The sequence below is a fragment of the Nocardia huaxiensis genome, from assembly GCF_013744875.1.
In the GTDB taxonomy this organism is placed as follows: Bacteria; Actinomycetota; Actinomycetes; order Mycobacteriales; family Mycobacteriaceae; genus Nocardia; species Nocardia huaxiensis.
Map to the genome: position 1 here is coordinate 2526818 of NZ_CP059399.1, position 57671 is coordinate 2584488.

Sequence of the window (57671 nt, forward strand, 5' to 3'; positions counted from 1 at the left end):
GTTCGGCCAGTGCACGGTGTCATCGCCGACCTGCATGGCGGGCTGGGCGCGTTGCAGGTGCACATTGTGGGCGAAGACCAGGGTCGGGCCACGCCGCTGCTCCCGGGCGCGCACCGCGAGGAGGTTCTCGGCCATCATCTCGGAGCGGACGCTGAGCAGCGACGCGATGCGGTCGGGGCCGGGACTCGCCATGGCGGCGTGATAGCGGAGCAGGCCCAGCGCGGTGCGGGCGTGCGCCAGGGCCAGATCGTGGGCGGCCGGGTCGGCGGAGCGCAGCGTCGGTGCGGCGCGCCGCAGAATGCCGGCCAGATCGTCGGCGAGAACGCGGAGGGCGCGGGCCCGCGCGGAGGAACCGATGGAGGCCGTCGGGTCGTACATGGCTGCTTCGTTCGTCCAGTCCGCATCCGCGCCCACCAGGGCGTCCACCTCGCGAATCGAGCTGGGGCGCAAAGCGGCCGGTAGATAGTCGAGGACCGCGGACAGGGCGCGCCGGGGACCGGGAGCGGCGGCATATTCGACGGGTGCTTCGAAGCCGTGGAAGTGGACTCGGTCCGCTGGGGCGCGCTCGGCATTGTGGGCCCGAAGCCACTCGACGAGTTCACGATTGCCGGGAATGCCGCCGAAGCCGTGGCTGAAGCCGGTGGTGAGCACGGAGTCGAGGTCGGCTGTCGAACCGGACACGTAGTCGTTCACCACGGACGCCGCGAAGTAGTCGGATTCGAGGGCAATCGAGCGGAAGCCACGCTCCACCAGGGGGGCGAGGATTTCATTGCGCAGCAAGGGGAATGCCGCGATGCCGTGGGCCGGTTCGCCGAGGGCCAGCACGGCGGGCGGTTCGGGGCGGGCGGCCAGCAGCTCGTCGACGGAACCGGCCAGATCGGCCGGGGTGTCGAGGGGGCGGGCGAGGTCTCGCAGGACGGTGGCGGTGGACATGGATATCCCTTCGAAGAGGCGGGGCCGACCTCGACGGTATCGTTGAAGAATCGAGTGAGACTTGGCTGAGTTTCACCAGCGATACCCGGTGAAAACCCTCAAACGGAGGTGTGCCCTGCGCCCTGTCGATCTGGCTCGGGAGCACGGATTGTCGGCGCAGGCGATCCGGAATTACGACGAGGCGGGCGTCCTGCCGCAGACCGAGCGCGGAGTGAACGGCTACCGGCGCTACACGCCGCTGCACGCGCAGGCCCTGCGGGCTTTCCTCGCGCTGCGCGAGGGGCACGGGCATCAGCCGGCGGTGGCCATCATGGGCGCCGTCAACCGGGGCGAGCCCGAGTCCGCCTATCGGCTCATCGATTCCACCCATGCCGAGCTGGCCGCCGAACGCGCCACCCGCGCCGAGGTGGCGTCGGCGCTCGAAAGCCTGGCGGGCGCGCCGCCGCCACCGAGCGGCGGCAGCCCGCTGACGGTGGGTGAGCTCGCGCGCCGCCTCGGCCTGCACCCGGCGACGCTGCGCACCTGGGAGACCGCGGGCCTGCTGCGACCCGAACGCGAAAAGGCAACGGGCTACCGCCTATACGGCCCGGAGTGTGTGCGCGACGCCGAGATCGCGCGGCAGTTGCGCCGAGGCGGATACCGGCTCGAACAGGTCGCCCGGTTTCTCGAATCGCTGCGCGAGGCGGGCGGAGCGGACGCGCTGCGGGTCTTTCTCGACTCGTGGCAGACCAGGGTGACCCGGCGGGGGCGGGCGCTGCTCGGCGGCGCGGCTCAGCTCGACATCTATCTCGGCATGCTGGACGGACCGGCGACGGGTGAGCCGTCGGTCACGGTGACGGGCGATTTGTCGTAATCCCCTTCAGGGCACCCGATTTCGGGTGTTCGCCGCACTTGATCTAGGATTGCGGGCGGATGGACCGCGCCGCGTCCGGGGGGACGCGAAACTCGGCCGGGGCGACACGCTCAGCGGCCGAAATAATTTGCGTGCCGCCTACATTGCTGTGCGCCGGTGTTCCGCTATCGTTCATCCAACTATTCCAAGCTGCTACTGGCGCGCCAGGGCTGGTTCGTCTCATCCGGAGCAGGAATCCGGGGCGGCACCTTCCTGAAGCGGGCCTCCACACCGTCTCCGAAAGATCGAGGCAACGTGCCCGTACCCGTGACTCTCGCCGGCCGCCTGGTGCGGCTGGAACCCCTTGCGCCCCAGCATGCTTCAGGGCTCGCGGCGGCTGCGGCGGGGAATCGTGACGACTATGCGTATACGCCCGTCCCGCACGGCGCGGACGAGGCGTTGCAGTATGTGTCGGAGGCGCTGGCGGGCACCGCCGCCGGGGCCTCGCTGGCGTTCGCGATCGTCGCTGTCGCGAGCGATCGTGTGATGGGATCGACACGATTCACGCGGTTCGACTACTGGCAGGGACCGCTGGTGTGGCCGCAGGTGCACGGCACCCCCGTGGGCGATCCGCTGCTCGCGGTGCCGGACGCGGCCGAGATCGGCAACACCTGGTTGTCGCCGGAGGCGCGCGGCGCGGGCATCAATCTGGAGTCCAAACTGCTGCTGCTCGAGCATGCCTTCGAGGTGTGGGGGGTCAAGCGCATCGCCATGCGGGCGGATGTGCGGAACCTGCGCTCCCGCATGGCCATCGAGCGGCTCGGCGCCACCAGCGACGGGGTGCGGCGGGCGCATTCGCGCGGGCTGGACGGGGAGGTGCGCAGTACGGCCTTCTACTCGATCCTCGAGGACGAGTGGCCGAGCGTGCGGGCCACCATTCAGGGGCAGCTGAACGCCCGGCCGCTGCGGACCCGGACGCGCCTCATGCCCGCGTGAGGTGACAACTGATTTCGTGAGGGCCGGGTAACTCGTCGGGTACGATCGAAATGGATTCGGTCCCCGACCGCAGGCACGCGTGCTTGACGGTGAGCGGCACTCGGCCGGGCGCACAAGGCTCGGGGAGGCGGGACCGCACTGGTCGGGCGTCGAGGAGATTCGTCCGAGTCGGGTGACTCGGCGGTCGGCATGAAATCGGATATGAAGCCAGGTTCCGAGCGCGGGCCCAGCGGACGGGTCCCGCACCTCTCGAAGGACAGCGCATGCCCGACCCCATGCACACCAAAGTCTGCCTCTCCGACGGACTGTCCGGATCTCCCGTACTCAGCCTCTTCCTGGTCCCGGAACCCCGTGTCCCCGGCGGCAGCATGCTGCATCTGCTGGAGCAGACGCCATTGACCGGCGGGAAGTCGCCCAGACCCAACCCCGTGCTGATCGACTGGTTGCAGGCGCGGGCCGCGCGCCCGGCCATCCGATTCACGGCCTTCCGGCCGGGACTGCACGACCCGCACCGGGTGCACGCCGTCCTGCACGATCACTTCATCGCCGACCCGCTGCCCATCGGCCTCGATATCGACGATCCGGAGGAGCTCGCGCGGCTGGCGCTGCTACCCGAACACGCGCTGGGCCCGCGCCGCATCGACGACTTCCAGGATCGCGCGGTGCGGCGCGCCATGCTCGCCGTGTACCGGCATTTCGGCGTCGACCGCCGGATTCCGCTCATGTATCACGGCTACGCCGAACCCGAGGACGGCTGGTTCGAGGTGCCCGCGGCGCAGGCCTGATTCAGCGGGCCGGGATCAGGGTCAGCAGCCGCCACGGCCGCTGCGGGGATTCGAAGGTGAACAGTCGCACGTAGTAGGCGCTGTGCTCGTCGGGGCTCTCCGGCTCACGGAAGGTGAGTACCCGCTCGCTGTAATCCGCCGGCTCGGCCTCGGTGTGCCACAGGCGTTCCCAGTCCGGCACGCGCTGGCACAGGCCGACGATCTCGGCATAGCGCTCCGGCGTGGTGGCGTTCTCCGCCGTGCGGAAGGCCGAGATCAGGCGCAACGCCTCGGACTCCCAATCGTCGAGCCGCAGCCGGGCCACGGGGTCCATCATCATGGCGGTCAGCAGGTTCGCGCCCGGCCCCGCGCCGGGGAAGGCCTGCTGGAAGGGGAGATTCGCGTCGAACACATCGAACGCGTCGTCGTGCAGGCAGGCCGGGTGCGGAAAGCTGTGCAGCAGTGCCAGATCGGGTGACGGCGGGTCGGCGGGGTCGAGCATCATGGCAGTGTGCGGGACGGCTCTTCATGCCGACTTGGTGGCGGGTTAAGCAGAATCACAAGACTGGGTACGTCGCAGTTTTTCTGCATATATTGAACATGCTGTTTGGTTTGGTTCTGAAATGGGTACGGGGGACGTTCGGCAATATGGCGGTCACGCTCATCGGTGTGCTGGGGCCCTTGCACATCACCATCGACGGGCAGCGGGTGCCGCCCGGTGCGCCCATGCAGAGCGCGGTGCTCGGCAGACTGGTCGCCGCCGGCGGCCGCGTCGTCACCACCGACCGGCTCATCGACGACCTGTGGAACGGTGACCCGCCGACCAAAGCCGTTGCGGCACTGCAGGTCTACATCCACAATCTGCGCCGCGTCTTCGAACCCGACCGGCCGCGCCGGGCCCGCTCCCGCGTCATCGTCTCCGAATCGCACGGCTACGCGCTGAATCTCGAACCCACGCAGGTGGATTCGTGGGAGTTCGAACAGCTGCTGCACGGGCACGAAGCCATCATGCGCGACCCCGCCGGGCGGCCCGACCCGCTGAAACAGGTCCGGGTGCTCGACGCCGCACTGGCCTGCTGGCACGGCAACGCCTTCGAATCGTTCACCGGAATGCCCTGGGCCGCACAGGAATCCGCCCGCCTGGCGGCGCTCCGGCTGACCGCTGCCGAACTGCGCGCCCAGGCCGCGCTGGAGATGAACCGGCCCGCCGAGGTGGTGCTCGCGCTGCGGCCCATCTTCGAGGAGCATCCGGGCCGCGAGGAATGCGTGCGGCTGCTGGCCCTGGCTCAGTACCGGCTCGGACAGTCCCTGGAAGCCCTGGCCACCGTGCGGCGCAGCCGGGAGTTCCTCACGGTCGAGTTCGGCGTGGACCCCGGGCCGGGATTGCGCGAGCTGGAGACCGCGATCCTCACGCACTCGGTGGAGACCGATGCGCCGCAGCCGACGGTCGTGGTGCGCCCGCCAGAAGTCGCGCCCACCCCGGAAGCGCTGCCGGACAACGGATATGCCGACCAGCGCCGCACCATCCTGACCGCCGCCGAAGCCGCCGCCGACGGCCACGTACGCCTGGTCTGGCTCTCCGGTGAGGCCGGAGCCGGCAAGTCCACGCTGGCCGCCGCCATCGCCACCCACCTGTCCGACCGGTCCTGGACCGTGGTGTTCGGGCGCTGCCCGGAGGTCGAGGGCGCGCCGCCCGCCTGGGCCTGGGCCGAGGTGCTCACCGCCCTCGATGCCGCCGAACCCGAAACCTTCACCGCCGTCGACGCTTTCACACTGGCGCGGCGCGTGGTGCGGTCCTGCCGGGAACGCTCCGCCGCCGCACCCATCGCCATCGTGCTCGAGGATGTGCACGGGGCGGACACCGCCACCCTGCAGGTCCTGCGGCAGGTGGTGAACTGGCTGCGTGACCGCCCGATCCTCATCATCGTCACCCTGCGCGACACCGAGGCCGGACCGGGCGTGCGCGACACCGCCGCCGCGCTGGCCCAATTCGACACCGACCGAGTCGAACTCACCGGCCTAGACCTGGCCGGAACCCGCTCGGCCGCGGCCGCCGCCGGTCTGACCGTCCTGGACGACCCCACCGTCGAGCTGCTGCGCCGCCGCACCGGCGGCAATCCGCTGTTCGTCCGCGAGCTCGCCAAACTCGTTGCCACCCAGGGCACTACGAACGCCCTCCCGGACAGTGTGCGCGACCTGCTCGGCCGGCGCATCGCCCAGCTACCCGCCGACGTGACCGAACTGCTGCGGCAGATCGCCGTCTGGGGCGAGGACACCGACCTCAACACGCTCCGCGCCGCCACCGGCCGCCCCGCCGACAGCATCATCGATCTGGTCGAAACCGCCGAATCAGCCCGCCTGCTGCGCACCGAGCGCAGTGGCCGCCTCGCCTTCGACCACGCCCTGATCCGCGAAACCGTCTACTACGGCATCCCCACGCTGCGCCGCGCCCGAATGCACTGGGCCGCATTCGAACTGCTCTGCACCGCGACGGTCAACGCCGCTCCGGACACCCGCGATTCCGCGGGAACGGCGGACGGCCGCACCACGGGTCCGCTCGAACCGGAGCTGGTTCCGGGACGCGATATCGATGCGCTCGCGCATCATGCGGCGCTCGGGGCGGATGCCGAAACCGCCAGGCTGGCCCTGGAATTCGTGCGGGCGGCGGCGCGGCGGTGTGTGGAGCGGCGGATGCGAGCCGATGCGGTGCGGCGGTGGCGGTCGGTGCTGGCCTTGCACGAGCTGGCGGGGGATACCGCTACCGGCGCGCCGCGCGCGGATCGCGTCGCGGTGCTGGAGGCGCGGTGCCAGCTGGTGACCGCGCTGGCGTACGACGGACAGCACCTGGCGGCGCGGGCGGAGCGGGAGCGAGCGCTGGAGCTGGCCCGATCCCTCGGTGGCGCAGACCTGCTCGCGCGCGCCGCCACCTGCTGGCCGACGCCGCTGATCTGGTCGGTGCACGATCTGCAACCCGGCGATCCGCGCATCCGGGAACCGCTGCGGACTGCCCTGGCGGATCCGGATCTGGCTGTGGATGCGCGGATTCGGCTGCACGTCACCATGCTGATCGACCTGGCCTACGAGGACCCGGCCGGCGCTCGGGCCGCCGCGGCGGCCGCCGCCGAACTGGCGGCGGACATCGACGATCCGGAACTGCTGTGCACGGTCGTCAACGCGCAGTCGTTCGCGGCCTTCGCCACCGGAGGGTTCCTGCGCTCCAAGGAGTTTCAGCGACACGCGGAGCGGCTGCTGCGCATTGCCACGACCGCCGGGCTCACCGAGTTCCGGGCGCTGGCCCACTATCTGCTGTTCCGCAGCGAGCTGGCCGAGGCGCGACTGGTCTCGGCCGCCGAACATGCCAGGCGCGCAGGCGAATACGCGGGCGACGGGCAGCTGCGCCATCTGCTCGACGACATCGCGACCTTCGAGATGGTGCTGGAGTTGTTGCGCGGCAATATCTCCGAAGCCGAACAGCTGCTCGCCGCGCAACCGGTGATCCTGGGCGAGGGGCTGGCCGGCGAGGACCGAATCGTCGAAACCATGCGCGACCCGAACGCGCTGCACTTCGGCATCAGCGTCTCCATCGCCTGGCAGCGCGGCGACATGTCGGTATGCCTCGACGAACTCGCGGCGCGCGGCGCGGTGCACCCCGAGCTGTTCAATCACGCCTACGCGCTCGCGCTGGTGCATGCTGGCCGCCGGGCGGAAGCACGCCGGGTCTTCGCCGAATCGCCGATCCTCGGGCCGCCGTTCGAGGCTTCGTTCCTCATGTGCTGGGCGAAAGTGGCGCTCGGCCTCGGCGATTCGGCGCGCGTCCGCGAGCTCTACGCCCGGCTCGCCGTCTACAGCGGTGACGTCGGCGGGCTGGAAACCGGCGCGTCCGTCTCCGGTCCCGTCGACGCCGTCCTGGCCGAACTGGCCGACGCCATGGGCGAGCCGGGGCGAGCCGCCGACCATCGCGCCGCCGCGCGCACCCTGGAAGCCCGCCTGGCCGCCGACCTGGAGTGGCTGGCGAACGAACGGGCCGGCCCCCGCCCCGAGACGCGACCCAGCGCGGGGGCGTGACCTGCACGCCATGCCGGGGTCCGGCCCGCCGGTGTGCTGTGACCTGGCCGGGAACTCGCCGCGGGGGCTCGCACGTCAATACTGTGAGCCCGGACGATCGGGTGAACACCGGGAGGGGAACCCATGACCGAGCAACTCGCACAGCGCCCGCCCACGCCGCGCCGCGGAAAACGCTGGATCGCGGTGGCCGCGGTCGTGCTCGCCGTCCTCGGCGTGGCCGGCGGCGCGGGCGTGTGGTGGTGGCAGGAACACGGGCGGCTGTGGCCACTGGCGGGGGAGCGGCTGCGGGAATTCCCGGAGATCGACCGCACCGGACTCGACGCCACCCAGGTGCGGATCATCGATGTGCTGGAACAGGAATACGCGCAGCAGCACCCCGGCACCAAATATTCCGAGGGCATCGACGAGCCGTGGTGCGCGGACTTCGTGAGCTGGGTGATGCGCGAGGCCGGGCAGCCGCTGGCGAATCCGAATTCCGGATCCTGGCGAATTCCCGGCGTCTACACCCTGGAGGAGTTCTACCGTGAACAGAACCGGTTCGCCGGCATGGACTCCGGATATGTGCCACGGGTGGGTGACGTGATCATGTACGCCGACTCCAGTCCGTTCAACCAGCACACGAATATCATTGTGGCCGTGGACGGCCGGAGTGTCACCACGGTGGGCGGCAATGAATTCGGCAAGATCACCATTCACGAATACGTGCCCGCCGACACGCATGGCCTGGTCGGTTACGGGAAGTTGTGAACGACACGGTTCCACATTCTGGAAAGACACGGCCCGCGAGGTGGGCTCCGGAGGCACTTCCGCCTACGATGGTTGACGGCGGTGCCCGGCAGCATCGCCGATCGATCCCTGTCCTGCTGCCCCCTCATCGGCAGGACAGGGGTCCCCGCCCGACGAAAGTAGCTGGATGACGCCGTCCGACGAACCCATCTGGATCGATTACGCCGAATTCGGCGAACGTTTCGTGGCGGCGGCGGTGACGGAATCCCGTATCGAGTCGGCGGTATCCGGGATGGCCGGGCGCGGTATGACCATCGGCCCGTTCGGCATCGGCCCCGCCGGACTCGCGCGATTCCTGGCCAAAGGCAGTATCGGAAAGCCCACCGTCATCCGGCGCGGACCGCATGTGCACTTCGATGTCATGCTGCCGGTGAAACTACGCGTGGACGTCCATCTGGGTGGTCAGCGGCTGCGATTGGAAGCCGTCGTCGAAATCGATCTGACACTGCACGCGCGCACCGCCGATCCGCTGCTCGTCGTCATCGACATTCCACCGGTCACCACCCGCGACGTCAGTTTCGTCATGCGCGCCCAGGCCATCGGATCGGCATGGGAACTGCTGCTCGATCCCATCGCGAAATTGGTGCAGCGCGAAGTCGCCAACCGCATCAACGCCATCCTCGCCGATCCGGATTCGCGGCGCGGGCGCATCTTCGATGTGGAAGCCATTCTCAATGGCTCCAAGACGCCGTATCAGGGCGGGCCGGACCACGAATGGATCGGCTACGACGAATTCGGGCATCGGTTCTTCGAACGCATCGTGACCGTCGACCGGGTGCGCGATGTCGTGGAGGGCATGGCGGGCAAACCCATCGAGGTCGGGCCCATGCGCACCGGGCCGGGCAACAAGGCGCAGGTGGCGGTGCAGGGGACCGTGCGAGTGCCGCGGGTGAGCCCCGCCGGTGGCGTCGGAACCTCTTCGGCGGCACAGGTTTCCGACGCGGAGACGCCGTCGCGGATAGCGGAGATCCGGCCGGTCGGCCAGGATCGCGGGCCGGGCTCCGCGGCGCGGTCGGCCGGTTCGGATTCGGCGGAGCCGGCCGCGCCGCGAGCGGCGGCGGTGCCCGCCGACACGGGGCTGGTGGCCTTCGATCTGGTCATTCCGGTGTCGCTGGACATCACCGTCGATGTGCTGAAGGCCAATCACTACGAGGCCGAGGTGCTGGTGCCGGTCGCATTGACCGCGCGGGCGGCCGATCCGCTCAAGATCGTCATCGATGCCGTGCCGCCCGCGGCCGAGGACATCGAGCTGGAGATGAAGGCGCACGGCTGGCGGGCCACCGCACTCGGCAAGGTGGCCGGTATGCGCAAGCAGATCGCGTCGCAGGTGGCCGGGGTCGTGCGCAAGGAGCTGGCCGATCCGGCCGGTCGCACCATCGATGTGGCCGCGCGCCTGGACGGCACCCGCGTCTGATCTTCACAGTTCATCGCGTGCGCACGCGTGGGACGTGTGAGACACGTGAGTTCCATGAGTCTGGCGATCCCCATGTGAATGTGGTGAAATGAGTTCACGTTCAGGGCCCCCGGCGCACAGATGATGATCTTGCTCGTCATCATCGGGGAAGGTGCGCCGGGCACGCCGCTAGCTGGACACTTCAGGACCCGTGTGAGATCCACCGGTCGCCGTGGCAGGACCGCGAAACATACCGACCGGAAAGTTGTGTCAGAGAGTGTGCGAAGGAGTGCCGCAATGCCTTTCGACGTCAGCCGACGGACCTTCCTCACCGGCGCGGCGGCAGCGGCCGCCGGACTGACCGCCGGATTCGGCCTCCCTTCCGCCGCCCACGCCCGCCAGGAGCTCGGCACTCTGCTCGACTACGCCGGTGGCGTCCCGTCTGCCGAAGCCATTCTCGCCGAGGGGCATATGGGCGTCATCCGCTACGTGTCCGATCGTCGTCCCGGCGCGGAGTGGATGGCCGGAAAGCCCTTGCTGGCAAGGGAAGTCGACGACCTGCGCGCGAACGGGCTCAGCGTCGTCTCCTGCTACCAGTTCGGCAAGGCCGAAACCGCCGACTGGCGTGGGGGTCTCGAAGCCGGTCTGCGCCACGCGGCCCGCGGCCTGGTCCTGCACAAGGCCGCCGGCGGTCCCGACACCGCCCCCATCTACGCCTCGATCGACGACAAACCCTCCGAGCAGGACTTCGAGACCATGATCGAGCCGTACCTGCGCGGCTGGGAGACCGTCCTCGGCCGCGACCGCGTCGGCGTCTACGCCAATACCCCCACCATCGACTGGATCCGCGACGCCGGCCTGTGTTCCTACTTCTGGCAACACAATTGGGGCACCCCGAAGGGCTATGTCCACCCCTCCGCCGACCTGCACCAGTTCGAGATCGACAAGCGCAGCGTCGACGGCATCGGCGTCGACGTGAACTCGGTGCTGTCCGCCGACTACGGCCAGTGGTGGTGAAAGACCGCTAGGTCTGGCAGTGGCAGGTGGGGTCGAGCGCCAGGTCGGGCTCGTCCGGGACCACGCGCAGGGTCGGGCGCGGTTCGCGCTCTTCGCCAGGTTCGCGGAAGGCATCGCGATCGCCCGCCCACGAGAACATCGACCAGCGGGACAGGCCCGAGAAGGCCGACCCCAGGCTGCCGAACGACGCCGTCGAGATGATCGACCCGAACGACCCCGCCGACCCGATCGACAACACCGACCCGACACTGCCGATGGACAGAATCGAATAGGCCGAACCGATCGACAGAATCGAACCCTCCGAGCGAATCGACAGAATCGACCGGCGGGACTTCACACCTTGCCTGGGAGATTTCACAGCGGCCATAGATGCCGGTCTACCACAGCCCCCACCCATTCGAAACGATTTGCGACCCACGCAAATCGGTTTCACCCCTATCCACCCCTGAGGCTCTCGCCTCGAGACAACGGGCACCCTCCGCGAACACCCACGCCAGAGGCCAGCCGAGTTCCTCACCCGATTCAGAGGCCAGCCGAGTTCCCCACTCGATTCAGAGGCCAGCCGGGTTCCCCACTCGATTCAGAGGAACAGCCGGGTGCCTCTCTCCGTTGGGCAGTGTCGGCGGGCTCGAGGTCTCCTCTCGATTCGGATCGCTCGGCAGTGTCGGCGGTTTCGAGAGTTCCCCTCTCCCTTCACAAATCGGGCCCGGCTTCCGTCAGGAAGCCGGGCCCGAGAGCTCGAGAGGTCGATCACGCCACGTTGAACATGCCCACCGTCGGCAGGAACGAGCAGGTGCGGGGCTGGGATTCCGCGTCGGCCTGGGTGGTGAGCGAGCCGGAGACGATGGCGACCACGCGGCCGGAGCCGGTGTTCACGATGGCCGAGAGGGTGGCCGGGCCGTCCGGGTTGATCTTGGCCTCGTCGGTGAGGTTCACGATGCCGGTGGCGCGGGTGTCCAGGTTCAGCCACTGCACGGTCATCGGCGGGGTCTGCACCTCGGTGGGCTTCTTGGTGCCCAGGGCGGTGAAGACGAAGCCGGTCTGGCCGGCGCCCGGTCCGGGCGGGGGCAGCTGGGCCGGGCCGGGGACCGCGAGCGCGGTGCCGACCGAGTCGGCCGTGGCGCTGATGCAGCCCTTGCCGATGGTGGGCCACAGGAACTGGGAGATGACCGGGCCGTCCTGCGGAATGTCGGGACCGCCGCCACCACTGCCGTCGAGGAAGGTGATGACTCGGCTCAGCGTGTCCTTGAGGGACTGCGGCAGCGCCGAATTCGCGAGCAGCGCGCGGGCCTGATCGAGGATGGCCTGCTGCGGGCCGGGGGAGGCGATATCGGCCGGGCCGGCGGCGGCGCCCACGATGGCGGTGACCAGTGAGGACAGTGCCTCGACCGGAACACCCTCGGGGACCATCGGAATGGTGCTGGACGCATCGGTCTGAACCGGTGCCGGGGCGGCGTGTGCGGCGGTCGGCACGGCAACGGTGGCGCAGGCCGCAAGGGCCAGCGCGGACATTGCGAACCGCGATCCTCGGGTGCGAAGCACTGGTGTAGCCGTCCTTACCTCGGGTACATCTGCGGCGATGGGGACATCGCTCCGCGTCACTCTAGGGATGGGCTGCCCGGTTGTACAGCTGATGTGTGATCTTGGGTAACCGGACCGATTCACGCTATCGAACAGCTGACCAATTTCAGTGTTACGGATGTGGTCATTGATACAAATGTTACAGCGTGGGGTGAGGCTCACGCGGGCACTTCGCCGTGTCCGATTAATGTTGTCGCAACCGGCTCGCTCCGCCCGATCTGAAAGTCCGCGCCCGTGAATCGACCTTTCCGCTTGGCCGTGCTCGCACTGGGCCTGTCGGTGCTGGCCCGCATGTTGTGGATGCTGTGCACGGCGAACGGCGGAAATCTGGTCGACCTGCACGTGTACGTGGACGGTTCGGCGGCGCTGCTGAGCGGGCACCTCTACGACTTCACCTACGCGGAGAAGACCCCGGACTTCCCGCTGCCGTTCACCTATCCGCCCTTCGCGGCGGTCGTGTTCTATCCGCTGCACTTCCTGCCGTTCACTGCCGTGGCCATCGGCTGGCTACTGGCGATCGCGGTGGCGCTGTACGGGATCGTGCACATTGCCCTGGAGCTGATGCTCGGGAAAGACGCTCTGCGCGAACCGAAATGGCGCACCGCGGCGGTGGCGTGGACCGCGGCCGGCATCTGGATGGAACCGGTGCGCACCACCATCGACTACGGCCAGGTGAATGTCTTCCTGGTGCTGGGCGCGATGCTGGCGGTGCGCAGCGCGCGCTGGTGGATCTCCGGCACGCTGATCGGCGTGATCGCGGGCATCAAGCTCACCCCGGCGATCACCGGCCTCTACTTCCTGACGCAGAAGCGCTGGCTGACGGCGTTCTGGTCGGGTGTGGTGTTCCTGGGCACGGTCGGGCTGAGCTATCTGATCGCGCCGGTCGAGTACGAGCGGTACTTCAAGCATCTGCTCGGGGACGCGAGTCGGATCGGTCCGGTCGGTTCGGTGTGGAATCAGTCCCTGCGCGGCGCGCTGAGCCGGATTCTCGGCCACGACGTGCAAACCGGCGCGATCTGGATCGCGGGCGTAATCGTCTTCTTCGTGCTCGCCGTGCTGGCCTGGCGCGCGCTGCTACCCGGCGACAGGCTGGGCACGCTGCTCATCGTGCAGCTGTTCGGCCTGATGGTCTCGCCCATCTCCTGGTCGCATCATTTCGTCTGGCTGCTGCCGACCGTCCTGTGGCTGCTCTACGGCCCGCTGCGCGAGGTCGCGGGCGCGCGCGTGCTCGCCGGGTACTGGCTGGTCGACACGATCATCGGCATTCCGTGGGTGCTGTCGTTCGCGCAGCCGACCATCTGGGAGATCTCCCGGCCGGGCATCTACTCCTGGCTGGGCGCGGTGGATGTGCTCGGCGTGCTGGTGCTGTTCGGCTGGATCATCTGGTCCGGTCGCGTCAGGCTTGCTGGGTCTGCCGATCGATTTCGTGCGCGAGTGCTACGTCCAGCGCGGTCAGACCGCCCGCGGAGTGCGTCGACAGCGTGAAAGTGACTCGCCGCCAACGGATGTCGATATCCGGGTGATGATTGGCGGCCTCGGCGGCCACGGCCACGCGGCGCACCAGTTCGATGCCGGACAGGAAGGACGGGGCTTCGACGGTGCGGGCGATGCTGTCGCCGGTGCGCGTCCAGTCGGGCAGTTCGGTGAGGGCCTTGGTGATGTCGTCTTCGGACAGGAGTGCGGTCATGCCTCCAGTGTTCACGCCGCGCGGGCGGCTTTGAGGCCCTTCTTGAGATCCTTGCCACAGCAACCCGCGGCCTCGAGCTTCTTCATGCGCATGATGACCACGGGGCATTTGAGGCAGCGCGTCTTCTTGCGACAGCACTTCTTCTTCGGCTTCAAGCTCGATACATGCTTGGCCTTCACCTTGCCCATGTTGGTTAGCTTAACCTAACTCGCACGCGCTAAACGTGTGACTTGGGACGACCGGTAACCTATAGGTCGCCGCATGCCCGGTGGAGTTCGCTGTGCCCCCATGCATGACCCCGGGTCGGCCCCAATCTTTTCGCAGCAGGAGGAATCAAACGTGTCGTCTGTCGAGTTCCGTAACGTCGCCATCGTGGCGCACGTCGACCACGGCAAGACAACACTGGTCGACGCGATGCTGCGGCAGTCCGGTGTATTCGGCGAGCGCGCCGAAGTCGTGGATCGGGTCATGGACTCCGGTGATCTGGAACGCGAGAAGGGCATCACCATTCTCGCCAAGAACACCGCGGTGCATCGGCAGAATGCCGATGGTTCCGTGACCGTCATCAATGTGATCGACACCCCCGGCCACGCCGACTTCGGTGGCGAGGTCGAGCGCGGCCTGTCCATGGTCGACGGCGTCGTGCTGCTCGTGGACGCCTCGGAAGGCCCGCTGCCGCAGACCCGCTTCGTGCTGCGCAAGGCCCTGGCGGCCTCGCTGCCGGTGATCCTGGTGGTCAACAAGACCGACCGTCCGGACGCGCGCATCGAGGAGGTCGTCGAGGAGTCGCACGACCTGCTGCTGGACCTCGCCTCCGACCTGGACGACGAAGCCTCCGAGGCCGCCGAGCTGGCCCTCGACCTGCCGGTGCTCTACGCCTCGGGTCGTGCCGGCGTGGCCTCCACCAAGCGCCCCGAGAACGGTGCCGTGCCGGACGCGGAGAACCTCGACGAGCTGTTCGAGGTCCTCATGAAGTACGTGCCCGCGCCCAAGGGCGACGCCACCAAGCCGCTGCAGGCGCACGTCACCAACCTCGACGCCTCGCCGTTCCTCGGCCGTATCGGCCTGGTGCGCATCCACAACGGCACGCTGCGCAAGGGCCAGAACGTGGCGTGGATGACGGCCGAGGGCACCAAGACCGTCAAGATCACCGAGCTGCTCAAGACCATCGGCGTCGAGCGCCAGCCGGGTGAGGAGGCCGTGGCCGGTGACATCGTCGCCATCGCGGGCATCCCGGAGATCATGATCGGCGACACCATCGCCGACCCGGACAACCCGGTTGCGCTGCCGCGCATCACCGTCGACGAGCCCGCCATCTCGGTGACCATCGGCACCAACACCTCGCCGCTGGTCGGCCGGGTGTCGGGCCACAAGCTGACCGCGCGCATGGTCAAGGATCGGCTCGACAAGGAACTGGTCGGCAACGTGTCGCTGCGCGTGCTCGACATCGGCCGCCCGGACGCCTGGGAGGTGCAGGGCCGTGGTGAGCTCGCGCTGGCCATCCTGGTCGAGCAGATGCGCCGTGAGGGCTTCGAGCTGACCGTCGGCAAGCCGCAGGTGGTCACCAAGACCGTCGACGGCAAGGTGCACGAGCCCTTCGAAGAGCTCACCATCGACTGCCCGGACGAGTACCTCGGTGCCGTGACCCAGCTGCTGGCCGCTCGCAAGGGCAAGATGGTCCAGATGAGCAACCACTCCGCCGGGTGGGTGCGCATGGAGTTCATCGTGCCGTCGCGCGGCCTCATCGGCTTCCGCACCGACTTCCTCACCGAGACCCGCGGCACCGGCATCGCCAACGCCGTGTTCGACGGTTACGCGCCGTGGGCCGGCGAGATCCGCGCCCGCCACACCGGCTCGCTGGTCTCCGACCGCAACGGCTCGGTCACCCCGTTCGCCATGATCCAGCTGGCCGACCGCGGTCAGTTCTTCGTGGAGCCGGGCGCCGACACCTACGAGGGTCACGTGGTGGGCATCAACCCGCGCGCAGAGGACCTCGACATCAACGTCACCCGCGAGAAGAAGCTGACCAATATGCGGTCCGCCACCGGTGACGTGCTCGAGACGCTGGCCAAGCCGCTGCAGCTGGATCTCGAAGGGGCCATGGAGTTCTGCGCCGCCGACGAGTGCGTGGAGGTCACCCCGGAGATCGTGCGCGTGCGCAAGGTCGTGCTGGGCGCCACCGAGCGGCAGCGTGAGGCTTCGCGCCGCAAGGCTCGCGATCGCGCCGCGCAGTAAACCAAGAGCCCCGTCATCCCGGCATGCTTTTGGCCGGGATCCACACCGACCGATGTGGATCCCGGCCAAGAAGCGCGCCGGGATGACGGGGTTCTGCGCTCGCACGACGTATTCGCGCGAACCGCGCGCATATCGGTGAACGGGCGGTCAGCAGTCCATCAAGTAAAGTGCCGAACGTGAGAACGGGGTCCCGCGTGCGCGCATCGTGGCGTGCGGTTCTGATCATGGTGGCGACCCTCGTGACGGTCGCGACCGGGTGCACCGCGAATCCACCACCGCCGATCGAGAGCACCGACAGCCCGAAGACGACGGCCGCCAAACCGGGCAAGAATTCGGTCGTGGTGGCCATCGACGACATCGGCATCGGGTTCAATCCGCATCTGCGGTCCCAGCTTTCGCCGGCCACCGCGGCCGTGGCGTCCATGGTGCTGCCGAGCCCGTTCCGGCCCTCGCCGAGTCCGACGCTGCCGGGGGCGACCGACTGGATCCTGGATCCGGCCATGATGGTGTCGGCGGATGTGACGGCGCAGGAGCCGTTCACCATTACCTATCAGATTCGCAATGAGGCTTCGTGGTCCGATGGCGCGCCGGTCGCCGCCGAGGACTTCCGGTACCTGTGGCAGCAGATGATCACGCAGCCCGGCACCGTGGATCCGGCCGGCTATCGGATGATCTCGGATATCACCTCGTCGGCGGGCGGCAAGACCGTCACCGTCACCATGAACGGCGAATACCCGGCCTGGCGACAGCTTTTCGCGGATCTGCTGCCCTCGCACCTGGTGAAGGACGCGGGCTTCGAACAGGGTCTGGTCGACACCATCCGGATTTCCGGCGGGCAGTTCAAGATCAAGCAGACCGATCGCGGCCGCGAGGAGATCCTGCTCGAACGCAATGACCGGTACTGGGGCAAACCCGCTGTGCCGGACCAGATCCTGATGCGCCGCGGCGGCACCTACGCGCAGGTCGCGGAGTCGCTGCGGGTCGGCGACGCGCAGATGGCGCTGGTGCACGGCGGCGTCGCATTGCAGGCGCAGCTGGCGGCCATCCCGTCCGTGCGCACGGCCATCATGGCGCAGTCGCGGGAGATGCAGCTGGTGCTCAACGGCCGCACCGGGGATCTCGCCGACGTGCGGGTGCGCAAGGCGGTCATGGCGCTGCTGGATCCGGTGCTGCTGGCCACGGTCGGCGCACAGACCGGCAGCTGGGTGGAACCCGTACGCGCCCAGGTACTTTCGCCGTCCGACCCCGGTTACGCGCCCACCGCGCCGCCCCGGCCCAGTCTGGAGGAGGCGTACGCACTGCTGGCCGAGGCCGGATTCGGCCGCGCGCCCGAACAACCCGGCAGCGGATCGCCGACTTCCCCTGCGCCGCAACCGCGCACGATCGCCAAGAACGGCAAATCGCTGACCATCCGGATCGGCGCGGCGGACGGCGACGATACCGCGCTGGCCGTCGCCAACACCACCGCCGACCAATTGCGCAGCGCCGGAATCGATGTCATGGTGCGCAGCATCGCGGCGGCGGAACTGTACGGCAAGGACCTGACCGACGTGGGTGTGGACGCCATTGTCGGCTGGGAGCGCACCGGCGGCGATCCGGCCACCGTGCTCGCCTCCCGCTACAGTTGCGCGCCGGTGGAAGTCCCTGGCACGGACGGGGATTCGAGCGCGGTCGAGGCGGCCAAGAAAGCGCCGTCCAACCTGTCCGGCGTGTGCGATCCGACCTTGCAGCCCGCCATCGACGCCGCCCTGCGCGGCATCGACACCGGCAAGGTGATCGCCGAGGCCGAACCCAAACTGTGGGAGATGTGGACCGTGCTGCCCATCGTGCAGGACACCCAGGTCGCCGCGGCCGGGCCGCGCGTGGACGGGGCCTCGCTGAGCGGCGCCATCCAGATCGGCATCTTCGCCGATGCCGCGAACTGGCGGCGACTACCGTGACCGGACCCGAGACCGGCGGGCTGCTGCTGGTGCACGCGCATCCCGACGACGAATCCATCACCACCGGTGGCACCATCGCGCACTACCGTAAGCGCGGCATTCCGGTGACCGTGGTGACCTGCACCCTCGGTGAGGAGGGCGAGGTCATCGGCGACGAGTGGGCGCATCTGGTCAACGCCGAGGCCGACCAGCTCGGCGGCTACCGCATTCTCGAATTGACCAGGGCCCTGGCCGAATTGGATGCGAGCCCGCCGCGCTTCCTGGGTGGCGCGGGCCGCTGGCGGGACTCCGGCATGGCCGGAACACCCTCGGCCCGGAATCCACGCGCCTTCGTGAATTCCGGTGACGCTGCCGTGGAAGCCCTCGTGCAGGTGATCCTCGACCTGCGCCCCCGTGTGGTGGTCGGCTACGACCCGCGCGGCGGCTACGGCCACCCGGACCACATTCGCGCCCACGAAATCACCATGGCCGCATTGGATTCCGCCGCCGATTGGGGCTGGGACGTCCCCAAGGCGTACTGGACCGTCACCGACGGCGCGGTGCTGGGCATGCACACCGAGGCCCTGAAACGCCGCACCGTCGACCAGCTGCCGGGAGCTCTCCCGCCCGGCTGGCGACTGCCCCACGACGGCGAACTCGCCTGCGTCCCCACCGAATCCGTGACCACCACGGTCGACGTCGCCGATGCCCTCGGAGCCAAGCGCGCCGCCCTGCGCGCCCACGCCACCCAGGTGTCCGTCGCCCCCTCGGGCCGAGAGTTCGCGCTCTCCAACAACATCGCGCAACCGGTTCTGCCGGAAGAGCACTTCATCCTGGTGCGCGGGCAGCGCGGTCCCGTGGGGACCGACGGCCGCGAGCACGACCTGTTCGCCGGACTCACCGCCTGAGCGGCCGTGTGGCTGAGTGATTGAGGCGGCTGAGCGCGTGAGCGCCGGGCGTCCGACACAGCCTCCGCCGTTGCCTCTGCGTCATTCCGCGCCGGGATGACGAAGTGGGTTGTACCTGAAGCGGGTGGTGGCAGATGAGCGCGCCAGGCGGGACGCTTGGCCGTAACCTGCTGCCGCTCAGTGGTATTCGGCCTCGGTGCGGAGTTTGGCGGCGCGTGCGGCGGGATCGTAGTCGGGCGGGACGCCCTCGATGAGGAGCAGGTCGCCGTCGATGTGGTCGGTGCGCAGGTGGATGATCTCGCGGTAGGCGGGGGAGTGGTACCACTCGCGGGCCGCTGTCATGTCGGGGAATTCGATGAGGACCATGCTGCCGGGCCAGTTGCCCTCCACGACTTCGGCGGGCGGGCCGTGGATGACGAAGCGGCCGTGGAAGGGGTCGAGGGTGGCTTGGACGCGTTCGATGTATTCCAGGATGTCCGGGTGCGGGCGGCGGCTGCGCAGGTGGGCGAATCCGTAGGCGGGCATGATCGGCTCCTCGTTCACGGCGATTGCTGGGCCGACGGTAGCTCCGGAGGATTCCCCGGTCGATTACCTCGCGGGTAACGCCGGGATGAGAGACTGGCGGCCATGGGTAACTCGCCGGGCTACAACTGGGATCTGCAGAACGCCATCGCGGCGTTCGTGGAGAGCCAGCGGCCGAACTTCCAGGCGCAGCACGAACTGTATCTGCACGCGCTGTACTCCTTCGTGGATATGCAGAGCCATCTGCTGACCCTCCTCGGCTTCCCGCCGGTGCCGTGACGGCGGCGGTGAACGCCCCCGCGGGGGACTCCGAGGCCGCGGCCGGCCGGGGCCGGGCGTGGCTGCCGGTGATCGCCGTGCTGCTGGTGCTGGACGGGCTGATCACGGTGGTGCTCGAGGTGCTGTACCTGCCGCTGTACGCCGGGCGCGGCACGCTCGCGGAGGCGTCCGGCCCGCTGATGGCCGAGCCGCTGGCCGCCGCCACCACCACGGGCGCGGTGCCGGTGCCGATCGCCGCGCTGGTCGCGGCCGTGGTGAACGTGCTGCTCGTGATGGGCATGGGGACGATCTCGCAGCGTCCGGCGGTCATGCTGCTGCCGCTGCTCGCCTGGACCCTCGGCTTCCTGCTGCTGGCTAGCACCGGGCCGGGCGGGGACGTCATGCTGATCGGCGACTGGCCCACCATGCTGCTGTTCCTGTGCGGTCTGGTGCCCGCCGGGCTGTACCTCTACTGGCGGGTGACCGCCCGCGCCGTGGCCCGCGCTGTCTGACCCTGCTTTCCACCGAAGTCACACTTTCTGCGGCTGTCTCGTCATCTCTGTGAACGCCGCCCACGGCCGCCGGCCGGGCAGGTGACGACGATTCCAGTCGACGAGTGAGGAAAGACAATGACTTTCGAAGATCTGCGCAGTGCTGTCCGAGGTCGGGTGCTGGTGCCGGGTGAGGACGGATTCGAGCACGCGGCGCAGCCGTGGAATCTGGCGATCACGCAGCCGGTGGCCGCCGTGGTCGAGGCCGCGGACGCCGAGGATGTGGCGGCCGTGGTGCGGTACGCCAAGAGTGCGGGGCGGCCGGTGGTCACCCAGCCGACCGGGCACGGCGCGACCGGGGACATCGACTCCGCGATCCTGCTGCGCACCGGGCGACTGAACAGTGTGGAGATCGATCCGGCGGCGCGGCGGGCACGCGTCGGTGCGGGCGCGCAGTGGGGTCAGGTGCAGGCGGCCGCGGCCGAGCACGGGCTGACCGGGCTCGCGGGCAGCAATCCCGTTGTGGGCGTTACCGGTTACACCCTGGGCGGCGGCCTCGGCTGGTTCGGCCGCAAGCACGGGTGGGCCTCGGATGCGGTGCGCGCCTTCGACATTGTGGACGCCGACGGCAATCCGGCGCACGTCACCTTCGACAGCGACGCCGAACTGTTCTGGGCGCTGTGCGGTGGCGGCGGCGACTTCGGGGTGGTGACGGCGCTGGAATTCGAGCTGTTCCCCGCGCCCGGCCTGTACGGCGGCCGGGTCATGTGGCCCGGTGCGCGCCAGGCCGAAGTGTGGGACGCCTTCCGCGACTTGACCTCCCACGCCCCCGACGAGCTGTCGGTGTGGTTCCACCGCTTCCAGTTCCCGGACGCCCCGGAGATGGTGGCCCTCGATGTCGCCCACCTCGGTGATCCGGAGCGGGGCCGCGAACTGGTGTCGGACATCGACCGGATCGGCGGCGCGGTCGCCGACAAGCGCGGGGTCCTGTCGGTGGCGAACCTCGGCGACATCTGCGCCGAACCCACCAACCCCAGCCCGGCGATCTCGCGCGCCGAACTGCTCACCGATCTCGACGAGGAAACCGTGAAAGTGCTTCTCGGCGAACCGGTCGCGCCGCTGGTGAACATTCAGGTCCGGCATCTCGGTGGTGCGCTGACCCGTCCGGGTTCGGGTGCGCGCGGTCCGGTGCGGGAGCCGTACCTGCTGTACCTGCTCGGTCTGGGCCTGCCGCAGTTGCGAGATGCGGTGGGCGCCAAGCAGCGTGCGTTCGTGGACGCGCTCGGCCCGCATGTGAGCGGCGCCAAGCCGTACACCTTCCTGTCGCCGGCCGATTCCGTCGCAACGGCTTTCGACGAGGCCACGCTGGCGCGGCTGCGCGCGATCAAGCAGGCCCGCGACCCGCAGCGAGTGATTCGCGCGAATTTCCCGGTCTGAGGGGTTCCACTGCGTGGGACGGCGGATTGCGGAATCGAATTGAATCCATTCTGATTTCGAGATCTATCCGTTATCCTCCCGGATGAGGAAAGTGTGACGCGTATCGCCCGTTCGTCCGGCGATGTCGTGGGAGCAGGGCGCCACGGCGTTCGGGAGCGGGAAGTTTCACTGTGGGTAGTTGGCAGAGCCTGCGCAATTCTCTTGGTACGGCCTTCGATTCGCGCGGAGCCAGCGTTCGCGGCCGGGTGGGTGTGCGGGTTCGCCTGCTGTCGATGGTGCTCATCTCCAGTGTGACGCTGCTGGTCATCGGCGGTGGCGCGGCCGTCTACCTGGTGCAGAACGCGCGCGAATCCCAGCAGTGGGCCGAATTGGCCAGCAGCACCACGGGTCCGGCGATTCTCATGGTCTCCGCCTTCGAGGAGGAGCGGCGACTGTCGTTGCTGCACTTGGCCGGTGACACCGCGACCGTGCCGGAGCTGGTGGCCGCCCGCGCGAAATCGGATGCGGCGCTGGCGGCCGTCAGGGCCAAGGGTGACGCGGCCCGCGAGCTCAATCCCGATGGGAAAGCCTCGGATATCGAGGGCTACAACAAGCTCTTCTCCATGGTGCCGACGCTGCGGGCGGGCGTGGACGCCCTGCAGATGCCCGCCGATCAGGTGTTCACATTCTTCACGCAGGTGATCGGCACCATCATCTCGGCCTCCATGCTGGCGGCGCGGGTGGCGCCGGACGCCGAGATCGCCATCGAATTGGGTTATGCGGTAGAGCAATTGCGGGCGGCGGAGGCGCTGTCGCAGGCCGACACCATCGGCGCGGTGGCGCTGACCATGGGTGAGATGTCGGCGGCACAGTTCCTGGAATTCGGGCGGCTGGTCGGTGAATTCCGCAGTGAGGTGGCCTATTCCGCCACCGTGCTGAAGGGAATCCGGCTCGAACAGCTACAGGCCCTCACCAATGGTGAGGCGTGGCAGCAGGTTACCGCCATGCAGGACGCCGTCCTGCTGCGTGGGCCGTTCACCGCCGAGACCACCGACAGCCCGGCCAAGACCACCGGGGCCAGTGCGAAGACCGCCGAGCGCACGACCGCGAAGACTCCGGCGCTGCCGCTGGGCGTCGCGGCCTGGCAGCAGGCGAGCGGGCACGTCAAGGCGTCGCTGCAGCAGATCTGGGAGGACCAGAGCCGCGACGCGCACGTGATCGCGCGCGAGCAGGGCGCGGCGGCGACCCGGAACGCGAGCCTCGGCGGCGCGGTCGTGCTGCTGATCGCGGTGCTGGCCTTCGTGGCGGCGCTGATCATGGCCAACCGGTTCATCGGCCGCATGCGCCGATTGCGCCGCGACACCCTGGAATTGGCCGATCACCGGATGCCGGAGCTGATTGCGCGGCTCGGTGTGGGCGACGAGAAGGATGTGAGCGCCGAGACCGCCGCCCTGGATTTCGGCACCGACGAACTCGGGCAGGTGGCCGAGGCGTTCAACCGGGCGCACATCGCCGCGGTATCGGCCGCGGTCGCGGAGGCCAAGACGCGAGCGGGCGTGAACGCGGTCTTCCTCAATATCGCCCATCGCAGCCAGGTGGTGGTGCATCGGCAGCTGGGGCTGCTCGACCGGGCCGAGCGTGAGGAGAAGGACGCCGGGCAGCTCGAATTGCTGTTCCAGCTCGACCATCTCGCGACCCGGGCGCGGCGCAATGCCGAGAACCTGATCATTCTCGGCGGTGAGCAGCCGGGCCGGCGCTGGCGTAATCCGGTGCTGCTGTTCGAGCTGGTGCGCGGCGCGGTCGCGGAAAGCCTGGACTACACCAGGATTCACCTCGGCCGTCTGCCCGAGGTGCGGATCGCCAGCCACGCCGTCGCGGACGTGATCCACCTGCTGTCCGAGCTCATCGACAATGCGACCGCCTGTTCGCCGCCGGAATCCCAGGTGAGCGTGTCGGGCGTGATCGTGGGACGCGGTGTGGTCGTGGAGATCAACGATCAGGGCCTGGGCATGTCGGAGGACGAATTCGCCGAACGCAATGCCATGCTGGCGAATCCGCCGGACTTCAGCGTGGCGACGCTGCCCGGCGGCTCCCGGCTCGGGCTGTTCGTGGTCGCGAAACTGGCGGGGCGGCACGGCATCTCGGTGAAGCTGGCGGAGTCGGAGTACGGCGGCGTGCGGGCCGTGGTACTCATCCCCTCCGTGCTCATGGCCTCCGCCGACGCACCCGCCGAACCGCCGGCCGAACTGCCCGACGATGTGCGCGACGGGCTGCGCCCGCTGGTGCCCGATCACCCCTATGCCCTGCGCTCGGATCGATTCCAAGCGCTGCGTGCGGCCGCCGCCCCGAATTCCGCTGCGCCGCAGACTGTCGGCCCGGCACACACCTTCGGTCCCGCGCTGCACACGGGCCCGATGCAGCGTGTGAGCCGGGCGACAAGCCCGGCCGAGACCGCCGTACCGGCCCCGACCGGGGCCGCGGCACCGGGCACCCTGCCCGGCGGCCGCCCGGAACTGCCGCGCCGGAATCGGAACGCGGCCACGACCCCCGATCCCGCCGCATCCACCGCACCGCGCACGCGGTCGGCCGACGAGGCCCGGAATCTCATGAGCGCCATTGCGAAAGGCACCCGCCAGGGTAGGCAGACGCCGCCGGCATCCGAGAGAGGAACACCATGACCACCTCCCAGCGCATCGACCTCGGCTGGCTGCTCGCGGAACTGGTCGACGGCCTCACCGACGCGCAGTCGGCGGTCCTGCTGTCCACCGACGGACTGCTGCTCGGGTATTCACCCGGGCAGGACCGGGCCGACGCCGAACGCTTCGGGGCCATGGCCTCGGCGTTGCACAGCCTGGCGCGCAGCGCCGGACAGCATTTCCGGGCGGGCGGGGTGTGCCAGACCGTGGTGGAGCTCGACGAGGCGGTGCTGTTCATCACCGCGGCGGGGGAGAACGCCTGCCTGGCACTCATGGCGAAGGGGACCGCCGATATGGGATTGGTGGCCTACGAGATGAATCTGACGGTGCAGCGGGTGGGCACGCATCTGTCGGTGGACGCGCGCAGCCCGCATCGGGCGTGAGCGGGTACCGCGTGGCGGCGCCAGCGGAGCGTCACCACGCAGCGCACCGCTCGGCCCGCAAGGACACAGCCGATGAGTGATTCGCGCGAGCACTGGTACGAAGACGAGGCCGGACCGCTGGTCCGGCTCTACGCGGTGGCTCGCGGCCGGGCTGATCGGGCGGAACTGGACATGACCTCGCTGGTGGTCGACACCCAGCGCGGACTCGCCCTGACCCGCAATGAACCCGAATACGCGGCGATCGTCCGATTATGCGCCGGACCCATTTCGGTAGCGGAGGTGTCGGCGCATCTGCACCTGCCACTGACCATGACCAAGGTGCTCATCGGCGATCTGCTCGACGACGGCCGGCTGGTGGTCCGGTCCGCGCCGGCGGCCGAGCGCAGCACCTCCGATCTGGGGGTGCTGCGCGCGGTGCTGGACGGCATTCGGGCGCTCTGATCGCCGTCGGCTCAAACCAGTTGTGCCGCCAGGCGTTTGGCGTTCATGTAGGCGATGGCCTCGATGGTCACCATCGGGTTCACGCCCGGGGCGGTGGGGAAACTGGAACCGTCGGCGACCACGATATTCGCCACATCCCAGGTGACACCGTCCGGATTGGTGGCCGACAGCTCCGGCGAACCACCCATGCGCGCCGAACCCATGATGTGCAGCGCACCCATCGAGCACTGACCGGGACCGTAGCCCGCCCGCTTCGCGGCAGCCTCGAATTCGGCGTGCGAACCCCGCACACCCGGTTCATAGGAGACCCCGGCCTGATGCCCGGAGAAGATGCGACGCGCCCCCGCGGCTTCGAGAATCTGTGCCGCCCCGGCGATTCCGGTGTGCAGGTGCCCGGCGTCGTAATCCGACAGCTGGTACTTCACGATCGGCTCACCGCTGCGGTCGATCTCCACGGTGCCCGAATCCCGGTCGCGGGTGATGATGCCGATCGCATTGGAGCGCGCGAAATCCCGCATGGTGCGCTGGAATTCGGCCGCACCGCGCCACGCCATGAACCCGGTGCCCAGTCCCGGATGGGTGGGGCCGGTCTCATAGATGACGCCGTAGCCCTTGCCGTCCAGATTCGCGTGATGGCGGCTGATGCGGGCCTGCATCGCCCCCTCCCACGGCCGGATCTCCTCGTCGAAGACGCCGAAAACCGCTGCGGCGGGATGCAATCGCAGATAGCGGCCGATGTTCTTGTTGCGCAGGCCGGAGCGGCGCAGCAGGGCGGGGGTCTGGATCGCGCCCGCGGCCACCACCACGGCGCGCGCTCGCACGGTGATCTCCGTGCCGTCCGAGGTGCGGGCCGACACCGATTCGGCGCGACCGTTCTTCACCTCGATGCGGCGCACATCGGCATCGACCACCAGGCGGGCGCCGTGTGCGGCGGCATCGGCCAGCCAGGTCTTGTTCACCGACTGCTTCGCGCCCAGGCGGCATCCGTAACCGCAACGCCCGCACTCGATTCCGGCATCACACGCGTCGGACACATTGCGCGGCAGGGCATCCACATCCCAACCGAGAGCTCGCGCGCCGCGATCCAGCACGCTGTCGCGGGCGGACAGCGGCGAACGAGACTCGTTGACGTTGATCCGCTTGGACACCGTCTGCAGGGCGTCGCCGAATTCATCGGTGGCGAACTGCGGTACGCCCAGCTCGGACCATTCCTGGCGGACGCCGTCGGGTGTCGGCAGCGAGGTGCTCCAGTTGACGACCGTGCCGCCGCCCAGGCAGGTACCCGCCACCAGCGTGATCTGCCCCTCCGCCGAGGCCGCCGGTCCGGGCGCGTACAGGCTGGTCAGCGCCTCCAGTTCGCCCGCGCCGAAATCCCGGTCGTCGTAGTAGTTTCCGCGTTCCAGCACGATCACCTCGAGCCCGGCCTCGGCCAGCACGGCGGCCGCCGCACCGCCGCCCGCGCCCGACCCGATCACCACGACATCACAAGTGAGCGAAGTGGATTCGGTGAATTTCAGCGGAGACAGCGCGGGCTGCTGCGCGCCGGGCAGCGGGCCCACCGGCGCGGGATACCCGATCTCCTGCCACACCGGATTGAGGCCCGTCGGCCCCGGCGTGACATTGGAGGCAAGCAGCGCAGCGCCTTTCAGTGCCTGGAAGATCGCCCGCACCGGCGCCAGCCCGGAATCCCCGAGCCGCAGCAGCGCCGCCTCCCGCTGTTCCTGCGACAGCGACGAGAACCGGCGCAAACCGCTGCCGGTGAGCAGCCCCGTCAATCGCGAATCCCACAGTCCCAGCAGCATTCCCAGCTGTTTGACCTCCGCCTCCCGGGGATTGCGCCCCAGAATCCGGAAGATCGTGTCGACGGCGCCGAGTTCGGTGGCCCCGGGCACGAACGTATCGCAGATCATGCCCAGCGCCGCGCGCTGCCCGGCCGTTGGCTCCATACCGAATCCACCCTTCGTATCGTTCGGTGATGTCTACCACAATGCCAGAATGGCCGCTCACGTTCCATGGCATTCAACTGCTGAAACCCTGTGAACGGATGGCGAATTCGTAATTACATAGAACCGAGTCGGTGCGCCCCGCCAGTCTATGTGACCGGTGTCACGACAGCCTCGATGTCACACCTGGCGAGGTCATGTCGTCGGACTTGTGTAACCGACAGAGCCGACCGAAATGAGCCGATCATGGAACCCCGCTTCAACCTCTTCGCCAACGAGACCGCCGGCAAGTTCGTCAAGCGCTTCGCCACCGCCGGCCGCATCATCGACGACTCCACCCTCCCCAAGCCCACCCAGGAACTGGTGAAAATCCGCGCCTCCCAGATCAACAGCTGCGGCCACTGCCTCGACGGCCACACCAAGGACGCCGCCCTCGCCGGCGAATCCCCCGTCCGCCTCGCCATGGTCGCCGCCTGGCGCGAATCCACCGTCTTCACCGCAGCCGAACGCGCCGCCCTGGCCCTGACCGAAGAAGGCACCCGCCTCGCCGACGCCGCCCCCGGCATCTCCGAAACCACCTGGTCCGCAGTCCGCACCCACTACGACGAAGACCAGATCGGCGCCCTCATCTCCCTCATCGCCACCATCAACGCCTGGAACCGCCTCAACGTCATCGCCGGCAACACCGGCGGGAACTACGTTCCGGGGCAGTGGTGAAGGTAGCTCAGCGATTTGAAGGAACGGCGATTACGAAGCCGTTCTTCGCAATCTCCTGTCGCTGACCGTCTTTGACGAAGAACACCGAGGTATTTCCCGATGCGTCTGTGGTCGCGAGTTCGACAGTGGCACCGGCAGTGGTCTTGGCGGTATCGGTGATCGTCTTCTCCGGGAGCTGAGACCACCGCTGGTCGTATTGCCACCGTGCGGTGCTCGAGCCGCTGTCGGTCTCGGTGGACCGCTGGATTGTGACGGACGGCCCGGTCTCGTTGTCCCACCGGATGAAGCGTGCGTAGGAACAGCCCTCGACGGCCGGGGTGGTGTTCTGGATCGGAGCTCCGGAGCTCAGATCGATGAGGGAAACGATTGCCCGGTCGCATTTATCCGGGATGACAGCGGTATTGGACACCAGCGCCGCGAAGCGGCCGTCCGGACTGATTGTCGCCGCTGAAATGTAGCGGTTCGTATTCTCGATCGGCCCGAATTCCTTCAGCGTGCCGTCGGCCGAGACCATGAACGGCTCGTTGATGGCCAGACTGTCCGATGTACGGGTGTCTGTACGGCTCAACAGAAGGTTGCCGCTGTGCGCCGCCAGGAGGTGGTTTCTACGGATCCAATATTCGCCCGGGGCGGGAGTCCGGTCCCCGGCGGCGGGAATCGTGCGCCACACAGTTGGTTTCGGATTCGGCACCGAGATATCGACCCGCATCACAGCGTCGGGTTCGGTGGTTTTCCCGCTGCTTTGCAACCACGCGATCTCGCTGCCGCCGATCGGCACGGCGCTGCGGCACCCGCAACTGATGCGGGAGCCCTGCCCGCTCGAGTCCGCGGATAAGGTCACCACGGTGCCGTCCGAACTCGATCCTTCGTTCCAGAAGACGAACTTGGCGTCCGAGGTGAAGGTGAGTGCGGCGCGGAGGTCGAACGAACCACCCTCCCGCGCTAGTACGTTCATTCCGTCGGCGACTACGACCTCCTTCTGCGAGGTGTAGGCGAACACATTCGACTTGCCCGAGGAAGAGCTGTCGGTCCCGGCGGTGGTTGTGGTGCCACCGCACCCAGCCATCAGCGCCGTGGCCGCGAGCGTGGTCGCGACCATCGCGGCACGGCGTAGCTTGCGAACGCTGATGATTCTTCCCTTCTCTCGATCTCCGGGGCCCGGAGCATGCAGTCAGATGAGTGTGCCTTCGGCCACGATTCGCATGGTTGCCGCGGCATTGTTGTCGATATCGTCGGCGAGCAGGATGATCGCCTTCGCCTGCTGCTCGATCTCGTCGACATTGACGTTCGAAGGAGCAGGCTCGGCCACTTGTCCGCTGTCGTCGATCGTCGCCCCGTGGCCGGAGAGAAACTCGAGCAGATCCTTGTGGTCCTTCTTGATCTGTGCAAGCTGGGTCGGGTAGTCACCCCACCGCCGCGTCACTTCGTCGAGAATGGCGATATCGCTGGTGAGTGAGTTGATGAGAGTGGTGAACCGCTGGCGTCCGGAATCGCCTGCTGCGCCTGTCCAGCCGGTCAGCTCACTCTTGGTCTTCACCGTTTTCAGGACCTCAGTGAGGCTTCGCCGCCGTGCACGCAGCAACTCGACGTATGAGCCGAGGTGTGTGTCGTTCCATTTACCGACAGTCGCCAGATCCATGATCCCCCCGATCCCTCGACCCGCGCCACGCCCGGATCGTGTGTATCGTGAATCGTATTGCATGACAAGAGAAATGGTGAACCATGGGGGACGAGGATCTCAGGACTCTTTCGGTCAGGCCTGCGGACCTGCGCGATTGGGCGATCGCTGTCGACGAGATGTACGAGGACGTCAATCTCAAGATCGGTGAGTCCGACCGTGCCATTCGCGAAGACGTGAAGACTGCGTGGGTCGAGGACGCGTCGGCGGCTCTGGGGGCATTCGACACATATCTGGTAGGCCGTCGCGAAGACATCAAACGCCAAATGGCGGAGCTCGCAGAGTATCTCAGGACCTCCGCGAACGAGTTGGAAGCCAGCTCCAATCAGACCGGCGAACGGCTCATGGGATCCAGCTTGAATCTGCCTGAGAATTAGGCGAATTCCCCAAGGGTGCGCCGTTTCCACCGTCGATGGCCGGTGGGTGCCGGCGTTCGGCGGGATAGCTTCAGCGACTGCCGAGTTGGCCCGGTGTGACGGATTCGATGAGCTGCCACGCCTGGTCGATCGGTATGTCGATGATGTGGTAGCGCTTCTTGCCTGCTGCGGAGGCGGCGATGATCGTCGCCACGCCGCCGCGGCGCTGGAAGAAGGACTGGCGGACGGTCCAGCCGATGATGCCGGGGGATTCCAGGTGGTCGCGGTCGCGGTCGAGGGAGCCGTTGCGGGTGATCAGCCAGGTGGGGTTGTCGCCGGTGGCGGGGAGGACGGCGTGGCCCAGGCCCCGGTAGCGGTCCCAGGCCAGCGCGAGGGCGACCGGGACGGCGGCTATCGCGAGGATCCAGATCCAGAGCGGAACATGCACTCCGGCAAGGGAAAAGACGAGCAGTGCGGCGGCGATTCCCGCCACCGGGCCGAGTGTTCGGGTGAACCGGCGACGCAGCGCGGTGGGACCGTGTGAAGTCAGTTGGGCGGCAATCAGTTCGGAGGCCGTATCCACCAGCTGTGCGAGGGTGCGGTCGACGGCGGCGCGCGGCGCCTGCGGCAGCAGTTTCTGCCGGGGGTCGGTGCCGGTCATGATCGCTTCGAGTTCGGCCGCCCCGGCCAGCCGCAGCAGCAGCGGTTCGTTGACGGTCGCGCCGCGCAACCGGGCCAGGTCGAGCGTGGTCTGGCGGGTGGTGAACAGACCGTGCCGGATGTGCAGGGTCTTGCCGTCGTCGAGCACCTGAAGCCCGAAATACGTGGTGAGATAGCGTGCGCAGGCGGCCAGGCTGACGATCACGATGAGCGCGATGATCAGCACCACGACGGTCGCGGCGATGAATATCGCGCCCCGATGGCTGACGCCCTGCACCGCGCTGGAGTCGAAGATCAGATCGGCCACGCCGTACTGGAAGGCCAGACCGACAATCGGGGCGATGATGGCGAACCCCGTCAGCGACAGCGGGGCGTAGCGCACCCATTCCGGCCGCCAGTGCGCGATCTCCACGGGTTCGTGTGTGCGTGCGACGGTTTCGAGCGTGCCGGAACTCAATGGCGGGGCCGCCGCCGCATCCGCGGAGGGAGCGCCGGGCAGTGTCTCGGACTTGCTGGTGGGCGCGGGCTGCGCCGGAACCTGCTGTCCCGCACCATTGTCGGCGGTGTGCGCGAGCAGGGCGAGCCGCAGCTCCGGCACCAGCCGGGCATCCAGGGAATCGAGTTTGAACTGATCCCCGCGTTCGGCCTGCTGCCCGGTGCCGATGGACAGCACCGCCAACCCCAGCGCCCGATGCAGCAGATCGGCTTCCACATCCACCGACCGCACCCGGGTGCGCGGCACCGAAAGCTTCTTGCGCTGAATCAATCCCGTGCGCAGTTCCACATTGTCCGGTGTGATCCGATACGTGGTGGTGAACCAGCGGGTGAGCGCCAGCAGCACGATCACGCCCACCACCGCGAGACTCCACATGTGATTGTCGCTGCGCGCCCCGGCGATGAACGAGAACAGCAGCACCGGAATGAACCGGATGAGCTCGGTGACCGGATGCACCAGCAGCATTCGCCGATCCAGCCGCTGCCATCCGTCGGCGATGTCGTCGCGGCGGCCCGGAACAGTCTCGGGCACAGCCGGATCCGGCGCCTGCGGCTGGCTCATGTGGCGTCCCCGCGATGCCGGGCCGCGATCTCGGTCAGGTGCGTCACGGTATTCCGCGCATCCTCGAGATCGAGGGCGCTGATGTGCACCGCCCCCGCCGAGGAGGCCGTGGTCACGGTGACCGTCGCAAGTCCGAGCAGCCGCTCCAGCGGCCCGCGGTAGGTGTCCACCGTCTGCACCCGGGTGATCGGCGCGACCCGGCTCTCCTGGGTGAGCCACCCGGTGCGCGTGTACACGGCCTCATCGGTGATCTCCCACCGATGCACCGCGTACCGCCACAGCGGAATCACCACAATGCTGAAAGCCGCTGCCGCCAGCGCGATCCCGAGCACGATGCCCTGCAGCGTGCGCCGCTGCGAGTCGAGCACCATCCACACCGCCACGCCGGCGACCGGGAAGGCCCAGGACAGCGCCGAGCTCAGCGCCCACAGCAGTTTGGCGCGTGGGCTGGGCCGCCGGGCGGGGTCGGCCATGATGCCGCCGGGGGCGGTGGGCTGGGACATGCTGCCATGCTTGCACGATTCCGGCCGGGAGGGCCGGAGATCATCTGCCTCAGCGCGCGGTAATGCGGAACAGCCCGGTCATGGTGCCCTGATACTGCACCCGTCCAGGTGCGATGGTGCCGACCATCTGCAGGGTGTCGTGCACGGGCGTGGCGCCCATGAGTCGCTCCGAGTCCAGTTTCCCGGTGGCGGCGTCGATGACGGCGAGGCGATAGCTATCGGTCGGATTCCCGGTGGGCAGCCCCGCGCTGCCGGTGCCCAGCACCGACCGCCGCGTCACGGTGTAGATCTTCCCGTCGGCCACCGACAGGCGCGGAACCGCCGCGGAGGGAACATCATTCGTCCACACCACGCGGCATCCGGTGGCACTCACATCGACCCGCGTCATGCCGCCGGTGAAGTTCGCGCCGGCGGGCTGGCTCGGCCCGGCATTGGCGGGCAGCTGCGGATACGGATACCCGTAGGTGCTGGCCACGAACAGCGACGATCCCACGCCGATGGGCGAATTCTCGGTTCCGTCGACGGCGGGCGTCGAGCAGATCTGCCGCCCGGTCGCGGTCTCGAAGACCAGCAGGTTCTCCTTGCTCGCCGCATTGTCGGTGATCGCGACGTATTCGGTCCCGCTACCCGGTCCGAAGAAGGTCGGCGTGGCCCCGGTGCCCCAGCTGAGCTGCCCCGGCTTGCGCGCCGGCCCGCGATCGTAGGGCTGCCGCCACACGACGCGCGGATTCCCGGCCGCGTCCGCGTTCACCAGATACAGCGCGTGCGTGGTCGCGATGGACACGCCTTCCGGCGCGCTCGAAATGCTGTTGGCCACCGATTCCCCGGGCCCGAGCACGATCGACCGCGCCACCCCGTCCAATCCCACGAACCCGGCGGCCGCATTGTCGGTGGCGAACCACACCCGCCCGTCGAAGTCGGGCATCACCGAACTGACCGCGTCGCACCCGTTGCCCCCGCAGTGTCCGGTAACCGCCTGCGACACATCGGTTTCGGATTCGATGACCACCCGCCACGAATTCCCGCTGCGCTGATGCGCCACCCGCAGCAGTTTCCCGCTGCCGTCCACGGTGACCATCCGGTCCTGATTGTCGAGGTAGGCGTACACGCCGCCGAGCAGACTGCCCTTGGTCAACTCCAGCGACGCGAGGGTATTGCCGGTGTTCGGATCGAGCAGCAGCACCTCCGGCGCCCGATTGCTGATCTTCGTGCACAGCGCCTGCGGAAGCCCGTCCGCGCCTTGCAGAATCGTCGGGCACGCCGCGGCCAGCTCGTGGAAGTCGGCGCGAATGTCCCCCGTGCCGGGTCCGGGAAGCGGCGTGGCGTCGGAGGATTCGGCGTCACCGTGCATGGTCGCGGTCCCCAGCGGCCCCAGATGCGGATTGGCGGGCGGCAGCGAATCGAAGTCGGCCGAGGCCGGTGCGGCGGTCAGGGTGAGCAAAGCGGCGGCGGTCGCGGCAGCCACAGCGGTGGCGCGGCCCAATCTGTCGAACACGGATAGCCCCGTTTCGTCGTTTCCGGGCGCGGGCCCGGAGGTGCAGCTATGAGCGTAAATACGAATATTCGTATCAACCGATGCGAGTAATCGTGGCGGACACCCTAGAGGCGCAGGTCGCGGGTGACAAGGGTCAGTCCCAGGAGGAGACGCATGACGGAGTAATGCGAAGGTGACAGCTGATTTCGCGCGATCCGGGTAACTCGTCGGGTACGGAGGAATCGGATCGGCTCCCAGCCGGTTGCACGCATGCATGACGGATAACGGCACTCAGCCGGGCGCAGAAGTTCCGGGGAGGCGGAGGGAGCAACAGTCGGATGGATGGCGCATGATCGAGGACGTGACGGATCTACCGAACCCGAGCCTTCCCCCGAAAGCTGCCGTGCCGCCCTCCCCCTCGGGGATGCGCCGGGCGCTGCGCCGGGCGCGGGACGGCGCGACGCTCAATCTCGACGAGGCGGTCGTGCTGCTGCATGCCCGGGGTGCGGATCTCGCCGACCTCACCGCCTCGGCCGCGCGCGTGCGCGATGCCGGACTCCGTGAGGCGGGGTACGCGGGGGAGGCCCTTCCGATCACGTACTCGCGCAAGGTGTTCATTCCGCTGACGCATCTGTGCCGCGACAAGTGCCACTACTGCACGTTCGTCACCGTGCCCGGAAAGCTGCGCGCCCAGGGCAGGGGCATGTACCTGGAACCCGACGAGGTGCTCGAGATCGCCCGCAAGGGCGCCGAACTGGGTTGCAAGGAAGCCCTTTTCACGCTCGGTGACCGCCCCGAGGAGCGCTGGCCCGAGGCCCGGCAGTGGCTCGACGAACGCGGCTACGACTCCACCCTCGACTATGTGCGCGCCATGTCCATCCGCGTGCTCGAGGAGACCGGCCTGCTGCCGCACCTGAATCCGGGTGTGATGAGCTGGGAGGAACTGTCCCGCCTCAAGCCGGTCGCCCCGTCCATGGGCATGATGCTGGAGACCACCTCCACCCGGCTGTTCACCGAACCCGGGCAGGCGCACTACGGCAGCCCGGACAAGGATCCCGCGGTGCGCCTGCGGGCGCTCACCGATGCCGGACGCCTGTCGGTGCCGTTCACCACCGGCATCCTGGTCGGCATCGGCGAGGACCTCACCGAGCGCGCCGAATCCATTCTCGCGATCCGCAAGGCGCACAAGGCTTTCGGGCACGTGCAGGAGGTGATCGTGCAGAACTTCCTGGCCAAGCACGACACCGCCATGCGCAACACCCCCGATGCCGACCTCGAGGAGTTCCGCGCCACCATCGCCGTGGCCCGGCTGCTGCTCGGCCCGAAGATGCGCATCCAGGCCCCGCCGAATCTGGTGTCGCTGGACGAATGCCGGGCCCTCATCGACGCCGGCATCGACGACTGGGGCGGGGTGTCACCGCTCACCCCCGACCACGTCAACCCCGAACGCCCGTGGCCGAATCTCGAAGTGCTGGCGCAGGTTACGGCCGACGCCGGATATGTGCTCACCGAAAGGCTCACGGCCCACCCGAAATACGTGCTCGCCGGACACCCGTGGATCGACCCGCGCGTCTCCCGGCACGTGGCCGCCCTCGCCGATCCGGTGACCGGCCTTGCGCGCGAAGTGAATCCGACCGGACTGCCCTGGCAGGAACCCGACCACGACTGGGAATCCGTCGGCCGCATCGACCTGAACACCGCCATCGACAGCGAAGGCCGCAATACCGAATCCCGCAGCGACTCCGCCCTCGCCAGTGACGGTCTCGGCGCGTTCGGCGACTGGGAGACCATTCGCGAGCAGGTGAACGAACTCGCCGCCGCGGCCCCCGAACGCTTCGACTCCGATGTGCTCTCGGCCCTGCGCGCCGCCGAGAAGGACCCCGCCGGGCTCACCGACGACCAGTACCTGGCGCTGGCCACCGCCGACGGCCCCGCGCTGGAAGCCATTGCGGCCCTGGCGGATCAGCTGCGCCGCGACACCAATGGCGACGATGTCACCTACATCGTCAACCGGAACATCAACTTCACCAATATCTGCTACACCGGTTGCCGCTTCTGCGCCTTCGCCCAGCGCAAGGGCGACGCCGACGCCTTCACCCTCAGCACCGACGAGGTCGCCGACCGCGCCTGGGAGGCGCATGTCGAAGGTGCGACCGAGATCTGCATGCAGGGCGGCATCGACCCGGAACTGCCGGTCACCGGCTACGCGGACCTGGTGCGCGCCATCAAGCAGCGCGTCCCGTCCATGCACGTGCACGCCTTCAGTCCCATGGAGGTCGTCAACGGCGCTTCGCGTGGCGGGCAGTCCATCCACGACTGGCTGAGCGCGCTGAAAGAGGCCGGGCTCGACACCATTCCGGGCACCGCCGCCGAAATCCTCGACGACGAAGTCCGCTGGGTCCTCACCAAGGGCAAGCTGCCCACCTCGGCCTGGGTCGACGTCATCACCACCGCGCACAAGCTCGGCATCCGCTCCAGCTCGACCATGATGTACGGCCACGTCGACAACCCCAAGCACTGGGTCGGCCACCTGCGCGTGCTACGCGGAATCCAGGACGAGACAGGCGGTTTCACCGAATTCGTGCTGCTGCCCTTCGTGCACCAGTCCGCCCCGCTGTACCTGGCGGGAGCCTCCCGCCCCGGCCCCACCGTCCGCGACAACCGCGCCGCGCACGCGCTGGCCCGCATCATGCTGCACGGCCGCATCCACAATATCCAGACCAGCTGGGTGAAACTCGGTATCAAGGGCACCCAGCTCATGCTCAATGGCGGCGCCAACGATCTCGGCGGCACCTTGATGGAGGAAACCATCTCCCGCATGGCCGGTTCCGAACACGGCTCGGCCAAAACCGTCGCCGAACTCACCGAGATCGCCACCGGCATCGGCCGCCCCGTCCGCCAGCGCACCACCACCTACGGTGTGCCGCAACACAGTTCACACTCGGTCCCGCTGGCCCTCGGCTAGCCGTCCACACCATTGCCCGGCACTGTGGCGCCCGAACCATCGGGTGCCACAGTGCTGTTCCAGGGGAAAACCCGACCCGGTATGCGGGCGAGTGCGGGTCGGCTGACTCATGCGCCTGGGCTATGGGCCCGGCAATAGTGGTGGTCGGTACGCCGAGCCACCCGGGGGATCGAGGCCACCCGCACGCTGCGGCTTGCCCACCCCGGTTTACGCATTCTGGTCATGACAGTGTCCGAGGATCGGGACAGTCTGCTCGTGGCGATCCGTGCGGAGGCGGATGGGTACCTTACTCAAAGGTGCGCATGTCGCGGACCTGCTCTCCGGTGCCGGGACGTGTCGATCTTCGGGAAGCTCCAGGTTCACGATCGCGCGGAGGCCATTATCCGGGCACGTGAGGCGGGATTGGGCGGCCGATGAGGGGCTTTGCGGGGTGTGAACCATCCCTGGCGGCACGCGGTGCGAATTAAGGTAAGCCTGACCAGTAGTAATGTTGGGGCGCGGGATAGGGTTTCGCGGGGCGGAGCATCCCGCATGTGAGGACAGACTAGGAGAGCGGCAGTGCCGTACATCATCGCTGAACCGTGCGTTGACGTGAAGGACAAGGCGTGCATCGAAGAATGCCCCGTGGACTGCATCTACGAGGGCGGTCGCATGCTGTACATCCAACCGGACGAGTGCGTGGACTGTGGTGCATGTGAACCCGTCTGCCCGGTGGAGGCCATCTTCTACGAAGACGACACCCCGGATCAGTGGAGCGGTTACGTCAACGCCAATGTCGAGTTCTTCGATGATCTCGGCTCGCCCGGCGGCGCCACCAAGGTCGGCAAGGTCGATTACGACCCGCCGTTCATCGCCGCCCTCCCGCCCATGGCCGGCGAGTAGGCAGTCGATTTGAACACGCGTGGCCGGGTGAGCTCGCTGCTGCCCGATTTCCCCTGGGACACCATCGCTTCCGTGAAGGCGAAGGCCGCCGCCCATCCGGGCGGCATCGTGGATCTGTCCGTCGGCACCCCTGTCGATCCGGTCGATCCGCTGATCCGGGCCGCGCTGTCATCGGTGGCGGAGGTGCCGGGATACCCGACCACGCACGGCACCCCCGAACTGCGGCAGGCCGCGGTCGACGCGATGAAGCGGCGGTTCGGGATCACCGGTGTGGACCCGGCTGCGGTGCTGCCGGTCATCGGCACCAAGGAGCTGATCGCGGGACTGCCGCGGCTGCTCGGACTCGGTGCCGAAGATCTGGTGGTGATTCCGGAGGTCGCGTACCCGACCTATGAGGTGGGCGCGCTGCTGTCCGGCTCGCGCATCATTCGCGCGGACGGGCTCACCCAGCTCGGGCCGGAGAAGCCCGCGCTCATCTACCTGAACTCGCCGTCGAATCCGACCGGCAAGGTGCTCGGCGTCGAACATCTGCGCAAGGTGGTCGAATTCGCGCGCGAGCGCGGGGCGATCGTGGCGTCCGACGAGTGCTACCTGGGCCTGACCTGGGAGGGCCGCGCGGTCTCCATCCTCGATCCCGAGGTGAGCGACGGTGATCACACCGGGCTGCTGGCCATCCACTCGCTGTCCAAGACGTCGAATCTGGCGAGCTACCGCGCCGGGTTCGTCACCGGCGACCCGGAGCTGGTGGCCGAATTGCTGGAGGTGCGAAAGCATTCCGGCATGATGCTGCCGTTCCCGATCCAGGCCGCCATGACCGCGGCCCTCGGCGACGACACCCACGAGTCGCAGCAGCGCGAGCGCTACCGTGCGCGCCGCGAGGTGCTGCGAAACGCGTTGCTCCAGGCCGGTTTCCGCATCGACGACTCCGAGGCCGGACTGTACCTGTGGTCCACGCGCGGCGAGCCCTGCCGCACCACCCTGGACTGGCTGGCCGAGCGCGGCATCCTGGCGGCCCCGGGCGAGTTCTACGGCCCGCGCGGCAATCAGCATGTGCGCATTGCGCTTACCGCCACCGACGAACGCATCGCGGTCGCAGCTGAGCGTCTGACCAGCTGATTTCCTTCCGCTGCCGGGCGCGTGCTACTGTCTTCGACGTTGCGAGGCCCGGCGGCCGAGCTTCTAGCAAGGCCCTGTGGCGCAGTTGGTTAGCGCGCCGCCCTGTCACGGCGGAGGTCGCGGGTTCGAGTCCCGTCAGGGTCGCCTCTCTTGATCGATCGAAGTCCGGTTGCCGATGCAACCGGACTTTTTTCGTTTCTGCGCAAAAGTGACACGTACGCGCTTCAGACAACCTATAACAGGTTCTAATTCGAGAAGTTCGATGAGGAGCCTTTCAATGCGTATGACTCGCCGTGCATTCCTTGCCACCACCGGCCTCGCCCTGGGCGGCGTGGCCCTGGCGCGGCGAGCGCCCGCACAGGCGCTACCCACCAAACAGCTATCCGACGGTGACAAGGTGCCCGCCCTGGTCATCGGCAGCGGCTACGGCGGCGCGGTGGCCGCCCTGCGACTGGCCCAGGCCGGCATCGACGTGGCCGTCGTCGAGATGGGCATGTCCTGGTCCACGCCCGGCTCCGACGGAAAGATCTTCTGCGGCATGCTGAAACCGGACGGGCGCTCCTTCTGGCTGCGCAATCGCACCGACCAGCCGATCAGCAACTTCGCCGGCGGCGACTACAACAAGGACATCCAGAAGTACACGGGCGTACTGGATTCCGAGCAGTTCAGCGGGATCAAGGTGTACCAGGGGCGCGGCGTCGGCGGCGGTTCGCTGGTGAACGGCGGCATGGCCGTCACGCCCAAGCAGCAGTACTTCTCCACCATCCTGCCCACCGTCGACGCGGGCGAGATGTACTCGACCTACTACCCGCGCGCCAATGCCGCGCTCGGCGTCAACAATCTCGACCAGAGTTGGTTCGACAGCGCCGAGTGCTACAAGTACGCGCGGGTCGGGCGCAAGCAGGCCGAGCGCTCCGGATTCGCGTGGACCTTCGTGCCCAATGTGTACGACTTCGGCTACATGAAGCAGGAGCAGGCCAATCAGGTCACCCGCTCGGCGCTGGCCTCGGAAGTCATCTACGGCAACAACTTCGGCAAGAAGTCCGTGGACAAGACCTATCTGGCCGAAGCCGTGGGCACCGGCAGGGTCGGCATCACGCCCATGCACAAGGTCACCGCGGTCGCGCCCACCGAGGGCGGCTACAAGGTCGAGATGAAGCAGATCGACACCAGCGGAAACACGGTGGCCACCAAGAACATTGTGGCGCAGCGGGTGTTCTTCGCGGCCGGCAGCGTGGGCACCAGCAAGCTGCTGGTGTCCATGAAGGCGCAGGGCAAGCTGCCCAACCTGCCCGACAGTGTCGGCACCGGGTGGGGCAACAACGGCAATGTGATGGTCGCGCGCGCCAACCACGTGTGGGACGACACCGGCAGCCTGCAATCCTGCATCCCCTGCCTGGGCATCGACAACTGGGCGGATTCGTCCGCGCCGGTCTTCGCCGAGGTGTCGCCGATTCCGGCGGGCCTCGAAACGTTCATCAGCCTCTACCTGGCCATCACCAAGAACTCGAACCGCGGCACCTTCACCTTCAACTCCGGCACCGGCGGCGTGGACCTGAACTGGCAGACCTCCTGGGCGCAGCCCAGTATCGACGCCGCCAAAAAGGTCTTCGACAAGATCAACAGCAAGGAGGGGACCATCTACCGGACCGACCTGTTCGGGCTCTACAAGACCTGGGGCGACAACTTCACCTACCACCCGCTGGGCGGTTGCGTGCTCGACCAGTCCACCGACAACTACGGACGGCTCACCTCGTACCCGGGGCTCTACGTGATCGACGGATCGCTGATTCCGGGCAGCACCACGGTGAATCCGTTCGTCACCATCACCGCTCTCGCCGAACGCAATATCGAGAAGATCATCGCTACGGATTTACGGTAGCGACGCGGGTACGCCGGAAGGAAGTAGCGCGTTCCTGCCCGCTGGGCGGCAAAGTTCGCGATAGCCTGGGTTATGGACGCTGTTTCGGTTGTCCCCACACCTGCCAACGAACCGGTGCACACCTACGCGCCGGGCAGCCGGGAACGGGAGCTGCTCACCGGCAAGCTCGCCCACCTCTCCGCCGAATCCGTCGACGTGCCGCTCGTGATCGGCGGCCGCGACCGGACCGGCAGCGGAGAACGGCTGGAAATCGTTATGCCGCACCGGTATCGGCACGTGCTCGGGACCTACACGCAAACCACCCACGACGAGGCGCAGGCGGCCGTCGACGCCGCGACGGCCGCCGCACCCGCCTGGCGCGCACTACCGTTCGAAGAACGGGCGGCGGTGCTGCTCCGCGCCGCCGACCTGCTCGCCGGGCCCTGGCGGGAAACCATCGCGGCGGCAACCATGCTCGGACAGTCGAAATCGGCCACCCAGGCCGAGATCGACGCACCCTGCGAGCTGGTCGACTTCTGGCGCTTCAATGTGGCCTTCGCGCGCGGGATCCTGGAGCAGCAGCCGGAATCCGGTGCGGGCGTGTGGAATCGAATGGACTACCGGCCCCTGGAGGGGTTCGTATACGCGATCACGCCGTTCAACTTCACCGCCATCGCCGGGAACCTGCCCACCGCGCCCGCGCTCATGGGCAATACCGTGGTGTGGAAACCCTCACCGACGCAGACGCTTTCGGCGTACTACACCATGCGGTTGCTGGAAGCGGCCGGGCTGCCGCCGGGCGTGATCAATATGGTCACCGGGGACGGGATCCAGCTCTCGGAGATCGCGCTGGCCGATCGGCGGCTGGCGGGCATCCACTTCACCGGGTCCACCCGCACCTTCCAGCACCTGTGGCGGGAGGTGGGCGCGAATATCGACCGCTACCACAGTTATCCGCGGCTGGTGGGGGAGACGGGCGGCAAGGATTTCATCGTCGCGCACAGCTCCGCCGACCCGGATGCCCTGCGCACGGCGCTGATTCGCGGGGCGTTCGAGTATCAGGGGCAGAAGTGCTCGGCGGCCTCGCGGGCCTACATCGCGAAATCGGTATGGACCCTGATCGCCGATGACTTCGCCGATCAGGTGCGGGAGCTCGGCTACGGCGATGTGGCGGACCTGTCGAATTTCGGTGGGGCGCTGATCGATCGACGGTCCTACGACAAGAATGTGGCGGCCATCGAACGCGCACGGGCCAAAGGGATCGAAATCCCCGTGGGCGGGCACTACGACGACAGCGAGGGCTACTTCGTCCGGCCGACCGTGCTGCTCGCCGACGACCCCACCGACGAGTCCTTCGCCACCGAGTACTTCGGGCCCATCCTGTCGGTGTACGTCTACGACGACAGCACCCCTTCGGGTTTCGCCGATGTGCTCACCCAGGTGGACCGGACCTCGCCCTACGCGCTCACCGGCGCGATCTTCGCCCGCGACCGGCAGGCCGTCGAACAGGCTTCGGCCACACTGCGATTCGCGGCCGGAAACTTCTATGTCAACGACAAGCCCACCGGCGCGGTGGTCGGGCAGCAGCCTTTCGGCGGCGCTCGCGGCTCCGGCACCGACGACAAGGCCGGCTCATATCTGAACCTGCTGCGCTGGACCGCACCTCGCACGATCAAGGAAACCTTCGTCGCCCCCACCGATTACCGCTACCCGCACATGGAGGCCCGATGATCCGGATCAATCCGCTCCGTCCGGTGATTCTCGCGGCAGCCGGATCGGACCGCATGAAGCGCACCATCACCAAGGTGCCCGCGACCGCGGCCGTGGTGAAACGCTTCGTCGCCGGGGAGACCCGCGCGGAGCTGCTGCCCGTCGTGCGGGAACTGCTCGCCGGCGGCCGCACGGTGAGCGTCGACTTCCTGGGCGAGTACACCACCGAACGCGGCATGGCCGATGCCGCGGTGACCGAATACCTCGCTCTCATAGGCGAACTCGCCGCCCTGGATCGCACGCTCCCGGACAGTGCGAGCACGGTGCCACGCGTCGAGGTGTCGCTGAAACTGTCCGCGCTCGGCCAGTTCCTGGGGGCGGACGGCCCCGCCATCGCCGCCGAGAACCTGCACAAGCTCTGCGCCAAGGCCGCCGAATCGCAGGTGTGGGTGACCGTGGACGCCGAGGACCACACCACCACCGAGGAGACCGTCGCGGCCGTGCGGGAGATGCGGTCCGAATTCCCCTGGCTGGGCCTGGCGGTGCAGACCTATCTGCGGGACGCGGTGGCGCGGTGCCGGGACCTGTCGGCGGAGGGCACGCGAATCCGGCTGTGCAAGGGCGCGTATCAGGAACCGGAGACCGTCGCGTATCGCAAGCGCGCCGAGGTCGACGCGTCCTATCTGGAATGCCTCGACGTGATCATGCGCGGCGACGGCTATCCGATGGTGGCCACCCACGATCCGGCCATGCTCGACGCCGGACTGCGTGAGTCCGCCGAGAAATACCGTGGGCCGGGCGATTTCGAGTTCCAGATGCTGTACGGCATCCGGGACGCGGAACAGCGGCGGCTGGTCGGGGAGGGGCAGGCGTTGCGGGTGTACGTGCCCTACGGTGGCCAGTGGTACGGCTACCTCATGCGGCGGCTGGCCGAACGGCCCGCCAATGTCGGCTTCTTCCTGCGCGCGCTCACCGAGCGGAGCTGAGCCGCCGCGCCGAAAAGTATTGCGGGCGGGCAGGAGTCCGGTTCTCCTGCCCGCCCGTCGCGTCCGCCGGTCCGTGCAGGGGGTCAGACCAGCGGGCGGCCCAGGCGGCGGCGCGTGCGCATATCCGCGAGGTAGAAGTTGAACGGGAACAGCCGCAGCGGTTCCGGCAGCCGCGTCCACACGGCGGCCAGCGGGCGCATGAGCAGGGCGAAGCGGCGCTCGTCGCGGGCGGTCCAGGTCATGCCCATCTCGTCGCGAAGATGTTGCGGCAGTAGGGCGGTGACCACGAAGCGGTGGAACCGCCCGAACACCAACTGCACCGGGCGCGGCATCATGCGCAGATCGATGAGGCGGTTGAAGTAGGCCCGCACGCGCGGGTCGATGGTCTTGGTGGCCAGGTTGGTCTCGAAGTACTCGTAGAACTCCTCGCGGGTGGCCGGCCACATCTCCGGGCGCATCTGCAGGGTGGTGCCCAGGCGCGCGCTGTACTGGTAGAAGGCCTCGGCCACTTCGGGTTTCATGGGACCGCGCATGCGCAGGATCATGTCGTCGAAGCCGTAGTAGATGCAGGCGGCCACCCACAGTTGCAGGTTCGGGTCGAAGGCGTTGTACTTCACCGGGCTGTACTGCTTGGTGCGCACGCCGCGGTGCGCGCCGTTGACGGCCTCGGCGTAGGACTTGCGATCCTCCTCCGTGCCCATCATGGCGACGGCCAGGTAGGTGAGGGTGGTGCGCAGCCGCTTGACCGGGCGCACCATGATCGAGCCATTGCGATTGTCGCTCTCGACCACGCCGTAGGCCACGGGGGTCAGGGACAGCTGCATGACGACATTGGCCGCGCCGCCGAGGAAGGCGGAGACGCCGTCGATGTGTTCGCGAATGGTTTCGGGGGTGAACGGCTCGGCCGTGGGGGCCGGACGGTAATACTCATCAGACTTGCGCAGAGGGGCGGTCATCGTTGACACGACTCCTTGGTGTCCGCTCCTCGTCGGTGAGGAGAGTGTGAGAAAGTTCGCGCTTCACTTTCTCATCGCAAGATCACGCTGTCAATGTGCGATGATGAGTGCCTCATCGTATCGGCGACGCCAAGAAGGGGTTCGGACCATGGCCAACCTGGCCAAATTGCTGCCGCTCGTGCGCGGATCCGCCCCCGAGGACCGCAATCAGGCCAAGGTTCTGGACGCGGCCCTGATGGCGTTCCTCGACTTCGGCATCAAGCGCACCAGCATGGTCGAGGTGGCGCGACGCGGCGGGCTCTCGCTCGCGACGCTGTATCGGCGCTTCGCCGGGAAGAACGATCTCATTCAGGCCGTCGGGCTGCGGCAGGCCCGGCAGTTCATCGATCAGGCCGATGCCGCTCTGCGGCCCTACGCGGACCGCGACGCCAGCGCCGAGGATCAGATCGTCGCCCTGTTCGTCGCCTTCATCGAGGGTCTGCGCGGCGATCAGCTGCTGGAGCGGCTGCTCAAGACCGAGCCCGAGATCGTACTGCCGTACCTGACCGTGCAGGGCGCGCCCGTCATCGAACTCGGGCGCGACTACCTCGCCGAATTCATCAGCCGGCTCCAGGCGGAAGGCAAAGTGCCGCAATACGATCCGCTGCCGCTGGCGGAGATGATCGCGCGCGCGGCGCTGTCGCTGGCGCTCACGCCGCAGACCGTCATCCCGCTCGACGACGAGGCCGCACTGCGGCGATTCGCCCTCGACCATGTGGTGCCGGGCTTCCGGATCCACTGAGCCGCTGCGGTTTCCGCACGCATCACACCAGCCGTAATCCCAGTCGGCGGCGCAGGCGCATATCCCACAGGTAGGCGTTGACCGGGAAAGTCCGCACGGGCGTGGGCAACAGCGATTCGGCCGCACCGGCCGTGCGCAGAATGCGGGCCAGTGCGCGGTCCTGGCGCGGCGTCCACGTCATCCCCATCTCGTCCCGGATGTGTTGCGGGAGCAGGCCGATGACGAAGAACCGGTGCACGCGGCCGAAGCCCAGCTGGAACGGGCGCGGCAGCATCTTCAGGTCGATCAGATCCTCGAAGTACGCCTGCACGGTCGGATCGATGGTGGTCTTGGCGAGGTTCTCCTCCCAGTAGCGGTCGAAGTCCGCGCGCGTGGCCGGCCACATCTCCGGGCGCACCTGCAAGGTTGTGCCCAGGCGCGCGGAGTAGTGATAGAAGGCGTCGGCGTCCGCCTCGGGCATGGGTCCGTGCATGCGCTCGTGCAAATCCTTTGCGCCCCAATACAGGCAGGCCGCCACCCAGAGTTGCAGGCGCGGGTCGAAGGCGTTGTAGCGCACCGGGCTGCCCGGACGGGATCGCACGAACTTGTGCACGGAGTCGACGGCGGTGCGGTACGCCTCCCGATCCTCCTCGGTGCCCAGCATGGCGACGGCCAGATAGGTGACGGTGGTGCGCAGCCGCTTGATCGGATGCTTGAAGACCTGCCCGCTCTCCACCGGGCTCTCGACCACGCCGTAGCCGACCGGTGGTTGTGCGAGTTGCATGATCACATTCGCCGCCGCGCCGAACAGGGCGGCGCTCCCGTCGAGGTACTGCCGGATATCGATGGGCGGCAGCGCGGGTTCCCGGGGCGTGGCGTGCAGCGGGCTGGTCATCGTCGACCTCGTTCCCTGATGAGAAAGATGTATATAAACCTTCTTACCCACTCAGTTCGCCTGTCAACCGACCGGGCTGGTTCGCAGCCTATTCGTGTCCTGGTGATTCGACGCCGGAACGGCCGCGGCGCTGCGGGCCGGTAGCCTGGGCCGGTGTCGTACAGGTCGCCGCTACTGCTGAGCTCGCTGAACCCGTCCGCCGTGGCCGCCGGGGACGATATTCCGGACGCCGTCACCATCGACGGCGTCACGCTGTCCCGCAGTGACCTGCTGGGCGCGGCCACCTCCGTCGCCGAACGCATCGCCCGCGCCGACCGCCTCGCCGTCCTGGCCAAGCCGACCGTCACCACCGTGCTGGCCGTCGTCGGCTGCCTCATCGCCGGTGTGACCGTGGTGCCGGTACCGCCGGACGCGGGCAATGCCGAACTGGCCCACATCCTTTCGGACTCCGGAGCCCAGGCGTGGCTCGGGGAAGCCCCCGAAGGCAGCGACCTGCCCGTGATTCCGGTCCGCAAGCACGCCCGCTCCTGGCACGTGTACGCCGAACCCGCCCCGGAGGCAACGGCTTTCATCCTCTACACGTCCGGAACCACCGGTGCGCCCAAGGGCGTCATGCTCAGCCGCCGCGCCATTGCCGCGGGGCTGGACGCCCTCGCCGAAGCCTGGTCCTGGAAGCCGAACGACACACTGGTGCACGGACTTCCGCTGTTCCACGTGCACGGCCTCATCCTGGGCCTGCTCGGCCCCCTGCGCGTCGGCAGCCCGCTGATCCACACCGGCAAACCCACCCCGCAGGCGTATGCCGAGGCGCACGGCACCATGTACTTCGGCGTCCCGACAGTCTGGTCCCGCGTGACCGAAGACCCGGCCGCCGCAAAGGAATTGGCCAAGGCCCGCATCCTGATCTCCGGCAGTGCCCCCTTGCCGGTCCCGGTCTTCGAGCGCCTGCGCGACCTCACCGGCCACGCCCCCATCGAGCGCTACGGCATGAGCGAAACCATGATCACCCTGTCCACCCGCCCCGACGGCGAACGCCGCCCCGGCTGGGTCGGCACCCCCGTCCACGGCGTCGAAACCCGCCTCCGCGACGAGGCCGGCCACCCCGTCCCCCACGACGGCGAATCCGTTGGCGGCCTTCAGGTTCGCGGCCCCATGCTCTTCGACGGCTACCTGAACCGCCCCGACGCCAGCGCCGAAACCTGGACCGAAGACGGCTGGTTCAAAACCGGCGACGTCGCCGTCATCGACCCGGAGGGCTTCCACCGCATAGTCGGCCGGGAATCCGTCGACCTCATCAAATCCGGCGGCTACCGCATAGGCGCGGGCGAAATCGAAACCTCCCTGCTCGGCCACCCGTCGGTCGCCGAAGTCGCCGTCGTCGGCGCCCCCGACCCCGACCTCGGCCAGCGCATCATCGCCTTCGTCGTACTCCGCGACGGCGCAGCCGATTCCGTGGCACAAGCCCTCATCACCCATGTCGCAGACGAACTTTCGGCGCACAAGCGCCCCCGCGAGATCCGCATAGTCGATTCCCTGCCCCGCAACGCCATGGGCAAGGTCCAGAAGAAGCTGCTGCTCCGGGCCGACTGAGTATTGAGCGTCGGCTCATTCGTGGTGGGCGGCCCTCCACAGCGCGTGTTCGCGGTTGATTGCTTCCTCGGCCCTGGCTACGGCCGTAGCCCAGTCATTCTCGCTCGCATTGGTTAGGGCGTCGGTGATGATGGCAAGCTCGTTGGAAGTGGTCGCGTATGTGATGGCGGTCCGGATGTGCTGTCGGGCGGAAGACCAAGCGGCGAGCGCCGCGATGGCGGCGGCGACAATACCGGCGAGGTCGAAGTCTATCGTGTTGAAGGCTTTTCCGAGAGCGGCGGTGATACCGCCGATTTCGAGGAAGAGTCCAAGTGCGTAGAGGCGATTGCCGCGACGATGGTGACTGGCCGACCTGCTGGCGTACCACTCTTGTTGTTCGTGGATTCGATGCTCCAGGTAGATCCGGCGACGTTCGGGAAAGGTGCACCGGCGAAGATCGCGCATGCGGCCGGTGATACAGGATGCGGTGGTCGGTCGTACCGTGAGGTCGGGTACTGCGCGCTGCAGTGCGCGGATTCGATCGAGGAGGCGGGTGTCAGGGTCGGCACGGTTGCTGTCGAATGGGGTACCCCCGACCGAGTACTTCCAGGCGAGTGATTTGACCGATTCAGCGAGGGCGCGCCCTTCGTGCCAGGTGCGGCTGGGCCGGGTACTGAGCAAAGCGACATCGATGGCGAGAATGCTGACGAAACCCAATGCGGTGCCGAGAGCGGCGATGTCGGTGCGGGCACTTCCGATGCGGATTGTGAATGCCGCGCAGGTTGCGGCGAAGAGGGCCAGCCATAGTCGGAGTGCGTAGGCGCGGAGATAAATGCGTTGTGCTGCTGTGGCGGCGGCGTCGGCGGCCTGGAACAGGCCGGGGTAGTCCTCAGCGGCGAACACAGCTTCGACCGGCCTGGGCGACGAGCATGGCTCAACGGTAGCAGCGTTGGGGTGGGTCGTGTGGTCCGAATTATCTTGTGGAGCAAGGGTTTTTCTATATTCGGCTGCGTTGTGCTCCGAGTGGCCAGATGATTTCTACGGGAATCGCCAACGTTTTGGCGGCGTGAACGGTGTCGGCTGTGCTGCCGGGATCGCCGGTAGCGCCGTCCCACACAGCGAGTAGTCGATCGATCGCAGCGAGGACGGCCCCGTTCGCCGCTCGGTACGCAGTCGGAGAGGGTCTCGCATAAGGCATGACCCGCACACTGCTGGCCCGGTTCAGCAAACTGTCGAAAGTGGAGAGGCGGTCGGTTGGCAGCGCCTGATTGCGGTAGGAGCGGGCCGGCAGGATCACCTCGAGACGACCTCCGAGAGCAAGGACAGTGCCGGCGAAGATGGTGTCTGCGCCCGGTGCGAGACAACTGACCCCGGTCAGGCACGTGTCATAGGGACGCAGCCGCTCCTGGAGCGCCGTGTGGACCAGATCGATCGTCTCATCGGTGAGATGGATGTGACCGGTGATGCCTATGCGGGTCACGAATCGACCTCGTCGATGCGGGGCAGGATCTTGTTCCGCAGATAGCCGCGGATATCGTCGATTCGGGTGTCGCTCGCGGCGACAAGCGGGGGTCGGACGGTAACCGGGAATCCAGAGATTCGTTCGGAGAGAGCGGCTTTGGCAAAGGCTATGTCGGACAAACCGGAATCTTGGCGCAGTGTTCGGAATTGATCGAAGATCGACTGCCATCGTTCTGCGGTCTCGGTGTCTTCGTTACGCACGGCCGCGGCGATGCGCACGGGCACTTCGGGTATCGGGCTGCCGCCACCGGAGACAATTCCAGCTGCCCGGAGTTCACCGATACGTGCGGCTTCGCCATCGCTGCCGACGAAGACCGGTAGGCCCGTGTCGACGTAGGCGCGAGTGACGGCTCGATCGCTCCCCGAGTCCTTGATACCGACGAGCAGGGGATAGGCGGAGGCAAGTTCTCCGAACAGGTCGGGTGTGATCAGGGCTTGAGTATGCCGGGGGAAGTTGTAGAGCAGCATGGGTAGTTCGGTCCGGTCGAGCAGAGCGGAGAAGTAGGCGCGCAATCCGGGTGGGTCGGCATAAAAGTACGGGCTGATCGCGGCGACGGCATCGGCGTGCTCGTGGCTGTGTTCGAGCAGAGCTACAGCATCTCCGAGGGCGGTGGCGCCGACATGAGCTATGAGTTGACCAGGCCAGCGGACACGGGTGTGCTCGAGAAGTTGCCGTCGTTCGGCAAGAGTCAGGTTGGCGAACTCGCCGGTGGTGCCGTTCACCAGAATGGCCTGCACTCCGGCTTCGTGGAGGAAGTTCAGGTAGGCGTCGACCGCCGCGAAGTCGATGTGGCCACTGGAAGTGAACGGAGTGACCGTGGCGATGATCGGATTCAGGTCGACAGCTCCAGGCCACCGTGAAATACGCTGCCCTTGCGTTCCAGTGGCCATCGGCGGCACTCCTCCACATCGACTCGACGGTTGACCAACAGCGCGAACTCGTCGCGAATACGTGCGACCTGAGGGCTGTCCCATGCCAGTTGACGGCCCAGTGCCCGCCGCAATGTGGCGAGGATCCGGTTGGCGGGGCTTGCCATCGCGGTCAACGCTACCTCGGCTTGCTCATACGCGGCGTCGGCCGCCGCAAGATCACCAACGGCTTGATGGAGGTCACCGTGAGCAATAGCGGTGTTAGCCATGCCGAGACGGTCGTCGATCTGCCGGTACAACTGCTCAGCCAGCTCGATCCGCTCCCGTGCCCTCTCCTGATCGGCCTCGTACAGAAGGGTTTTGGCGATTCCGAGCTGGGCGTTGGCCTGGCCCTGCAGATCTCCGATGCGTGTGGAGATGACCAATGCGCGGTCGTAATCCAATCGCGCGCCGACGGGGTCGGCCAGGGCGAGTCTGGTCTGGCCAAGGCTGTTGGAGGTGTTGACCATTCCGACCATCCCATCGGGAATGGCCCGAAAGATGTCCTGTGCTTGGGTATAGCGGTACAGCGCGGTTTCGAAATCGCCTGTCATACAGGCGACATCTCCAAGGCACTCATAGGAGTCGGCGCGCCCGAGCAGATCGCCCGAGGCTTCGTGTAATCGCATGCCGAGTGTGTAGGTGGCCTGTGCGTCAGCGTATCGGCCGAGCAATCGCAGAATATCGCCGAGTCGGAGCCGACAGACCGCTTCGCGGTCCTGGCGGCCGAGTGTTGTCCAGATGTTCAGAGCGGCAGTGTATTCCGATGCCGCGTCGTGCAATCGAGCACCGGCGCGAAGGATATTGCCGAGTTCTTCGCGCAGGTTTCCGGCGGTTTCACTGTCGGTTGGAACCTGAGATATTGCTTTGTTCAGGAAGTCGACGCCCTCTTGGATCCGGCCGGTGGCGCGGAACGCCATGCCGGCCGCAACCGCCAGCTCGACCGCGTCCGTCGCGGTGTCAGAAAGGTCGAGTCCCGAATCGATCAAAGCTCCTACGTTGCCCAAGGTTTCCCGATGCTGGACCCAGAACGGCATCGAGTCGAGCCGGTACGCGGATCCGGCCAGTGTTCGCAGTAGCCGCAGATGCATGGTGATCGCCGAACCGAGTAATGGTGTCATCGTCTCGGCATCGGTGTGGGCAAGAATGAATTCCCGAATGGGGACGAGCAGCCGCAGACGAGTTCCTGTCTGCTCCACCAGCGATTTGCGCACCAGCGCCGCCGTCGACGCCAATACCGGTGTGCCGATGATCTCTTCAACCGTTTCGGCGGTTGCTCCGGCGGGCAGTATGGCCAGTACGCGAAGAATTCGGCGTGCCTGCTCACTCATTGCGCCGACCGACACCGCGACCGAGACATGCACGCTCGAGCTGCGGTCGGGTTGGTCGAAACCTGGCAGTGCCGAAAGCATTTCGCGCGATTGGTGCCATGCCCGTAGAAATGCAGCCGGTGACACCTCGGCCAGCCAGGCAGCGGAAATGACCAGCGCCAGTGGTAGCCCGTCCGCGAGTTTCCTGATGCGCGTGATTTCTTCCTGATCCGCCGCAGCGACGGTGACCGCATTGCCGGCCAGCAGCTTGCTCAGCAATCGGTCGGCGTCTTCGGTAGGCAGGGCTCCAACCCGAATCAGCACCTCCATGCCGGGCAGCCCGAGGCGTTCTCGCGACGTCGCCAGAACACGCACGCCTCTGCATTTGGTGACCAGATCCCGCACCAGGAGCCGAAACTCATTGGCATCCACCGCTAGTGCGGTCTCCGCGTTATCCAGCAGCAGCGTCTTGCCGGTGTCATCGAGTGCAGCGAGAGTGTCAGGCCACTCCCATGCCGGATCCAATCCGGTTGCGGTGGTGATCACGGCCGACAGTGAGCTCGTAACCGTTACGGTCGATAGGTCGACGTACACCACCGACTCCGAGCCCAGATCAGCAGCGACCCTCCGGGCCAGCTCGGACTTACCCGCGCCGGGAGGGCCGACCAGGGTCACTACTGGTACCCGTGCCAACTCTGTTGCAGCCAGCGCCCGTTCGGTGTCGCGTCCGGTGAAAACGGCCACGGGCACGGGGACTCGGACCGGCCGCCGGCGGGCCTTGATCGTCTCCACCGTGGGCAGTGCCGCCGGTACCGCCCGTCGCAGCGCGATCAGGGCCGTCACCGCATCGACCAGTTTGCTGATATGCGCCTCCACCGGTGGTGGCAGAGCATGCAGCCAATGCTGACTCGCCAGGAAGTATTCCAACGACTTGGACGGTGAGATATCAGCGATCCGGAACGGCACCAGGCTGACATCTCGGGCTATTGCCCGTTCGACCTCTCGTGGCACATGCCGTGATCTGTTCGCATGGTCGGAGATCACGATCACCATCACCGACGCGGCCTCGATCGCCTCGATGATCGACTCGGCGTAGTCCGTGCCCGCCACGATATTTCGAGGTGCTATCCAGCAGGACACTCCTGATGCTTCCAACTCCCGCACCACGGCCGCCGCGAGCATCGCATCACCAGACGCATGACTGACGAACACATCGCAACCCACTGGCATCAGCTCCCGTCAATCGATGCCCAGCGACCTGCTATCAGGGTAACGTGAGAGATACGACCACGTGGTGGCGTGAATCAGACTGCCCCGCAAGAACTTCGGATTGATTTCGATCGATCGCGGAGGGTGCTCGCGCGACCGCGTCAGATCGAGCGCCACGCGACCCGCCGCGGGGTTGACCTCGAGTGCACTCGAGGTTCTACCGTCACGGGCATGATCGCAACGCTGTCGCCCGCACAGATCGAGTACCTGAACGGTCAGATGCTGGGGCGGATCGCCACTGTCCGGCCGAATGGGCAGCCGCAGAACAATCCCGTCGGGTTCCGGTACAACACCGCGCTGGGGACCATCGATATCGGTGGGTATCGGATGGGGGCCACGCAGAAGTTCCGGAATCTGGCGAAGGAGGAGCGGGTGTCCTTCGTGGTCGACGATGTGGTGTCGACGAATCCGTTCAATGTGCGGTGCCTCGAAATTCGGGGCACCGCACAGGCTTTGCGGGATGTGGACCCGTATCAGGAGGGGATGAGCCGCGAGCTCATCCGGATCACTCCCGAACGGGTCATCGCCTACGGGATCGACTAGTCGTTGGCGTGCAGGGCGGCATTGAGTTCGATGCCGGTGCCCTTGCGGGGCACCACCTCGACCGCGCCGGACTGCGAATTGCGGCGGAACAGCAGGTTGGACTTGCCGCTCAGGTCGGCGGCCTTGATGACCGCGCCGTCCGGCAGGGCGACCTTGGTGCCGGCGGTGACGTACAGGCCCGCCTCGACCACGCAGTCGTCGCCGAGGGAGATGCCGATGCCGGCGTTCGCGCCCAGCAGGCAGCGCTCGCCGAGGGAGATGACCTGCTTGCCGCCGCCGGACAGGGTGCCCATGATCGACGCGCCGCCGCCGATGTCGGAGCCGTCGCCGACCACCACACCGGCCGAGATGCGGCCCTCGACCATAGAGTTGCCGAGGGTGCCGGCATTGAAGTTCACGAAGCCCTCGTGCATGACCGTGGTGCCCGACGCCAGATGCGCACCCAGACGGACACGGTCGGCGTCGGCGATGCGCACACCCGAGGGCACGACGTAGTCCACCAGACGCGGGAACTTGTCCACGCCGTACACGGTGACCTGGCCGCGGGCACGCAGCTTCAGCCGGGTCAGCTCGAACTCCTCCAGCGAGCACGGGCCGAAATTGGTCCACACCACATTGGCCAGCAGACCGAAGATGCCGTCCAGGTTCGCGCCGTGCGGCTGGATCAGCCGATGCGAGATGAGGTGCAGGCGCAGGTAGGCGTCATGCGTATCGACCGGCGGCGCGGACAGATCCGCGATGCTGGTGCGCACCACCACGGTTTCCACGCGGCGGGCCTCGTCCACGCCGACCCCGTCCGCGAACTTCGCGTACTCGATGTCGGAGGCGTCCAGGCGCTTGCTGCCAGTGTCGGTGACCTCGCCGAGCTCGGGATACGGGTACCAGGTGTCGAGAACCGTCCCATTGGCGGTGATGGTGGCCAGACCGACTGCTACTGCTCCCTGAGTACTCACGGCATCGAGGTTAATGGACCCGGCTCGGCGACTCTCAGGGGCTTCACCCCTTCCCGCAGGAAGTAATGAACTCCATTGCGAACAGTGTCTGTTTGTGCCATCGCAGCGCGCATGCAGGGAACGGAGCCAGTTCCTCAACTAGGCTGGATCGAGTGACCATCGATCTGAGCGCCGACCCCATCACGCTTGCCGCCGCCCTCGTGGATATCCCGAGCGTGTCCAAGGATGAGGCGCTCATCGCCGATGTGGTCGAGAAGGCATTGCGCGAGCAAACCACTGGGTTCGAGATCCTGCGGCACGGGAACACCGTGCTGGCGCGCACCAACCGGGGGCTGCCGACGCGGGTGATCCTCGCCGGGCACCTCGATACCGTCCCGATCGCCGACAATGTGCCGAGCACCTTCAAGACCGGCGCGGACGGGGAGCGGCAGCTGTGGGGCTGCGGCACCGTCGACATGAAATCCGGGGACGCGGTCTTTCTGCACCTGGCCGCGACCATCGCCGAGCCGGTGCACGATCTGACGCTCATCTTCTACGACTGCGAGGAGATCGCGGCCGAGTTCAATGGGCTCGGGCGGATCGAACGCGAACTTCCCGAATGGCTCGAAGGTGATCTCGCCGTGCTGGGCGAACCCTCCGGCGGCTGGGTCGAGGCGGGCTGCCAAGGCACGCTGCGGGTGCGGCTCACCACCTCCGGCGTGCGCGCGCATACCGCGCGAGCCTGGCTGGGCGACAATGCCATTCACCGGCTCGCGCCCATTCTGGAGCGGCTGGCCGCCTACCGGGCGCGTGAGGTCGACATCGACGGCTGCGTCTACCGCGAGGGACTGTCCGCGGTGCGCGTGTCCGGCGGCGTCGCGGGCAATGTGGTGCCCGATATCGCCGAGGTGGACGTGAACTTCCGCTTCGCCCCCGACCGCACCCTCGACGAGGCCACCGAGCATGTGTGCGAGGTCTTCTCGGGTCTCGAACTCGACTTCGAACGCACCGACGGCGCGCCCGGCGCGCTGCCCGGACTCTCCGCCCCGGCCGCCAAGGACCTCATCGAGATCGTGCACGCGCACGGCAGCGGCGGCGTCCGCGCCAAGTACGGCTGGACCGATGTCTCGCGCTTCGCGGCGCGCGGCATCCCCGCGGTGAACTTCGGCCCCGGCGACCCGAATCTCGCGCACAAGCGCGACGAGCACCTGCCGGTCGACCAGATCACCCAGGTGACCTCCATGCTGCGCAGCTACCTCACCGGCGACAAGAACTGAGCCGTGCGGTTCACATACAGTTGGCTGCATGTCTGCTGAGGCCGAGTCCCCGCGTTCGCCCAAGACCCCCCGATTCCGCGGTCCGATAATGCTGCGCCGGGACCGGAAGAAGAACATCGGCACCACCGACCAGCATTTGCTCGATGAACGCGACAAAGCCGACTGGGTGCACACCGACCCCTGGCGGGTGCTGCGCATCCAAGCCGAATTCGTCGAGGGCTTCGGCGCTTTGGCGGAGGTGCCGCGCGCGGTCGCCGTATTCGGTTCCGCGCGAACGCCACAGGAGCATCCGGAATACCAGGCGGGCCTGGCCATCGGCGGAGCGCTGGCGCGCGCCGGATTCGCGGTCATCACCGGCGGCGGGCCCGGGGCCATGGAGGCCGCCAATCGCGGCGCCTCCGAGGCGGGCGGCTATTCCATCGGCCTCGGCATCGAGCTGCCGTTCGAGCAGCACCTCAACGAGTGGGTCGATCTCGGCATCAACTTCCGGTACTTCTTCGCACGCAAGACCATGTTCGTGAAGTACTCCGAGGCGTTCGTCTGCCTGCCCGGTGGTTTCGGCACCCTGGACGAGCTGTTCGAGGCGCTCACCCTGGTGCAGACGCGCAAGATCACCCGCTTCCCGATCATCCTGTTCGGCACCAAGTACTGGGCGGGACTCGTTGACTGGCTGCGGGATTCGCTGCTGCGCTCGGCCAAGATCGCACCCGGCGACCTGGGACTGCTGCACGTCACCGACAGTGTCGACGAGGTCGTGCAGATCGTGCTGGCCGCCGCGCAGGCCCGCGAGCAGCTGTCCGAATCCAAGATGACGGAGGACGAGTGGTGAGTGATTCGTACTCGGTGTGCGTGTACTGCTCGGCCAGTGTCACCGACCCCGCCGTGCTGGAGCTGGCGCGCCGCGTCGGCGCCGAGATCGGCCGTCGCGGTTGGCAACTGGTGTCCGGCGGCGGCAATGTGTCCATGATGGGCGCGGTGGCGCACGCGGCCCGGGCGGCCGGCGCGCACACCGTGGGCGTGATCCCGAAACACCTGGTGCACAAGGAAATCGCGGATGTGGACGCCGACGAGCTGATCGTCACCGACACCATGCGCGAGCGCAAGCAGCTCATGGAGGACCGCGCCGACGCCTTCCTCACCCTGCCCGGCGGCATCGGCACCCTCGAGGAACTGTTCGAGACCTGGACCGGCGCGTACCTGGGCGTGCACGACAAGCCGGTGGTGATCCTGGACCAGGACGACCACTATCGCGGCCTGCTCGAGTGGATCGAGGAGCTGCGGGAGCGCGGCTTCGTCGGCGCCGCGGCCTTGGGCCGGGTGATCGTGACGAGCGACTTCGACCGGGCCTTCGCGGCGCTGTCACCCCTGCGCTGACCGAGAATCCTTGATATTTCCCGCCATCCACCGAGGCGTCCTGCCTTTTTCAACCGAAACTAACTGGTTTCACTCGACAACTTCTGGTGTATCCGCAAAGGTGGAGCCGGGCGCGACGAAGTGACTCGGATGGTTTCGGCACCCCGCACGCGCCGCATGAGCACGACCGGTGAGGAGCCCCCCGAAGTGAACAACGACGCCCGCTCGACCGTGAGCCTGGTGGATCTGGTCCGCAGTCTGCCCGCCATGGCGGCACAGGCTCCCGGCATGGCGCGAAATGTCGTGCACATGCTGGTGAAATCGGGGGACCGCGCCTCCATCGGACTGTTCTTCCAGCGCGCCGCCGGACGGCACCCGGATCGGCCGTTCCTGCGCTTCGAGGGCCGCGAATACAGTTGGGGCGAAGCCAATTCCGAGGTCAACCGGTACGCCAAGGTGCTGGCCGCGCGCGGGGTGAAGCGCGGGGACGTGGTCGGCATCCTCATGACCAACCGGCCCGAGGCGCTGCTCACCGTGCTGGCCGTGGTGAAGCTCGGCGCGACCGCCGGACTGCTCAACCACAATCAGCGAGATGTGGTGCTACAGCACAGTTTCGGGCTGCTGAACTCGGTGGTGGACGTGATCGGCGAGGAATGCGCCGACGCCCTCGGGACGCTGAGCGAGGCCCGGCCCAACCTGCTGTGGGGGCGAGAGCTCGAGGCTGCCGCGCGCACCGCCGATCCGTCCGATCCCGCTGTGACCGAACAGATCACGGCCAAGGAACGCGCCTACCTGATCTTCACCTCCGGCACCACCGGCATGCCCAAGGCCAGCGTCATGACGCATCTGCGGTGGACCAAATCCATGGCCGGCATCGGCGGGCTCGGAGTTCGGTTGCAGCACAATGACACCCTGTACTGCTGCCTGCCGCTCTACCACAACAATGCGCTCACCGTGGCGCTGTCCTCGGTCATCTCCGGCGGAGCCACCTTCGCGCTCGGCCGCAAGTTCTCCGCCTCCCGCTTCTGGGACGAGGCGATCGCCAGTGAGGCAACGGCTTTCGTCTACATCGGCGAACTGTGCCGCTACCTGATCAACCAGCCGCCCCGGCGCACCGACCGGCTGCACAAGATCCGCCTCGCGGTC

The 57671-nt window shown here is 67.6% G+C and carries 52 protein-coding genes and 1 tRNA gene (2 of these 53 running past the window's edge); 33 read left to right on the plus strand and 20 right to left on the minus strand.

The window, feature by feature from the left end:
- A protein-coding gene (locus tag H0264_RS11275) for an erythromycin esterase family protein (RefSeq protein WP_181583913.1) crosses the window boundary here: on the minus strand, positions 1-933 show its 5' portion. It extends 285 nt beyond the left edge of the window; the window shows 933 of its 1218 coding nt (coding positions 1-933); the start codon lies at positions 931-933; its stop codon lies off the left edge, out of view.
- 115 nt (positions 934-1048) lie between these two features.
- Here H0264_RS11275 and H0264_RS11280 point away from each other — a divergent pair, with 115 nt between their 5' ends.
- From H0264_RS11280 to H0264_RS11290, 3 genes are all read left to right on the plus strand, one after another.
- Entirely contained in the window at positions 1049-1786 is a 738-nt protein-coding gene (locus H0264_RS11280) for a MerR family transcriptional regulator (protein WP_181585454.1), read from the plus strand.
- Positions 1787-2080: 294 nt separating this feature from the next.
- Entirely contained in the window at positions 2081-2761 is a 681-nt protein-coding gene (locus H0264_RS11285) for a GNAT family N-acetyltransferase (protein ID WP_181583914.1), read from the plus strand.
- A gap of 263 nt (positions 2762-3024) precedes the next feature.
- Complete coding sequence (locus H0264_RS11290; protein WP_181583915.1) at positions 3025-3546, plus strand: hypothetical protein; 522 nt, start codon at positions 3025-3027, stop codon at positions 3544-3546.
- A 1-nt stretch (position 3547) separates the two neighbouring features.
- On the opposite strand, the gene H0264_RS11295 is transcribed toward H0264_RS11290, so the two are convergent.
- Positions 3548-4027: an MmyB family transcriptional regulator gene (locus H0264_RS11295; RefSeq protein ID WP_181583916.1), complete on the minus strand. Its 480-nt coding sequence runs from the start codon at positions 4025-4027 to the stop codon at positions 3548-3550.
- Between the two features lie 110 nt (positions 4028-4137).
- On the opposite strand from H0264_RS11295, the gene H0264_RS11300 reads away from it, so the two are divergent.
- The 4 genes from H0264_RS11300 (at position 4138) to H0264_RS11315 (ending at position 10786) form a co-directional block, all read left to right on the plus strand.
- Positions 4138-7590, plus strand: coding sequence for an ATP-binding protein (locus H0264_RS11300; protein ID WP_181583917.1), 3453 nt, complete (start codon positions 4138-4140; stop codon positions 7588-7590).
- Positions 7591-7713: 123 nt separating this feature from the next.
- Positions 7714-8337 carry a CHAP domain-containing protein gene (locus H0264_RS11305; RefSeq protein ID WP_181583918.1) on the plus strand — a complete coding sequence of 208 codons (624 nt, stop codon included), beginning with the start codon at positions 7714-7716 and terminating at the stop codon, positions 8335-8337.
- Positions 8338-8503: 166 nt separating this feature from the next.
- On the plus strand, positions 8504-9790 hold the full coding sequence (locus H0264_RS11310; protein ID WP_181583919.1) for a hypothetical protein: 1287 nt from the start codon (positions 8504-8506) through the stop codon (positions 9788-9790).
- Between the two features lie 276 nt (positions 9791-10066).
- Entirely contained in the window at positions 10067-10786 is a 720-nt protein-coding gene (locus H0264_RS11315) for a DUF1906 domain-containing protein (RefSeq protein ID WP_181583920.1), read from the plus strand.
- 7 nt (positions 10787-10793) lie between these two features.
- On the opposite strand, the gene H0264_RS11320 is transcribed toward H0264_RS11315, so the two are convergent.
- Together H0264_RS11320 and H0264_RS11325 are read right to left on the minus strand one after the other, a co-directional pair.
- Positions 10794-11153 (minus strand): hypothetical protein, encoded by a 360-nt coding sequence (locus H0264_RS11320; RefSeq protein WP_181583921.1) that lies wholly within the window; start codon positions 11151-11153, stop codon positions 10794-10796.
- Between the two features lie 383 nt (positions 11154-11536).
- Entirely contained in the window at positions 11537-12298 is a 762-nt protein-coding gene (locus H0264_RS11325; protein ID WP_231083138.1) for an Rv1157c family protein, read from the minus strand.
- Between the two features lie 360 nt (positions 12299-12658).
- Here H0264_RS11325 and H0264_RS11330 point away from each other — a divergent pair, with 360 nt between their 5' ends.
- Positions 12659-13852, plus strand: coding sequence for a mannosyltransferase (locus tag H0264_RS11330; RefSeq protein ID WP_244976246.1), 1194 nt, complete (start codon positions 12659-12661; stop codon positions 13850-13852).
- Here H0264_RS11330 and H0264_RS11335 read toward each other — a convergent pair.
- Positions 13764-14054: a 4a-hydroxytetrahydrobiopterin dehydratase gene (locus H0264_RS11335; RefSeq protein ID WP_181583924.1), complete on the minus strand. Its 291-nt coding sequence runs from the start codon at positions 14052-14054 to the stop codon at positions 13764-13766. The genes H0264_RS11330 and H0264_RS11335 overlap by 89 nt on opposite strands.
- Positions 14055-14065: 11 nt before the next feature.
- A complete protein-coding gene (locus H0264_RS11340) occupies positions 14066-14242 on the minus strand; it encodes a hypothetical protein (RefSeq protein ID WP_181583925.1) in 177 nt (58 codons plus the stop codon).
- 151 nt (positions 14243-14393) lie between these two features.
- On the opposite strand from H0264_RS11340, the gene typA reads away from it, so the two are divergent.
- The 3 genes from typA to mshB all read left to right on the plus strand — a co-directional run bounded on the left by typA (position 14394) and on the right by mshB (position 19116).
- Positions 14394-16289 carry a translational GTPase TypA gene (gene typA / locus H0264_RS11345; protein ID WP_181583926.1) on the plus strand — a complete coding sequence of 632 codons (1896 nt, stop codon included), beginning with the start codon at positions 14394-14396 and terminating at the stop codon, positions 16287-16289.
- A 224-nt stretch (positions 16290-16513) separates the two neighbouring features.
- Positions 16514-18229, plus strand: coding sequence for an ABC transporter family substrate-binding protein (locus H0264_RS11350; protein WP_181585455.1), 1716 nt, complete (start codon positions 16514-16516; stop codon positions 18227-18229).
- Positions 18226-19116: an N-acetyl-1-D-myo-inositol-2-amino-2-deoxy-alpha-D-glucopyranoside deacetylase gene (mshB, locus tag H0264_RS11355; RefSeq protein ID WP_181583927.1), complete on the plus strand. Its 891-nt coding sequence runs from the start codon at positions 18226-18228 to the stop codon at positions 19114-19116. The genes H0264_RS11350 and mshB overlap by 4 nt, the downstream gene beginning before the upstream one ends.
- A gap of 177 nt (positions 19117-19293) precedes the next feature.
- Here the strand turns inward: mshB and H0264_RS11360 are convergent, their stop codons facing one another.
- On the minus strand, positions 19294-19641 hold the full coding sequence (locus tag H0264_RS11360) for a DUF1330 domain-containing protein (RefSeq protein ID WP_181583928.1): 348 nt from the start codon (positions 19639-19641) through the stop codon (positions 19294-19296).
- Positions 19642-19743: 102 nt separating this feature from the next.
- On the opposite strand from H0264_RS11360, the gene H0264_RS11365 reads away from it, so the two are divergent.
- The 6 genes from H0264_RS11365 (at position 19744) to H0264_RS11390 (ending at position 25323) form a co-directional block, all read left to right on the plus strand.
- Positions 19744-19917, plus strand: a complete 174-nt coding sequence (locus H0264_RS11365; protein ID WP_181583929.1) for a hypothetical protein — start codon at positions 19744-19746, stop codon at positions 19915-19917.
- Entirely contained in the window at positions 19914-20408 is a 495-nt protein-coding gene (locus tag H0264_RS11370; protein ID WP_181583930.1) for a hypothetical protein, read from the plus strand. The genes H0264_RS11365 and H0264_RS11370 overlap by 4 nt, the downstream gene beginning before the upstream one ends.
- A 117-nt stretch (positions 20409-20525) precedes the next feature.
- Positions 20526-21824, plus strand: a complete 1299-nt coding sequence (locus tag H0264_RS11375) for an FAD-binding oxidoreductase (protein ID WP_181583931.1) — start codon at positions 20526-20528, stop codon at positions 21822-21824.
- Positions 21825-22069: 245 nt separating this feature from the next.
- A complete protein-coding gene (locus H0264_RS11380; RefSeq protein WP_244976159.1) occupies positions 22070-24481 on the plus strand; it encodes a sensor histidine kinase in 2412 nt (803 codons plus the stop codon).
- The gene (locus tag H0264_RS11385; RefSeq protein ID WP_181583932.1) at positions 24478-24882 is read left to right on the plus strand and encodes a roadblock/LC7 domain-containing protein; all 405 of its coding nucleotides are present in this window, start codon (positions 24478-24480) and stop codon (positions 24880-24882) included. The genes H0264_RS11380 and H0264_RS11385 overlap by 4 nt, the downstream gene beginning before the upstream one ends.
- 72 nt (positions 24883-24954) lie before the next feature.
- Positions 24955-25323, plus strand: a complete 369-nt coding sequence (locus tag H0264_RS11390) for a DUF742 domain-containing protein (protein WP_181583933.1) — start codon at positions 24955-24957, stop codon at positions 25321-25323.
- Positions 25324-25334: 11 nt separating this feature from the next.
- On the opposite strand, the gene H0264_RS11395 is transcribed toward H0264_RS11390, so the two are convergent.
- Positions 25335-27269 carry a GMC family oxidoreductase N-terminal domain-containing protein gene (locus tag H0264_RS11395; RefSeq protein ID WP_181583934.1) on the minus strand — a complete coding sequence of 645 codons (1935 nt, stop codon included), beginning with the start codon at positions 27267-27269 and terminating at the stop codon, positions 25335-25337.
- Positions 27270-27512: 243 nt separating this feature from the next.
- Between H0264_RS11395 and H0264_RS11400 the strand changes: the two genes are divergently transcribed.
- The gene (locus H0264_RS11400) at positions 27513-27983 is read left to right on the plus strand and encodes a carboxymuconolactone decarboxylase family protein (RefSeq protein WP_181583935.1); all 471 of its coding nucleotides are present in this window, start codon (positions 27513-27515) and stop codon (positions 27981-27983) included.
- A 7-nt stretch (positions 27984-27990) separates the two neighbouring features.
- On the opposite strand, the gene H0264_RS11405 is transcribed toward H0264_RS11400, so the two are convergent.
- Both H0264_RS11405 and H0264_RS11410 read right to left on the minus strand, forming a co-directional pair.
- Complete coding sequence (locus H0264_RS11405) at positions 27991-29082, minus strand: hypothetical protein (RefSeq protein WP_181583936.1); 1092 nt, start codon at positions 29080-29082, stop codon at positions 27991-27993.
- 72 nt (positions 29083-29154) lie between these two features.
- Positions 29155-29622 carry a hypothetical protein gene (locus H0264_RS11410; RefSeq protein ID WP_181583937.1) on the minus strand — a complete coding sequence of 156 codons (468 nt, stop codon included), beginning with the start codon at positions 29620-29622 and terminating at the stop codon, positions 29155-29157.
- A gap of 83 nt (positions 29623-29705) precedes the next feature.
- Between H0264_RS11410 and H0264_RS11415 the strand changes: the two genes are divergently transcribed.
- Positions 29706-30038, plus strand: a complete 333-nt coding sequence (locus tag H0264_RS11415; protein WP_181583938.1) for a hypothetical protein — start codon at positions 29706-29708, stop codon at positions 30036-30038.
- Between the two features lie 70 nt (positions 30039-30108).
- Here H0264_RS11415 and H0264_RS11420 read toward each other — a convergent pair whose 3' ends face one another.
- The 3 genes from H0264_RS11420 to H0264_RS11430 are packed head-to-tail and all read right to left on the minus strand — an operon-like array spanning position 30109 to position 33732.
- Positions 30109-31734, minus strand: a complete 1626-nt coding sequence (locus H0264_RS11420) for a PH domain-containing protein (RefSeq protein WP_181583939.1) — start codon at positions 31732-31734, stop codon at positions 30109-30111.
- On the minus strand, positions 31731-32237 hold the full coding sequence (locus H0264_RS11425) for a PH domain-containing protein (protein WP_181583940.1): 507 nt from the start codon (positions 32235-32237) through the stop codon (positions 31731-31733). Before H0264_RS11425 ends, H0264_RS11420 begins: the two co-directional genes overlap by 4 nt.
- A gap of 49 nt (positions 32238-32286) precedes the next feature.
- A complete protein-coding gene (locus H0264_RS11430; protein WP_231083130.1) occupies positions 32287-33732 on the minus strand; it encodes a hypothetical protein in 1446 nt (481 codons plus the stop codon).
- A 328-nt stretch (positions 33733-34060) separates the two neighbouring features.
- Here H0264_RS11430 and H0264_RS11435 point away from each other — a divergent pair, with 328 nt between their 5' ends.
- From H0264_RS11435 to H0264_RS11465, 7 genes are all read left to right on the plus strand, one after another.
- Complete coding sequence (locus H0264_RS11435) at positions 34061-36676, plus strand: bifunctional FO biosynthesis protein CofGH (RefSeq protein ID WP_181583941.1); 2616 nt, start codon at positions 34061-34063, stop codon at positions 36674-36676.
- A 558-nt stretch (positions 36677-37234) separates the two neighbouring features.
- A complete protein-coding gene (fdxA, locus tag H0264_RS11440; protein WP_181583942.1) occupies positions 37235-37558 on the plus strand; it encodes a ferredoxin in 324 nt (107 codons plus the stop codon).
- Between the two features lie 9 nt (positions 37559-37567).
- Positions 37568-38674, plus strand: coding sequence for a succinyldiaminopimelate transaminase (dapC, locus tag H0264_RS11445; RefSeq protein ID WP_231083129.1), 1107 nt, complete (start codon positions 37568-37570; stop codon positions 38672-38674).
- A 70-nt stretch (positions 38675-38744) separates the two neighbouring features.
- A tRNA-Asp gene (locus tag H0264_RS11450) sits at positions 38745-38818 on the plus strand.
- Between the two features lie 133 nt (positions 38819-38951).
- The gene (locus H0264_RS11455) at positions 38952-40556 is read left to right on the plus strand and encodes a GMC oxidoreductase (protein ID WP_231083128.1); all 1605 of its coding nucleotides are present in this window, start codon (positions 38952-38954) and stop codon (positions 40554-40556) included.
- 72 nt (positions 40557-40628) lie between these two features.
- Positions 40629-42266: an L-glutamate gamma-semialdehyde dehydrogenase gene (gene pruA, locus H0264_RS11460; protein WP_181583944.1), complete on the plus strand. Its 1638-nt coding sequence runs from the start codon at positions 40629-40631 to the stop codon at positions 42264-42266.
- Positions 42263-43231: a proline dehydrogenase family protein gene (locus H0264_RS11465; protein WP_181583945.1), complete on the plus strand. Its 969-nt coding sequence runs from the start codon at positions 42263-42265 to the stop codon at positions 43229-43231. The genes pruA and H0264_RS11465 overlap by 4 nt, the downstream gene beginning before the upstream one ends.
- Positions 43232-43314: 83 nt before the next feature.
- Here the strand turns inward: H0264_RS11465 and H0264_RS11470 are convergent, their stop codons facing one another.
- On the minus strand, positions 43315-44187 hold the full coding sequence (locus tag H0264_RS11470; RefSeq protein WP_181583946.1) for an oxygenase MpaB family protein: 873 nt from the start codon (positions 44185-44187) through the stop codon (positions 43315-43317).
- 148 nt (positions 44188-44335) lie between these two features.
- Here H0264_RS11470 and H0264_RS11475 point away from each other — a divergent pair, with 148 nt between their 5' ends.
- Positions 44336-44968, plus strand: a complete 633-nt coding sequence (locus H0264_RS11475; RefSeq protein WP_181583947.1) for a TetR/AcrR family transcriptional regulator — start codon at positions 44336-44338, stop codon at positions 44966-44968.
- A gap of 22 nt (positions 44969-44990) precedes the next feature.
- On the opposite strand, the gene H0264_RS11480 is transcribed toward H0264_RS11475, so the two are convergent.
- A complete protein-coding gene (locus H0264_RS11480) occupies positions 44991-45842 on the minus strand; it encodes an oxygenase MpaB family protein (RefSeq protein ID WP_181583948.1) in 852 nt (283 codons plus the stop codon).
- Positions 45843-45995: 153 nt separating this feature from the next.
- On the opposite strand from H0264_RS11480, the gene H0264_RS11485 reads away from it, so the two are divergent.
- Entirely contained in the window at positions 45996-47432 is a 1437-nt protein-coding gene (locus tag H0264_RS11485) for an acyl-CoA synthetase (protein WP_181583949.1), read from the plus strand.
- Between the two features lie 15 nt (positions 47433-47447).
- Here H0264_RS11485 and H0264_RS11490 read toward each other — a convergent pair whose 3' ends face one another.
- The 4 genes from H0264_RS11490 to H0264_RS11505 all read right to left on the minus strand — a co-directional run bounded on the left by H0264_RS11490 (position 47448) and on the right by H0264_RS11505 (position 52363).
- Complete coding sequence (locus H0264_RS11490) at positions 47448-48314, minus strand: DUF4231 domain-containing protein (RefSeq protein ID WP_181583950.1); 867 nt, start codon at positions 48312-48314, stop codon at positions 47448-47450.
- Positions 48315-48408: 94 nt separating this feature from the next.
- Positions 48409-48891 (minus strand): hypothetical protein, encoded by a 483-nt coding sequence (locus H0264_RS11495; protein ID WP_181583951.1) that lies wholly within the window; start codon positions 48889-48891, stop codon positions 48409-48411.
- Positions 48888-49823, minus strand: a complete 936-nt coding sequence (locus H0264_RS11500; RefSeq protein ID WP_181583952.1) for a dihydrodipicolinate synthase family protein — start codon at positions 49821-49823, stop codon at positions 48888-48890. The genes H0264_RS11495 and H0264_RS11500 overlap by 4 nt, the downstream gene beginning before the upstream one ends.
- Entirely contained in the window at positions 49766-52363 is a 2598-nt protein-coding gene (locus H0264_RS11505) for a TIR domain-containing protein (protein WP_181583953.1), read from the minus strand. Before H0264_RS11505 ends, H0264_RS11500 begins: the two co-directional genes overlap by 58 nt.
- 228 nt (positions 52364-52591) lie before the next feature.
- On the opposite strand from H0264_RS11505, the gene H0264_RS11510 reads away from it, so the two are divergent.
- Positions 52592-52963, plus strand: a complete 372-nt coding sequence (locus H0264_RS11510) for a PPOX class F420-dependent oxidoreductase (protein WP_181583954.1) — start codon at positions 52592-52594, stop codon at positions 52961-52963.
- Here H0264_RS11510 and dapD read toward each other — a convergent pair.
- Positions 52960-53916, minus strand: coding sequence for a 2,3,4,5-tetrahydropyridine-2,6-dicarboxylate N-succinyltransferase (gene dapD / locus H0264_RS11515; RefSeq protein ID WP_181583955.1), 957 nt, complete (start codon positions 53914-53916; stop codon positions 52960-52962). The two genes, H0264_RS11510 and dapD, sit on opposite strands and share 4 nt — an antisense overlap.
- A gap of 152 nt (positions 53917-54068) precedes the next feature.
- Between dapD and dapE the strand changes: the two genes are divergently transcribed.
- The 4 genes from dapE to H0264_RS11535 form a co-directional block, all read left to right on the plus strand.
- Positions 54069-55172 carry a succinyl-diaminopimelate desuccinylase gene (gene dapE / locus H0264_RS11520; RefSeq protein WP_231083121.1) on the plus strand — a complete coding sequence of 368 codons (1104 nt, stop codon included), beginning with the start codon at positions 54069-54071 and terminating at the stop codon, positions 55170-55172.
- A gap of 28 nt (positions 55173-55200) precedes the next feature.
- Positions 55201-56001, plus strand: coding sequence for an LOG family protein (locus tag H0264_RS11525; protein ID WP_181583957.1), 801 nt, complete (start codon positions 55201-55203; stop codon positions 55999-56001).
- Entirely contained in the window at positions 55995-56546 is a 552-nt protein-coding gene (locus tag H0264_RS11530) for an LOG family protein (RefSeq protein ID WP_181583958.1), read from the plus strand. The genes H0264_RS11525 and H0264_RS11530 overlap by 7 nt, the downstream gene beginning before the upstream one ends.
- A gap of 156 nt (positions 56547-56702) precedes the next feature.
- Positions 56703-57671, plus strand: partial view of a long-chain-acyl-CoA synthetase gene (locus H0264_RS11535; RefSeq protein WP_181585459.1) — the 5' portion only. The gene runs 831 nt beyond the window's last position; the window shows 969 of its 1800 coding nt (coding positions 1-969); it begins with the start codon at positions 56703-56705; its stop codon lies off the right edge, out of view.

What these genes read in the sequence shown, in the direction of transcription:
- H0264_RS11290 (WP_181583915.1), top strand. Translation starts at nt 3,025, where the DNA reads ATGCCCGACCCCATGCACACCAAAGTCTGCCTCTCCGACGGACTGTCC.
- H0264_RS11295 (WP_181583916.1), bottom strand. Translation starts at nt 4,027, where the DNA reads ATGCTCGACCCCGCCGACCCGCCGTCACCCGATCTGGCACTGCTGCAC.
- H0264_RS11305 (WP_181583918.1), top strand. Translation starts at nt 7,714, where the DNA reads ATGACCGAGCAACTCGCACAGCGCCCGCCCACGCCGCGCCGCGGAAAA.
- H0264_RS11310 (WP_181583919.1), top strand. Translation starts at nt 8,504, where the DNA reads ATGACGCCGTCCGACGAACCCATCTGGATCGATTACGCCGAATTCGGC.
- H0264_RS11315 (WP_181583920.1), top strand. Translation starts at nt 10,067, where the DNA reads ATGCCTTTCGACGTCAGCCGACGGACCTTCCTCACCGGCGCGGCGGCA.
- H0264_RS11320 (WP_181583921.1), bottom strand. Translation starts at nt 11,153, where the DNA reads ATGGCCGCTGTGAAATCTCCCAGGCAAGGTGTGAAGTCCCGCCGGTCG.
- H0264_RS11325 (WP_231083138.1), bottom strand. Translation starts at nt 12,298, where the DNA reads ATGTCCGCGCTGGCCCTTGCGGCCTGCGCCACCGTTGCCGTGCCGACC.
- H0264_RS11330 (WP_244976246.1), top strand. Translation starts at nt 12,659, where the DNA reads ATGTTGTGGATGCTGTGCACGGCGAACGGCGGAAATCTGGTCGACCTG.
- H0264_RS11335 (WP_181583924.1), bottom strand. Translation starts at nt 14,054, where the DNA reads ATGACCGCACTCCTGTCCGAAGACGACATCACCAAGGCCCTCACCGAA.
- H0264_RS11340 (WP_181583925.1), bottom strand. Translation starts at nt 14,242, where the DNA reads ATGGGCAAGGTGAAGGCCAAGCATGTATCGAGCTTGAAGCCGAAGAAG.
- H0264_RS11350 (WP_181585455.1), top strand. Translation starts at nt 16,514, where the DNA reads ATGGTGGCGACCCTCGTGACGGTCGCGACCGGGTGCACCGCGAATCCA.
- H0264_RS11360 (WP_181583928.1), bottom strand. Translation starts at nt 19,641, where the DNA reads ATGCCCGCCTACGGATTCGCCCACCTGCGCAGCCGCCGCCCGCACCCG.
- H0264_RS11365 (WP_181583929.1), top strand. Translation starts at nt 19,744, where the DNA reads ATGGGTAACTCGCCGGGCTACAACTGGGATCTGCAGAACGCCATCGCG.
- H0264_RS11375 (WP_181583931.1), top strand. Translation starts at nt 20,526, where the DNA reads ATGACTTTCGAAGATCTGCGCAGTGCTGTCCGAGGTCGGGTGCTGGTG.
- H0264_RS11385 (WP_181583932.1), top strand. Translation starts at nt 24,478, where the DNA reads ATGACCACCTCCCAGCGCATCGACCTCGGCTGGCTGCTCGCGGAACTG.
- H0264_RS11390 (WP_181583933.1), top strand. Translation starts at nt 24,955, where the DNA reads ATGAGTGATTCGCGCGAGCACTGGTACGAAGACGAGGCCGGACCGCTG.
- H0264_RS11395 (WP_181583934.1), bottom strand. Translation starts at nt 27,269, where the DNA reads ATGGAGCCAACGGCCGGGCAGCGCGCGGCGCTGGGCATGATCTGCGAT.
- H0264_RS11400 (WP_181583935.1), top strand. Translation starts at nt 27,513, where the DNA reads ATGGAACCCCGCTTCAACCTCTTCGCCAACGAGACCGCCGGCAAGTTC.
- H0264_RS11405 (WP_181583936.1), bottom strand. Translation starts at nt 29,082, where the DNA reads ATGGTCGCGACCACGCTCGCGGCCACGGCGCTGATGGCTGGGTGCGGT.
- H0264_RS11410 (WP_181583937.1), bottom strand. Translation starts at nt 29,622, where the DNA reads ATGGATCTGGCGACTGTCGGTAAATGGAACGACACACACCTCGGCTCA.
- H0264_RS11415 (WP_181583938.1), top strand. Translation starts at nt 29,706, where the DNA reads ATGGGGGACGAGGATCTCAGGACTCTTTCGGTCAGGCCTGCGGACCTG.
- H0264_RS11420 (WP_181583939.1), bottom strand. Translation starts at nt 31,734, where the DNA reads ATGAGCCAGCCGCAGGCGCCGGATCCGGCTGTGCCCGAGACTGTTCCG.
- H0264_RS11425 (WP_181583940.1), bottom strand. Translation starts at nt 32,237, where the DNA reads ATGTCCCAGCCCACCGCCCCCGGCGGCATCATGGCCGACCCCGCCCGG.
- H0264_RS11435 (WP_181583941.1), top strand. Translation starts at nt 34,061, where the DNA reads ATGATCGAGGACGTGACGGATCTACCGAACCCGAGCCTTCCCCCGAAA.
- H0264_RS11455 (WP_231083128.1), top strand. Translation starts at nt 38,952, where the DNA reads ATGCGTATGACTCGCCGTGCATTCCTTGCCACCACCGGCCTCGCCCTG.
- pruA (WP_181583944.1), top strand. Translation starts at nt 40,629, where the DNA reads ATGGACGCTGTTTCGGTTGTCCCCACACCTGCCAACGAACCGGTGCAC.
- H0264_RS11465 (WP_181583945.1), top strand. Translation starts at nt 42,263, where the DNA reads ATGATCCGGATCAATCCGCTCCGTCCGGTGATTCTCGCGGCAGCCGGA.
- H0264_RS11470 (WP_181583946.1), bottom strand. Translation starts at nt 44,187, where the DNA reads ATGACCGCCCCTCTGCGCAAGTCTGATGAGTATTACCGTCCGGCCCCC.
- H0264_RS11475 (WP_181583947.1), top strand. Translation starts at nt 44,336, where the DNA reads ATGGCCAACCTGGCCAAATTGCTGCCGCTCGTGCGCGGATCCGCCCCC.
- H0264_RS11480 (WP_181583948.1), bottom strand. Translation starts at nt 45,842, where the DNA reads ATGACCAGCCCGCTGCACGCCACGCCCCGGGAACCCGCGCTGCCGCCC.
- H0264_RS11500 (WP_181583952.1), bottom strand. Translation starts at nt 49,823, where the DNA reads ATGGCCACTGGAACGCAAGGGCAGCGTATTTCACGGTGGCCTGGAGCT.
- H0264_RS11510 (WP_181583954.1), top strand. Translation starts at nt 52,592, where the DNA reads ATGATCGCAACGCTGTCGCCCGCACAGATCGAGTACCTGAACGGTCAG.
- H0264_RS11525 (WP_181583957.1), top strand. Translation starts at nt 55,201, where the DNA reads ATGTCTGCTGAGGCCGAGTCCCCGCGTTCGCCCAAGACCCCCCGATTC.